48 protein-coding genes (1 of these 48 running past the window's edge) are annotated in these 57,671 nt (G+C 72.9%); 23 read left to right on the forward strand and 25 right to left on the reverse strand.

Translation table 11 applies throughout. From position 1 onward, the window contains the following. Window positions 1-359: MarR family transcriptional regulator (locus PT931_RS31710; protein ID WP_456249394.1), on the reverse strand; the 359-nt coding region annotated here is incomplete at its 3' end. A gap of 89 nt (window positions 360-448) precedes the next feature. Between PT931_RS31710 and PT931_RS31715 the strand changes: the two genes are divergently transcribed. The 6 genes from PT931_RS31715 to PT931_RS31740 all read left to right on the forward strand — a co-directional run bounded on the left by PT931_RS31715 (window position 449) and on the right by PT931_RS31740 (window position 7,824). Beyond that, window positions 449-3,004 carry an alpha-N-acetylglucosaminidase gene (locus PT931_RS31715; RefSeq protein WP_456249395.1) on the forward strand — a complete coding sequence of 852 codons (2,556 nt, stop codon included), beginning with the start codon at window positions 449-451 and terminating at the stop codon, window positions 3,002-3,004. Between the two features lie 295 nt (window positions 3,005-3,299). After that, entirely contained in the window at window positions 3,300-4,463 is a 1,164-nt protein-coding gene (locus PT931_RS31720) for a branched-chain amino acid ABC transporter substrate-binding protein (protein WP_456249396.1), read from the forward strand. Then, window positions 4,460-5,353, forward strand: coding sequence for a branched-chain amino acid ABC transporter permease (locus PT931_RS31725; protein ID WP_456249397.1), 894 nt, complete (start codon window positions 4,460-4,462; stop codon window positions 5,351-5,353). The genes PT931_RS31720 and PT931_RS31725 overlap by 4 nt, the downstream gene beginning before the upstream one ends. Further along, window positions 5,350-6,345, forward strand: coding sequence for a branched-chain amino acid ABC transporter permease (locus PT931_RS31730; RefSeq protein WP_456249398.1), 996 nt, complete (start codon window positions 5,350-5,352; stop codon window positions 6,343-6,345). The genes PT931_RS31725 and PT931_RS31730 overlap by 4 nt, the downstream gene beginning before the upstream one ends. Beyond that, entirely contained in the window at window positions 6,309-7,127 is an 819-nt protein-coding gene (locus PT931_RS31735; RefSeq protein WP_456249399.1) for an ABC transporter ATP-binding protein, read from the forward strand. The genes PT931_RS31730 and PT931_RS31735 overlap by 37 nt, the downstream gene beginning before the upstream one ends. Continuing rightward, complete coding sequence (locus PT931_RS31740; RefSeq protein ID WP_456249464.1) at window positions 7,117-7,824, forward strand: ABC transporter ATP-binding protein; 708 nt, start codon at window positions 7,117-7,119, stop codon at window positions 7,822-7,824. Before PT931_RS31735 ends, PT931_RS31740 begins: the two co-directional genes overlap by 11 nt. Here the strand turns inward: PT931_RS31740 and PT931_RS31745 are convergent. Beyond that, window positions 7,809-8,756, reverse strand: coding sequence for a LysR family transcriptional regulator (locus tag PT931_RS31745; RefSeq protein WP_456249400.1), 948 nt, complete (start codon window positions 8,754-8,756; stop codon window positions 7,809-7,811). The genes PT931_RS31740 and PT931_RS31745 overlap by 16 nt on opposite strands. 142 nt (window positions 8,757-8,898) lie before the next feature. Here PT931_RS31745 and PT931_RS31750 point away from each other — a divergent pair, with 142 nt between their 5' ends. After that, window positions 8,899-10,053 (forward strand): PucR family transcriptional regulator, encoded by a 1,155-nt coding sequence (locus tag PT931_RS31750; protein WP_456249401.1) that lies wholly within the window; start codon window positions 8,899-8,901, stop codon window positions 10,051-10,053. 88 nt (window positions 10,054-10,141) lie between these two features. Here PT931_RS31750 and PT931_RS31755 read toward each other — a convergent pair whose 3' ends face one another. Together PT931_RS31755 and PT931_RS31760 are read right to left on the reverse strand one after the other, a co-directional pair. After that, complete coding sequence (locus tag PT931_RS31755) at window positions 10,142-11,869, reverse strand: hypothetical protein (RefSeq protein WP_456249402.1); 1,728 nt, start codon at window positions 11,867-11,869, stop codon at window positions 10,142-10,144. A 25-nt stretch (window positions 11,870-11,894) separates the two neighbouring features. Continuing rightward, window positions 11,895-12,866: a hypothetical protein gene (locus PT931_RS31760; protein ID WP_456249403.1), complete on the reverse strand. Its 972-nt coding sequence runs from the start codon at window positions 12,864-12,866 to the stop codon at window positions 11,895-11,897. Between the two features lie 442 nt (window positions 12,867-13,308). On the opposite strand from PT931_RS31760, the gene PT931_RS31765 reads away from it, so the two are divergent. Together PT931_RS31765 and PT931_RS31770 are read left to right on the forward strand one after the other, a co-directional pair. Continuing rightward, window positions 13,309-15,540, forward strand: a complete 2,232-nt coding sequence (locus PT931_RS31765; protein ID WP_456249404.1) for a M4 family metallopeptidase — start codon at window positions 13,309-13,311, stop codon at window positions 15,538-15,540. A 136-nt stretch (window positions 15,541-15,676) separates the two neighbouring features. Further along, window positions 15,677-16,483: a TrmB family transcriptional regulator gene (locus PT931_RS31770; RefSeq protein WP_456249405.1), complete on the forward strand. Its 807-nt coding sequence runs from the start codon at window positions 15,677-15,679 to the stop codon at window positions 16,481-16,483. 122 nt (window positions 16,484-16,605) lie between these two features. Here the strand turns inward: PT931_RS31770 and PT931_RS31775 are convergent, their stop codons facing one another. Both PT931_RS31775 and PT931_RS31780 read right to left on the reverse strand, forming a co-directional pair. After that, complete coding sequence (locus PT931_RS31775; RefSeq protein ID WP_456249406.1) at window positions 16,606-17,277, reverse strand: hypothetical protein; 672 nt, start codon at window positions 17,275-17,277, stop codon at window positions 16,606-16,608. Continuing rightward, window positions 17,277-18,044: a papain-like cysteine protease family protein gene (locus tag PT931_RS31780; RefSeq protein ID WP_456249407.1), complete on the reverse strand. Its 768-nt coding sequence runs from the start codon at window positions 18,042-18,044 to the stop codon at window positions 17,277-17,279. Before PT931_RS31780 ends, PT931_RS31775 begins: the two co-directional genes overlap by 1 nt. 360 nt (window positions 18,045-18,404) lie before the next feature. Between PT931_RS31780 and PT931_RS31785 the strand changes: the two genes are divergently transcribed. Next, the gene (locus tag PT931_RS31785) at window positions 18,405-19,631 is read left to right on the forward strand and encodes an MFS transporter (protein ID WP_456249408.1); all 1,227 of its coding nucleotides are present in this window, start codon (window positions 18,405-18,407) and stop codon (window positions 19,629-19,631) included. 94 nt (window positions 19,632-19,725) lie between these two features. Here PT931_RS31785 and PT931_RS31790 read toward each other — a convergent pair whose 3' ends face one another. Further along, window positions 19,726-21,621, reverse strand: a complete 1,896-nt coding sequence (locus PT931_RS31790; protein WP_456249409.1) for a M4 family metallopeptidase — start codon at window positions 21,619-21,621, stop codon at window positions 19,726-19,728. A 404-nt stretch (window positions 21,622-22,025) separates the two neighbouring features. On the opposite strand from PT931_RS31790, the gene PT931_RS31795 reads away from it, so the two are divergent. Next, entirely contained in the window at window positions 22,026-22,793 is a 768-nt protein-coding gene (locus tag PT931_RS31795; protein WP_456249410.1) for a globin domain-containing protein, read from the forward strand. Between the two features lie 142 nt (window positions 22,794-22,935). Here PT931_RS31795 and PT931_RS31800 read toward each other — a convergent pair whose 3' ends face one another. Next, window positions 22,936-23,535, reverse strand: coding sequence for a TetR/AcrR family transcriptional regulator (locus PT931_RS31800; RefSeq protein ID WP_456249411.1), 600 nt, complete (start codon window positions 23,533-23,535; stop codon window positions 22,936-22,938). A gap of 35 nt (window positions 23,536-23,570) precedes the next feature. Here PT931_RS31800 and PT931_RS31805 point away from each other — a divergent pair, with 35 nt between their 5' ends. Beyond that, the gene (locus PT931_RS31805) at window positions 23,571-24,440 is read left to right on the forward strand and encodes an alpha/beta fold hydrolase (protein ID WP_456249412.1); all 870 of its coding nucleotides are present in this window, start codon (window positions 23,571-23,573) and stop codon (window positions 24,438-24,440) included. 34 nt (window positions 24,441-24,474) lie between these two features. Here the strand turns inward: PT931_RS31805 and PT931_RS31810 are convergent, their stop codons facing one another. Next, window positions 24,475-24,909 (reverse strand): hypothetical protein, encoded by a 435-nt coding sequence (locus PT931_RS31810; protein ID WP_456249413.1) that lies wholly within the window; start codon window positions 24,907-24,909, stop codon window positions 24,475-24,477. 30 nt (window positions 24,910-24,939) lie between these two features. After that, window positions 24,940-25,233: a hypothetical protein gene (locus PT931_RS31815; protein WP_456249414.1), complete on the reverse strand. Its 294-nt coding sequence runs from the start codon at window positions 25,231-25,233 to the stop codon at window positions 24,940-24,942. Window positions 25,234-25,459: 226 nt separating this feature from the next. Here PT931_RS31815 and PT931_RS31820 point away from each other — a divergent pair, with 226 nt between their 5' ends. Further along, window positions 25,460-26,983, forward strand: coding sequence for an alkaline phosphatase D family protein (locus tag PT931_RS31820; RefSeq protein WP_456249415.1), 1,524 nt, complete (start codon window positions 25,460-25,462; stop codon window positions 26,981-26,983). Then, a complete protein-coding gene (locus PT931_RS31825) occupies window positions 26,980-28,260 on the forward strand; it encodes a hypothetical protein (RefSeq protein ID WP_456249416.1) in 1,281 nt (426 codons plus the stop codon). Before PT931_RS31820 ends, PT931_RS31825 begins: the two co-directional genes overlap by 4 nt. Window positions 28,261-28,320: 60 nt before the next feature. Here the strand turns inward: PT931_RS31825 and PT931_RS31830 are convergent, their stop codons facing one another. After that, window positions 28,321-29,367 carry an Lrp/AsnC family transcriptional regulator gene (locus PT931_RS31830; RefSeq protein ID WP_456249417.1) on the reverse strand — a complete coding sequence of 349 codons (1,047 nt, stop codon included), beginning with the start codon at window positions 29,365-29,367 and terminating at the stop codon, window positions 28,321-28,323. A gap of 106 nt (window positions 29,368-29,473) precedes the next feature. Between PT931_RS31830 and PT931_RS31835 the strand changes: the two genes are divergently transcribed. Then, a complete protein-coding gene (locus PT931_RS31835) occupies window positions 29,474-30,310 on the forward strand; it encodes an inositol monophosphatase family protein (RefSeq protein ID WP_456249418.1) in 837 nt (278 codons plus the stop codon). Between the two features lie 97 nt (window positions 30,311-30,407). Next, window positions 30,408-31,052, forward strand: coding sequence for an NADPH-dependent F420 reductase (locus PT931_RS31840; RefSeq protein ID WP_456249419.1), 645 nt, complete (start codon window positions 30,408-30,410; stop codon window positions 31,050-31,052). 48 nt (window positions 31,053-31,100) lie between these two features. On the opposite strand, the gene PT931_RS31845 is transcribed toward PT931_RS31840, so the two are convergent. After that, complete coding sequence (locus tag PT931_RS31845) at window positions 31,101-33,113, reverse strand: M4 family metallopeptidase (RefSeq protein WP_456249420.1); 2,013 nt, start codon at window positions 33,111-33,113, stop codon at window positions 31,101-31,103. Window positions 33,114-33,254: 141 nt separating this feature from the next. Between PT931_RS31845 and PT931_RS31850 the strand changes: the two genes are divergently transcribed. Continuing rightward, window positions 33,255-34,217 carry a helix-turn-helix domain-containing protein gene (locus PT931_RS31850; protein WP_456249421.1) on the forward strand — a complete coding sequence of 321 codons (963 nt, stop codon included), beginning with the start codon at window positions 33,255-33,257 and terminating at the stop codon, window positions 34,215-34,217. Window positions 34,218-34,368: 151 nt separating this feature from the next. Next, the gene (locus tag PT931_RS31855; RefSeq protein ID WP_456249422.1) at window positions 34,369-36,657 is read left to right on the forward strand and encodes a S8 family serine peptidase; all 2,289 of its coding nucleotides are present in this window, start codon (window positions 34,369-34,371) and stop codon (window positions 36,655-36,657) included. Window positions 36,658-36,697: 40 nt separating this feature from the next. Here the strand turns inward: PT931_RS31855 and PT931_RS31860 are convergent, their stop codons facing one another. The 11 genes from PT931_RS31860 to PT931_RS31910 form a co-directional block, all read right to left on the reverse strand. Beyond that, a complete protein-coding gene (locus PT931_RS31860; protein ID WP_456249423.1) occupies window positions 36,698-37,639 on the reverse strand; it encodes a hypothetical protein in 942 nt (313 codons plus the stop codon). Window positions 37,640-37,785: 146 nt separating this feature from the next. After that, on the reverse strand, window positions 37,786-38,367 hold the full coding sequence (locus PT931_RS31865; RefSeq protein WP_456249424.1) for a TIGR03086 family metal-binding protein: 582 nt from the start codon (window positions 38,365-38,367) through the stop codon (window positions 37,786-37,788). A 361-nt stretch (window positions 38,368-38,728) separates the two neighbouring features. After that, window positions 38,729-39,562 carry a S1 family peptidase gene (locus PT931_RS31870; RefSeq protein WP_456249425.1) on the reverse strand — a complete coding sequence of 278 codons (834 nt, stop codon included), beginning with the start codon at window positions 39,560-39,562 and terminating at the stop codon, window positions 38,729-38,731. Between the two features lie 84 nt (window positions 39,563-39,646). Further along, the gene (locus PT931_RS31875) at window positions 39,647-40,264 is read right to left on the reverse strand and encodes a LysE family translocator (RefSeq protein WP_456249426.1); all 618 of its coding nucleotides are present in this window, start codon (window positions 40,262-40,264) and stop codon (window positions 39,647-39,649) included. Beyond that, on the reverse strand, window positions 40,265-41,014 hold the full coding sequence (locus PT931_RS31880) for a thioesterase II family protein (RefSeq protein WP_456249427.1): 750 nt from the start codon (window positions 41,012-41,014) through the stop codon (window positions 40,265-40,267). It abuts the gene before it with no gap. Between the two features lie 11 nt (window positions 41,015-41,025). Continuing rightward, a complete protein-coding gene (locus PT931_RS31885; protein ID WP_456249428.1) occupies window positions 41,026-41,271 on the reverse strand; it encodes an acyl carrier protein in 246 nt (81 codons plus the stop codon). Further along, window positions 41,268-45,611: an amino acid adenylation domain-containing protein gene (locus tag PT931_RS31890; RefSeq protein ID WP_456249429.1), complete on the reverse strand. Its 4,344-nt coding sequence runs from the start codon at window positions 45,609-45,611 to the stop codon at window positions 41,268-41,270. The genes PT931_RS31885 and PT931_RS31890 overlap by 4 nt, the downstream gene beginning before the upstream one ends. Before the next feature lie 247 nt (window positions 45,612-45,858). Further along, complete coding sequence (locus PT931_RS31895; RefSeq protein ID WP_456249430.1) at window positions 45,859-46,686, reverse strand: sugar phosphate isomerase/epimerase family protein; 828 nt, start codon at window positions 46,684-46,686, stop codon at window positions 45,859-45,861. Beyond that, complete coding sequence (locus PT931_RS31900) at window positions 46,674-47,831, reverse strand: dihydrodipicolinate synthase family protein (RefSeq protein ID WP_456249465.1); 1,158 nt, start codon at window positions 47,829-47,831, stop codon at window positions 46,674-46,676. The genes PT931_RS31895 and PT931_RS31900 overlap by 13 nt, the downstream gene beginning before the upstream one ends. A 113-nt stretch (window positions 47,832-47,944) precedes the next feature. Continuing rightward, a complete protein-coding gene (locus PT931_RS31905; protein ID WP_456249431.1) occupies window positions 47,945-49,084 on the reverse strand; it encodes a Gfo/Idh/MocA family protein in 1,140 nt (379 codons plus the stop codon). Window positions 49,085-49,152: 68 nt separating this feature from the next. Continuing rightward, window positions 49,153-49,896 carry a sugar phosphate isomerase/epimerase family protein gene (locus PT931_RS31910; protein WP_456249432.1) on the reverse strand — a complete coding sequence of 248 codons (744 nt, stop codon included), beginning with the start codon at window positions 49,894-49,896 and terminating at the stop codon, window positions 49,153-49,155. A gap of 23 nt (window positions 49,897-49,919) precedes the next feature. Between PT931_RS31910 and PT931_RS31915 the strand changes: the two genes are divergently transcribed. After that, the gene (locus PT931_RS31915; RefSeq protein ID WP_456249433.1) at window positions 49,920-50,906 is read left to right on the forward strand and encodes a LacI family DNA-binding transcriptional regulator; all 987 of its coding nucleotides are present in this window, start codon (window positions 49,920-49,922) and stop codon (window positions 50,904-50,906) included. Window positions 50,907-51,083: 177 nt separating this feature from the next. Here the strand turns inward: PT931_RS31915 and PT931_RS31920 are convergent, their stop codons facing one another. Beyond that, window positions 51,084-52,160: a hydroxyacid dehydrogenase gene (locus PT931_RS31920; protein WP_456249434.1), complete on the reverse strand. Its 1,077-nt coding sequence runs from the start codon at window positions 52,158-52,160 to the stop codon at window positions 51,084-51,086. Window positions 52,161-52,403: 243 nt separating this feature from the next. Between PT931_RS31920 and PT931_RS31925 the strand changes: the two genes are divergently transcribed. The 3 genes from PT931_RS31925 to PT931_RS31935 are packed head-to-tail and all read left to right on the forward strand — an operon-like array spanning window position 52,404 to window position 55,877. Next, window positions 52,404-53,345 carry an ABC transporter permease gene (locus tag PT931_RS31925; RefSeq protein WP_456249435.1) on the forward strand — a complete coding sequence of 314 codons (942 nt, stop codon included), beginning with the start codon at window positions 52,404-52,406 and terminating at the stop codon, window positions 53,343-53,345. Continuing rightward, window positions 53,342-54,223 carry a carbohydrate ABC transporter permease gene (locus PT931_RS31930; RefSeq protein ID WP_456249436.1) on the forward strand — a complete coding sequence of 294 codons (882 nt, stop codon included), beginning with the start codon at window positions 53,342-53,344 and terminating at the stop codon, window positions 54,221-54,223. Before PT931_RS31925 ends, PT931_RS31930 begins: the two co-directional genes overlap by 4 nt. Before the next feature lie 37 nt (window positions 54,224-54,260). After that, window positions 54,261-55,877 carry an extracellular solute-binding protein gene (locus PT931_RS31935; protein WP_456249437.1) on the forward strand — a complete coding sequence of 539 codons (1,617 nt, stop codon included), beginning with the start codon at window positions 54,261-54,263 and terminating at the stop codon, window positions 55,875-55,877. A gap of 190 nt (window positions 55,878-56,067) precedes the next feature. Here PT931_RS31935 and PT931_RS31940 read toward each other — a convergent pair whose 3' ends face one another. Next, the gene (locus PT931_RS31940) at window positions 56,068-57,120 is read right to left on the reverse strand and encodes a LacI family DNA-binding transcriptional regulator (RefSeq protein ID WP_456249438.1); all 1,053 of its coding nucleotides are present in this window, start codon (window positions 57,118-57,120) and stop codon (window positions 56,068-56,070) included. A gap of 106 nt (window positions 57,121-57,226) precedes the next feature. On the opposite strand from PT931_RS31940, the gene PT931_RS31945 reads away from it, so the two are divergent. Next, window positions 57,227-57,671, forward strand: the 5' end (the start) of a protein-coding gene (locus PT931_RS31945) for a DUF2264 domain-containing protein (protein ID WP_456249439.1). The gene runs 1,463 nt beyond the window's last position; the window shows 445 of its 1,908 coding nt (coding positions 1-445); it begins with the start codon at window positions 57,227-57,229; its stop codon lies off the right edge, out of view.

Raw genomic sequence — 57,671 nt, forward strand, 5'->3', positions numbered from 1 at the left:
GTGGGGGGGGGGGTGGGCGGGGGGGGGGTGMGGACCTCGCCGGCGAGGTCGGCGATCTTGATCAGGATCTTGTGCGGGCCGACGTCGACGCCGGCCACGTGGCCGAGTTCGGCCCGGAACCGGGCGCGTTGGGCGGGGCGGCCGATCCGGCTCGTCTCGTCGGCGACGAGTTCGACCAGGTCGGCGTCGCGCAGATCGGCCAGGGCCCGGGTCACGGCGGGCCGGGACAGGCCGGTGGTCGTCATCAGGTCGGCGACCCGCGCGGTGGCGCGTTCGGCCTGGCGGAGCGCGGTGAGCACGGCGGTGACGTTGATCTGCCGGAGCACGTGCGGCCCGGTGGCGGCGGTCGCGGATGGCACCCGTGTGCCCCTTTCCCGGTGGGGGATTGACAGTGCACTATCTCACGCGCATAGTAACGCACGTTGCGTTACAAAAACGAGGTGGTCACATGAAACCCCGCCGCACCTGGGCCGTCGGCATGGCCCTGGCAACGCTCGCAGCCGTCCTGACGGGCACCGTCGCCCCCGCTTCCGCTGCCCCCGCGTTCGATCCCGCCCCCGCCACGGCCAGCCTGGGCCGACTGCTCCCGGCGCACGCCGCCCAGATCGCGTTCGACCCGGTCGCGCGCCCCGCCAGCGGGGACTACTTCGCCATCTCCGGTTCGGCGGGGGCCGTCCGGGTGGAGGGCACCAGTCCGGCCGTACTGCTGACCGGCGTCAACTGGTACCTGAAGTATGTCGCCAAGGTCGACCTGGGCTGGCCGGGGGACAGCCTGTCCCGGCTGCCGGGAACTCTGCCCGCCCCCGCCGGCACGGTCCGGCAGGACGCCGTCGTGCCGCACCGCTTCGCCCTCAACGACACCGACGACGGGTACTCCGGCGCCTACCGCGACTGGGCGGCGTTCGAGCGCCAGATCGACCTGCTCGCGTTGCACGGCGCCAACGAGGTGTTCGTGCAGATGGGCGCCGACGCCGTCTACTACGCCACCCTCCAGGAGTTCGGCTACACCAGGGCCGAGCTGCTCAACTGGATCCCCGGCCCCGCCCACCAGCCCTGGTGGCTGATGCAGAACATGTCCGGCTTCGGCGGCCCGGTCACCGAGGCCCAGCTCACCGCCCGGGCCGCCCTCGGCAGGAAGATCGTCAACCGGCTGAAGGAACTGGGCATGACCCCGGTCCTGCCCGGCTACTTCGGCACCGTGCCCACCGACTTCTCCGCCCGCAACGGCGGCGTCAACGTCGTCGCGCAGGGTGGGTGGCAGGGCTTCACCCGGCCGTCGTGGCTCGACCCGCGCAGCACGAGGTACGCGCAGGTCGCGGCGAGCTTCTACGGCCACCAGCGCACCCTGCTGGGCGACTCCACGATGTACAAGATGGACCTGCTGCACGAGGGCGGCAACCCCGGCAACGTGCCCGTCGGCGACGCGGCGCGCGGCGTGTTCACCGCGCTGGACACCGCCCGGCCCGGCGCGACCTGGGTGCTGCTCGGCTGGCAGTCCAACCCGCCGGCCGCGATCATCGACAACGTGGCCCACGACCGGCTGTTCATCGTGGACGGACTGTCCGACCGGTACGACGGGCTCAACCGCGAGTCCACGTGGAAGGGCGTGCCGTACGCGTTCGGGACGATCCCCAACTTCGGCGGTCACACCACGATCGGCGCGAACACCGGCGTGTGGGCCACCCGGTTCGACCAGTGGCGCACGAAGTCCGGCAGCGCGGTGAAGGGCATCGCGTACCTGCCCGAGGGCACCGGCACCGACCCGGCCACCTTCGAACTGTTCATGGAGCTGGCCTGGCGCACCGGCCCCCTGGACCAGGCCGCCTGGTTCGCCGCGTACGCCGGCCGCCGCTACGGCAGCACCGACCCGCACGCGACGGCGGCGTGGGACCTGCTCCGCCGCGGCCCGTACAGCATGCCGTCGGGGTCGTCGAGCGAGCCGCAGGACGGCCTGTTCGCGGCCCGGCCGAGCCTGACCGCCTCCCACGCGGCGGAGTGGAGTCCGGGCTCGATGCGCTACGACGCGGCCACCGTCCAGCGGGCGCTCACCGAACTCCTCGCGGTGCCCGCGGCCCAGCGGAACTCCGACGCGTACCGCTACGACGTGGTCGACCTGGCCCGCCAGTCCCTCGCCAACCGCAGCCGCACCCTGCTCCCGCAGGTCAGGGCCGCCTACGACGCGAAGGACCTGGCCCGGTTCCGCCAGCTGCGCACCGAGTGGTCGGGCGACCTGACGCTCCTCGACCAGGTGCTCGGCTCCGACAAGCGGTTCCTGCTCGGCACCTGGCTGACCGGCTCGACGGGGTCGGCCGCGACCGAGTACGACGCCCGGTCGATCATCACCACCTGGGGCCCCCGCGAGGGCAGCGAGGGCGGCCAGCTGCACGACTACGCGAACCGGGAACTGTCCGGGCTGGTGCGCGACTTCTACGGCATGCGGTGGAACAGGTACCTCGACGGGCTCGACGCGGCCCTGGTCGCCAACACCTCGCCGGTCCCGATCGACTGGTTCGCTGTCGAGGACACCTGGAACAGGGAGCGCAAGACCTACACCACCACCCCGACCGGTGACCCCTACACCCTGGCGGCCCAGGTCCGCGACGCCCTGCCCGCCGTCGCCCCGGCCGGTCCGGTCACCGGCACGTCCGGGAAGTGCGTGGACGTCACCGGCGGCAGTTCCGCCAACGGCACGGCGCTCCAGCTCTACACGTGCAACGGCACCGCGGCCCAGACGTGGTCCGCCACGGGCGACGGGACGCTCCGGGCGCTGGGCAAGTGCATGGACGCCCGCAACGGCGCCACCGCCCCGGGCACGGTCGTGCAGCTGCACGACTGCAACGGGACACCCGCGCAGGGCTGGACCTGGCAGCCGGACCGGACGCTGAGGAACACCAAGTCGGGGCTGTGCCTCGACGCCGAGGGTGCCGGCACCGCCAACGGCACCCGCCTGCTCCTGTGGACCTGCCACGCGGGGCCGAACCAGCGCTGGACCCTTCCGGCGTGACCTACCGTGGGCCGGCCGACGGGCGGCCGGCCCACAGCTCCGGCCCCGACGGACCTCGTCGGGGCCGGTTCCGTGCGCGCCCGACGACCGACCGGTACCCGATGAATCTGCCCTGAAAGTCCTGATATTCCCCCCGAATACGCCGCGCACTCCGTCACCTGTCGCAGGGGATCGCGACCCGTTCCGACAAGTGTCGGAAGCTCCCACGCGGCCCTTCAAGAGTGGGGTGTGAGGTGTCACACTCCCGGAACGGGTCACGCCAGCGGCGCCGCCGGGGACAGGCGCACCAGCCGCCGTGGCCCTCCCCCTCATCGAAGGAAGCGAGGCGCAGCGGATGAAGCTGTGGAAGATCGCGGTGGTCCTGCTGGCGCTCGCGCCCACCACCGCCTGCTCGGGCGTGTTCGGCGGCGACGACGCGGCGGGTCCGATCGTGCTCGGGATGCCGGTGCCGTTGTCGGGGGACAGCGCGGCGATCGGGCCGTACATGCGCAACGCCGCGCAGATGGCCGTCGACGAGGTCAACGCCAAGGGCGGGGTGCTCAAGCGCACCCTCAAGCTCCAGGCCGAGGACGACGCGTGCGACCCGGGGACCGCCGCGGCCGCCGCGAGCAAACTGGTGTCCGCCAAGGTCGTCGCCTCCGTCGGCGGCTACTGCTCCGGGGCCACGCTGCCCACCCTGCCCATCTTCGACCGGGCCAAGGTGCCGGTCGTGATCCCGGCGGCGAACTCCGACCAGCTGTACGAGAAGAAGCTGCCCTTCGTCTTCCTGATCAACAGCACCGGCAGCCAGCAGTCCACCACCGCCGTCGACTGGGCCACGAAGGCCGGCGCCCAGCGGGTCGTCACCGTGCACGACAACACGAGCTACTCCAAGAACATCGCGGACCTGACCGGCCAGCTCCTGCGCGAACGGGCCGTCGGCAGCATCGCGATCACCAAGGGCGAGAGCGACTACGCCGCCGCGGTGACCGCCGTGCGGGCCAAGAACCCCGAGATCGTCTACTTCACCGGGTACTACGCGGAGGCCGGCCTCTTCGTCCGCCAGCTCCGCCAGGCCGGGTACACCGGGAGGATCCTCGTCGCGGACGGCTCGGTCGACAAGCAGCTGATCAGCATCGCCGGCCAGGACCGCGCCCAGGGCGTGTACGCCACCATGACCGGGCTGCCCGAGTTCACGCCCGGCGCGGAGGGCTGGATCGCGACGTACAAGAAGAAGTTCGGCTCCGATCCCGGCCCCTACTCGACCCAGTCCTACGACGCGGTGCGCCTGGTGGCCGACGCGATCACCCGGGCCGGCAGCACCGACGGGGACAGGATCCGCCAGGCCCTGGAGGGCACCCACGGGTTCGCGCTGTTCTCCGGCCCGCTGACCTTCACCCCGCAGCACACCCTGTCCACCTCGGGCTTCGTGATCCTGGTCGTCAAGGGCGACAAGTTCGAACTGGTGCCGCCGCGGTGACCCAGCTGATCTGGAACGGCGTGTTCGTCGGCGCCTTCTACGCGCTCGTCGCCCTCGGCTACAGCATGGTGTACGGCATCATCCGGCTGCTGAACTTCGCGCACGGCGACGTGTACATGCTCGGCGCGTTCCTCGGCTACGCCGGCCTCGGCCTGCTCGGCGGCTTCGCGGTCGGCAACCCGGTCGTGGGCCTGCTCCTGGTCCTCGCCGTGGTGATGGCGGCCACCGGCATGGTCGGGGTCGGCATCGAGCGCCTCGCCTACCGTCCACTCCGGAGGGCGCCCCGGCTGGCCGCGCTGATCACGGCCGTCGGGGTGTCCTTCAGCCTGGAGTACGGGGTCCGGCTCGTCGTCGGCGCGGACCCGAGGGTGTACCCGGTCCGGCTCGACGGCGAACCGGTCACCCTGCTCGGGATCCGGCTCACCGTCGCCCAGCTCGTCCTCGTGGCGGTGGCCGTCGCGCTGATGGCCGGGCTGAACGCGTTCGTGATGCGCAGCCGGTCCGGCCGGGCCATGCGGGCCATCGCGCTGGACCCCACGGCCGCGCACCTCGTCGGCATCGACGTCAACCGGGTCATCTCGCAGACGTTCTTCGTCGGCTCCGCGCTGGCCGGGGCGGCGGGCGTGATGGCCGGCGCGTACTACGGCCGGATCGACTTCCTGATGGGCTTCACCATCGGGCTCAAGGCCTTCGCGGCGGCCGTGATCGGCGGGATCGGCAACCTGCGGGGCGCGATGCTCGGCGGGCTCGCCCTGGGCCTGCTGGAGTCGTTCGGTACCCAACTGACGGGTGGCCAGTGGCGGGACGTGTTCGCGTTCGCCTTCCTGATCCTGCTGCTCACCGTGCGGCCCACCGGGATCCTCGGCGAGAAGCTCGGGGAGCGGATGTGACGCCCCCGGCCTGGTACACCCGGCTGCCGGTGCGGAGCCGGATCGCCCTCGGCGCGGGGCTGGCCGCCGCCCTGCTCCCGGTGCTGGTGGCGACCCCGTACGCGATGAACGTCGCCGCCACCGTCGGCGTGTTCGTCGTCCTCGCCGCCGGCCTGCACATCGTCGTCGGCTACTGCGGACTGCTCGACCTCGGGTTCGCCGCGTTCTTCGCGATCGGCGCGTACACCAGCGGGATCCTGGCCACCGGCCTCGACATCCCGCTGCTGGCGACCCTCCCGGCGGTACTCGTCGTGACGGTCGTCGCCGGGGTGCTGATCGGCGCGCCCACCCTGCGGCTGCGCAGCGACTACCTGGCGATCGTCACCCTCGGGTTCGGCGAGATCGTCCGGCTGACCGCCACGAACCTGAAGATCACGGGCGGACCCTCCGGCGTGTACGGCATCCCGCCCGTCGTCACCGACCCCGTGGCCCTCTACTACCTGGTCCTCGCCGTCGTGGCGCTCGCCCTGGTCGGGGTGGGCCGGCTGGGGCGCTCGAAGCTGGGCCGGGCGTGGCAGTACATCCGGGAGGACGAGGAGGCCGCCGAGGCCACCGGCATCCGCACCTACCGCACGAAGCTCGCCGCCTACGTGCTGGGCTCGGTGTGGGGCGGCGTGGCCGGGGTGCTGTTCGCCGCGCAGCTGTCCGCGATCTCCCCGGCCAGCTTCACCTTTCTCCAGTCGGCGCTGATCCTGGTCGCGGTGGTGCTCGGCGGCATGCACCGGGTGTCGGGGGTCGTGCTGGCCGCCGCGTTCGTCGCCGCCGCCCCGGAACTGCTCCGGTCCTTCGCCGACGCCCGCTACCTGGTCTTCGGGGTGCTGCTGGTCGTGGTGATGCTCGCCCGGCAGGGCGGCTGGTGGCGCTCGCTGGCCGGGCCGGGCGGCGGTTGGCGGGGGCTCGCGGCCCCGGACGCCCGGTGGCGCGCGCTGGTCGCGGGGCGGCGGTCGCGGTGACCAACCGGATGCTGCTCGTGGAGAACCTGACCCTGTCCTTCGGCGCGATGCGGGTCGTCGACCGGTTGTCCTTCGGGGTGACCGAGGGCGAGATCGTGTCCCTGATCGGCCCGAACGGCGCCGGCAAGACGTCCGCCTTCAACTGCCTGTCGGGCGTGTACCGGCCGCAACAGGGCCTCGTCGCCCTCGACGGCCGCACCATCTCCGGCCTGCCGCCGTCGGGCGTCGCCGCCCGGGGGATCGCCCGCACGTTCCAGAACCTGCGCCTGTTCCCCCGGCTGTCCGTGCTCGACAACGTCCGGGCCGGCCTGCACCGGGTCACCGGCCAGAACCTGCTGGACGTGCTGCTGCACACCGCGCGCTATCACCGCTCCGAGGCGGAGTCGACGGCCGTGGCGGCCGACTGGCTGCGCTACGTCGGGTACTCCGGCGCGACCGACCGCCCCGTGGGCGACCTGTCCTACGGCGACCAGCGCCGGGTCGAACTGGCCCGCGCCCTGGCCGCCCGGCCGCGCCTGCTGCTGCTCGACGAACCCGCCGCCGGCCTCAACCACGGCGAGAAGGCCGTGCTCGCCGACCTGATCACCGACATCCGCCGGTCCGGGGTCACCGTGCTGCTGATCGAACACGACATGGGCCTGGTCATGCGGATCTCGGACCGGATCGTGGTCCTCGACCGGGGCGCGCGGATCGCCGAGGGGCCGCCGGCCCGGATCCGGGAGGACCCGAGGGTCATCGAGGCGTACCTGGGCACGGAGGAGGACGACGATGTTGACGCTTGACCTGGAGGCGGTGGACATCGGCTACGGCGGCATCCGGGCCGTGCGGGGCCTGTCCCTGACCGTGTGGCCGGGGGAGGTCGTCGCGCTGCTCGGGGCCAACGGGGCCGGGAAGTCCACGACCCTGGGCGCGGTGTCCGGCCTGGTCCGCCCGACCGCCGGCCACATCCGGTACGGGGGCCACGACCTCGCGCGCCGCACCCCCGCCGAGATCGTGGCCCTGGGCGTCGTGCACGTACCCGAGGGCCGGCGGATCTTCGGCTCGCTCACGGTGCACGAGAACCTCCAGCTCGGCGGGTACACGGTCCGCGACCGGCGCGAGCTCGACCGCCGCCTCGGCCGGGTCTACGACCTGCTGCCGATCCTCGCGGAGCGCCGCGGCCAGGCCGGCGGCACCCTGTCCGGCGGCGAACGCCAGCTCCTCGCGATCGGCCGGGCCCTGGTCGCCGGCCCGAAGCTCCTGATGCTCGACGAGCCGTCGATGGGGCTGGCCCCGAAGATGGTCCGGGTGGTCCTCGACGTCGTCGCGGAGATCAACCGGCAGGGCACGTCCGTGCTGATCGTGGAACAGAACGCCCAGGCGGCGCTGCGGCTGGCGCACCGGGGGTACGTGCTGGAGGTCGGGGTGCTCGGTCCGCACGGCCCGGCGGAGGAGCTGCGCGCGGATCCGCGGGTGATCGCCGCCTACCTGGGCGGCTGACGGCCCGCCCGCCACGCCGTGTACGTCGCGCTCCGGTCCGCCGAGTCCTCGTACGCCGCGCGCGCCAGCTCGGTCAGCCGGTCGGTGTGCGCGGCGAGCGGTCCGAGCGGGTTCAGGGCGAGCAGGTGCCGGTACCACAGCGGGTCGCCGGCGAGGGGCCGCGAGACCACCCCCTCCGGCGGCACGCACGTCGCCTGGCACAGCGACACGATGCCGAGGGCGCGGATCAGGTCGAACACCAGGTTGCCCTCGACCTGGTGGGCGACCCGGGGTTCCACGCCGGCCCGGTCGAGGACCTCCGAGAAGTACTCGCGGATCCGGTCGTCGTCGTGCTCCGGCAGGGTCCACTCGCAGGCGGCGAGGTCCGCGAGGTCCACCACCGGCCGGGCCGCCAGCGGGTGCCGCCCGGGCAGCAGGGCGAACAGGGGTTCGGTGTGCACGGCCAGCAGGGTCACGCCGGGCCGGGCCCCGATCCCGTACCCGGGGGAGTCGCCGACCACGGCGAGTTCCAACCGGCCGGCGGCGACCAGGTCCAACAGCGGCGTGGAGGAGGACTCGGTCCGGGTCGTGCAGGCCGCGTCGGGGAACTCGTCGCGCAGCCGGGCCACCAGGCCGGCCGTGAACCGGGCGTTCACGGAGCCCAACCGGAGGGTGGTGAGGGAGTCGGCGGGGCTGAGCGCGGAGACGATCCGCAGGTCGTCGAGTGCCGGCAGCACCGCGCGGGCCCGCGACAGCACCAGCTCGCCGAGGGCCGTGGGCACGGCCCCGTGGGTGTCCCGGGTGAACAGCGGCCCGCCCAACGACCGCTCGATCCGTTGCAGCTGCGCGGTCAGCCCGGGCTGTGCCATGCTCAGCGCCGCCGCGGCCCGGGTCAGGCTGCCGGTCTCCGCGATCGCGCAGATCAGCCGCAGGTGACGGACCTCAAGCTCCATGACAGGAAACGGTAGGGGTTGATGGGTCCGTTGGCGAGGGTGGGCCCCATAACGGCGCGTTAGTACTTTTCGCTAGTACCCGGAAGGGGCCCGGAGCGTGCAGGCTCTCCGCACTCCACCAGTGGGGAAGGGAGGAAACTCGATGACTTTGCAGGAGGAAGTGGACGGGCTGGCGGCCAGGGTCGGCAGGCCGGCGGTGATCGAGGACTGCGACCACCGGGTGGTGGTCTACAGCGAGCACGACGAGCCGGTCGACGAGGTCCGGCGGCTGTCGATCCTGCGCCGGCACACCACCCCCGAGGTGGTCGCCTGGCTGCGCGGACAGGGCATCACCAGGGCCACCAGCCCGGTACGGGTGCCGGGCTGCCCGGAACTGCGGATGCAGCCCCGGGTGTGCGTACCGGTGCGCCACCAGGGCACCCTGCTGGGCTACGTCTGGTTCGTCGACGCCGACCGGCCGCTGTCCCCGGCCCAGGTGACCGCCGCCGCCGACGGGGCCGGTGAGCTGGCCGCGCCCATGTTCCGCGAGGTGCACGCCACCGACGAGGCGTACCGGCGGCGGTCCGACGCGGTCCGCGCGCTGCTCCGCGACGACGGGCCGGCCCGGGCCGGGGCGCTGCGGGAACTGGCCGAGGACGGGTACGCCCTCGACCCCGTGGTCGCCCTCGTCGTCCAGCCGGCCCGCACCCCGCCGCGCGGCGCCCTGGAGACGGTTCTGGCGGCGGCGGCCGGCGCGCGCGGCTACCGCAACGGCCTGCACCTCGCGCACCCCGACCACGGCGTCCTGCTCACCGCCGAGCGCCCGGGCCACCCGTCGGTCGCGGACTGCGCGGCCCGGCTGCACGCGGCGACGGCGAAGGCCACGGACGGGGCGGTCCTGGTCGGGGTGGGCTCGCCGCAGGCGCACGCGGCCGACTCGTACCGGCAGGCCCTGCTCGGGGTCCGGGTGGGCGGCGTGCAGCCCGATCTGGGGCCGGTGGTCACCTGGGACCGGCTCGGCGTGTACCGGCTCCTCGCGGCCGTCCAGGGCGCCGGGCACGTCATCCACCCCGGGCTGGACACCCTGCTCGCCGACCCGGCCGGCCGGGCGTTCCTGGGCACCCTGGAGACGTACCTGGACCTGGCCGGCAACGCCGACGCCACCGCCCGCCGCCTGCACCTGCACCGCACCTCCCTCTACTACCGGCTCCAGCGCCTCGAACAGCTGCTGGACACGAACCTCAAGGACGGCGGGGAGCGGCTGTGCCTGCACCTCGCCCTGAAACTGGCCCGCCTGGAGGGCCGCTTCGGCCAGTGACCCCGGCCGGGCACCGGGGCAACCCGGACCCTGGGCCGGTGGCGTGGCCCCGGGCCGCCCCCACCCGGGAAGCGGCCCGGAGCACCGGTCAGGACCGGGTCACCGCCACATCGTCCACAGCGGCCTCGACCATGCTCCCCCCGTCCCCGTCGACGGCCTCCACGACGATCCGCACCGTCTGCCCGGCGTACGGGGCCAGGTTGACCGTCGACTGCTGCCAGGCCGCGGCCAGGACCGAGGCGGAGCCGGCCCGCTCGTACACGACGGCTCCGTTGATCCTGATCCGGAGCCGGTCGGCGGCGGTCGCGTTGTCCAGGTGCGCCAGGTAGCCCCGGAACGTGAGCACGCACGCCACGCCCGCCGGCAGCGCGATCGGCGGCGACGTGACCGTGGTGGCCCCGCCGTCGACGTCGGCGACCCCGCAGTCCACCCCGCCGGCCGGGTCGGTGACCAGGGCGTTGCTCCCCGACGGGGTGTCGTCGCGCTGGCAGACCGTGCCGTTGTACGAGGTCCCGCCCGGGTTGCCCCGCGCCCACCGGCCCGACGTGGCGGTGTCCGTGCCGGCGGCGTCGACCGTCCAGCCCTTGTTCGTCTCGAAGTCGTCGGCGAACACGGCCGGCTGCGGGTTCGCGGTGCCGTAGGTGCCCCGCACGACGTAGTTGTCCCCGGACTGGGACACGACCGTGAACCTCACCCCGGTCGCGCTGTCCGTCCAGGTCTGGCCCGCCTGGTACGTGCCGTCGTTGAGCTCGTGCCGGATGCCGCCGCAGCCGCCCGAGTTGGGCCTGGAGTCGAACACCCGCACCGGCCCGTTCGAGCTCTCCACGGCCGAGTCGACCCGGTAGACCAGCACGCCCGGCGCGCACGTGTTGGGATCCGCGCCGGCCCGGGCCCGGACCTCGGCGACGTACGCCCGGGTGTTGGAGTACCGGATGGTGATCGCCTTCGTGCCCCCGGCCGTCTCCACCGGCGACAGCGTCTTCTCGATGCCGCTGTTGAACTGGGACACGCACGCCAGCTGCGCGTCGTCGAGCCAGCCGACCTTGCGCTTCTCCCAGGCGAACAGGTCGGGGGAGGGGCCGCCCAGGTTGCCCATCACGCCCCAGCCCCCGGTGTACTCGAAGCCGCCCGCGCCGCCGTACTCGTCGGGCAGGCTCAGGGTGTGCCCGTGCTCGTGGGCGAGCAGCATCGCCCGGTAGCCGGCCCAGTCGGAGCCCGCGGCCACGCCCCAGTGCAGCCGGTGCCCGTCGAGGGTCACCTCCTCGCCCTCGGCGAAGGACCGGCCCTGCCGGGCGTCCACCACGAAGACGAAGTCGATGTTCGAGAAGTCCACGACCGGGTCGACGAACCGGGCGGCGGTCCCCCAGACGGAGGCCGCCCGCTGGCCCGGCCGGGCCACGTCGCCGAGCAGGTCGGGCGGCGCGATGCCCTCCGGCGCGGCCCCGGCGTTGCCGTAGTAGGGCACGAGGGTGAGCTGGTACCGGCCGAAGGAGGCCTTCGCGTAGAAGTCCTCGATGGACCTCATCTGGTTGTACTGGTCCTGCGCCGCGGCCTGGCTGTAGCCCCGGAACAGCATCAGCGCCCGGTGCGCGCCGACCGGTTTCGTGAAGGTGTTCCAGTTGGTCGGGCCCTCGTGCAGGAAGCGCCCGACGTCGGGGAGCTGGCAGTTGGCGGCGGGCTCATCCGCCAGCGGGGCCGTCGAAGGGGTGACGACGGGAACGGGAGCCGCGGAGGCGGGGACGGGGGCGGCCAGAGCCAGCCCGGCGGCCAGGAGGAGGGGCAGCCACCGTCGGCGGCCTGCGGGGGGTGTGCGCATGGTGAACTCCGTGAAATGAGGGGGTTTAGGTGCGGACGATCCGCACGTCGTCGATCCCGGCCTCGACCATCGAGCCGGTGTCGTTGTCGGCGGCCTCGACGGTCACCCGGACGGTCTGCCCGGCGAAACCGCTGAGGTCCACGGTGGAGGGCTGCCACACGGCGGACACGTTGGCCGGGCCGAAGTCGTCGGCGAACACCGTCGTCCCCGGCACCCCGGTCCCGGAGGTGACCCGGACCGTGTAGTCGCCGCCCGACGTGCCCAACAGCTCGATCCGGGTACCGGAGGCGGCGTCGTGGAACGTGGACACCTCCCCGGGGCCGAGGTCGTACGGCGCGTCGTTCAGCGCCTCGCCGCACACGCCGGTGGCCGGGTGCGCGTCCTGGACCCGGAGCGTGCCGGCCCCGTTGGGTCGGGTGGCGTCGACCCGGTAGACGAGGACGCCCCGGTCGCAGGCCGCCGCGTCCAGCCCGGCGCGCTGCCGCACCTCGGCGACCCACGCCGTGTACGTGCCCGTGCGCACCACCACGGCCTTCGTCCCGCCGGGCGTGCCGATCGGACTCAGCGTCCGGGTGACCGTGTCGTCGCCCCGCACGCACGCGACCTGCCCGTCGTCGAGCCAGCCGAGTTTCCACTTCTCCCAGGCGAGCAGGTCCGGGGCCTCGCCGGCGATGTTGCCCATCACCCCCCAGTCGCCGGTGAACGCGAACTGGCCGCCCTGCCCGGTGGCGTTGTAGCCCTCCGGGAGGCCCATGTCGTGCCCGGTCTCGTGGTTGAGCACGTGCCAGCCCCAGTGCCAGGCGTCCTGCCCGAACGTGACCCCGTTCTCGAAGTACCTCCCGTCGGCGTTGACCACGCCCCGGTAGTCGTTCCACTCGGGGGAGAAGGCCATCGCGGCGGCGTTGCGGACCGGGACGACGTACACCGCCTGGTAGCGGCTGAAGTCCACGTCGCGGTCGGCGAGCCGGATCGCCTCCTGGATGTAGACGGCCTGCACCTCGGGCGGGGTGAAGTAGGCGAACCCGTCCGGGCAGCCCGCCGCCCGGCCAGGTCGACGGATGCCCGACGGCGCACTCGGACGCCGGGGCGGAGAGGGCGGGAGCTGACGGGTACGGGAGGAGCAGCCCGGCCGCCGCGGCGACGAGGAGGGCGAGGAGTCTTCGCATGGCGATCTCCCGGAGGGGCGACAGATTGACATCCGTCATTGCATCGCGCCGCCCGGGGTGCGCGCATCCGGCGTGGACAGGGGAAACGCCGGCCCGGTTCCGACAGCCGTAGCAGGCCCGGGGAACCGTGTGAACGCCGTAAATACCTTAAGTCACTCTTGGTGTGGTGTTCAGGTCCCGTTAGGCCGGATTACGTGACGCTACGTGCAGTCAGCCCCGGCGACACCCCTCCGTTCCACCGTCGCCGGGGCACACCCCTCCGGAAGGACCTCCATGAGACAACCAGGCACCTGGTCGCGCCGGGCCGGCATCGTCGGCGCGGTCGCCCTCGCCGGCGGCCTGCTCGCCACCGCGGGCTTCGCCGAGGCCACCGACACCCCGGCGGGCTCCACCCGGGACGCCGCCGTCCGGGACGCGCTCGCGGCGTTCGGCGGAGCCCCCGGGCTGGCGGCTTCCAGCGGTGACGGTCCCGCCGACGCCTACACGGCCCGGGACGTCACCCTCGACCCGAACGGCACCCGGCACGTCCGGTTCGACCGCACCTACCGGGGCCTGCCGGTCCTCGGCGGCGACCTCGTCGTGCACAGCGCGCGCGGCGGCCAGTTCGCCCGCACCCAGGCGCCGTCCGTCGCCGTGGACACCACCCCGCGCCTCGACGCCGCCCGGGCCGCCGCCATCGCGGGGGACAGCCTCGCCGGCTACTCCCTGCGCGCCACGCCCGCCCTCGCCGTCGACGCGCTCGACGGGGCCCCCGCGCTGGTCTGGCAGGTCGCTGTCAACGGCCAGACCGCCGACGGTGGCCCCAGCCAGGTGAACGTCCGGGTCGACGCGACCTCCGGCGCGATCCTGGGCAGCACCGAGGGCTTCCAGACGTTCGCCCGCCCCGGCGCCGGCCGGGCCGGAACGCCGAACACCGCCGTCGCCGCCGGGCCCGCCACGGGCAACGGCAAGGGTTTCCTGGTCGGCAACGTGTCGATCGGCGTGAACCAGAAGTCCGACGGCACGTACGAGCTCAAGGACCCCGACCGGGGCAACGGCGAGACCCGCGACGCCAACAACAAGGGCACCAGCACCTCCCCACCGCCCACCACCTCGAACTCGACGGCGTTCTCCAGCACCACGACCACGTTCGGTGACAACACGCTCGCCAACCGGGCGTCCGTGGGCGTGGACGCGCACTACGGCGTCCAGACGACCTGGGACTACTACAAAAACACGCACGCGCGCAACGGCATCAACAACGACGGCAAGGGCGCGACGTCCTACGTGCACTTCGGCACCAAGTACGTCAACGCCGGCTGGTACGACTCCTGCTTCTGCATGGTCTACGGCGACGGCGCGGGCGGCGTCAAGCCCCTCACCCAGCTCGACGTGGCCGGCCACGAGATGAGCCACGGCGTGACGGCCGCGACGGCCAAGCTCGACTACGGCAACCCGAACGCCGGGATCTACAAGGAGTCCGGCGGGCTCAACGAGTCCACCAGCGACATCTTCGGCACCCTGGTCGAGTTCTACGCGAACGCCCCCGGGGACACCCCCGACTACCTGCTCGGCGAGCAGATCGACCTCAACGGCGACGGCACCCCGCTGCGCTACATGGACGACCCGACCAAGGACGGCTCGTCGAAGGGCTGCTGGACCTCCTCGATGGGTACGTCCTACGACCCGCACCTGACCTCCGGGGTCGGCAACCACTTCTTCTTCCTCGCGGCCGTCGGCTCCGGCGCCCGCACCGTCAACGGCGTCGACTACAACGGCGTGGTGTGCAACAACGCCCCGGCGGTGAACGGGATCGGCAACGACAAGTTCGGCAAGATCTGGTACCGGGCGCTGACCACCTACATGGTGTCCACCGAGACGTACCCGAAGGCGCGGATCTCGACCCTGAAGGCCACCAACGACCTGTACGGCGGCGCCGAGTGCACCGCGATCAAGGCCGCGTGGACCGCCGTGGGCGTCGTCGCCCAGACCGGTGAGCCGGCGTGCGGCACGGCCAGCCCGTCGCCGACCGCCACCGCCTCACCGACCGCGTCCCCGACCCCGGGCGGCACCTGCGTCGCGAAGCAGCTCGTCGCCAACGGCGGCTTCGAGTCCGGGGCCACCTCGTGGACCGCCAGCACCGGCGTCGTCGTCTCCGCGACCACGGCCCAGCCGGCGCACGGCGGCACGAAGATCGCGTGGCTGGGCAACGACGGCAGGGCGGGCACCGAGGCCGTGTCCCAGCAGGTCGCGATCCCGGCCGGCTGCAAGGCGAGCCTCACGTTCTACCTGCACATCGACACCCAGGAGTCCGGCAGCACGGTGTACGACAAGCTCACCGTCAAGGCCGGCACCACCACCCTGGGCAGCTACTCCAACGTCAACAAGGCCGCCGGGTACGCCCTGCGCACCTTCGACCTGTCGGCGTACGCCGGCCAGACCGTGACCCTCACCTTCACCGAGACCGAGGACAGCTCGCTCAGGACGAGCTTCGTGGTCGACGACGTGAGCGTCACGACCTCCTAGAGCCCCCTCCGGGGAAACCGGGCCGGCCACCTCACAAGGTGGCCGGCCCGTTCCGTGCGCACGCCGGATCCGCCGGCCCCGGGCTGCCCGCCGGATGGCCGCACGCGGCACCGCCCCCGCTCGGTAGGCTGCCACCATGGGGGACGAGGTGGGGCTGAACGAGCTCCTCACGCTGGGCCTGACCCGGTACGAGGCGCGGGTCTACCTGGCGCTGATCCGCCGGGACCGCTTCACCCCGACGGAGGCCGCCCGCGAGGCCGGCATCCCCCGGCAGCGGATCTACGACGTGCTGGAGAGCCTCGCCGACCGGGGCCTGGTCCGGCTGCGCCCGGGGCAGACCGTGCACTACTCGGCGGTCGACCCGGTGGTGGCCCTGGAGCACCTGGTGTCCGCGCACCGCGCCTCCCTGTCCCGGCTCGAACACGAGGCGCACCAGCTGGGCCAGGTGCTCGGCAGGGTGTGGTCCACCGGCGCGGACCAGACCGACCCGCTCGACTACGTGGAGGTCGTCCGCGACCCGACGGCCGTGGTGGAGCGGTTCGCCGGGTTGCAGGCGGGCGCGCGCCGCCAGATCCTCACCCTGGCCAAGCTCCCGTACGTGACGGGGACGAACCCGCCCGGGGTCGGCGACATCCGCCGGCTCGTCGGGGGCGGCGGCGAGGCCCGGTGCGTGTACGAGCGCGCCTCCCTCGCGGACCCGGCGAACGTGGCCAACGCGCGCCGGTTCATCGCGGCCGGCGAGCGGGCCCGGGTGCTCGACGACGTACCCATGAAGCTGTGTGTCGTGGACGGTTCCCAGGTGCTGATGTCCCTGCTCGACCCCGTCGCGGGGTACGCGTCGAGCACCTCCATCATGATCGAGCACCCGGCCCTCGGGTACTGCCTGGTGGAGGCGTTCGAGGCGCTGTGGTCCCGCGCGGAGGACTACGAGTCCTGCCTCTGACGGGCCGTCGGACCCGAGCGCGACCCGCTCGGCGGCACCCGGGCCACCCGGCGCCACGGTGCCGGGCGCACGGAAGCGGCGCCGCAGCCCCTCCCCGGGCCGCGACGCCGTGACCGTCCGTGCTATCCGAGCCGTTTGTCGTCGATCCGGCTCGCGTAGCGGTCGTTCACCATCTTCTGGTACTCGGCCAGGGACAGCCCCTCACCCACCGCCTCGCGGGCGCTGTCGTTGAGGGGCAGCACCCGCCCGTCGGTGACCTTGTAGTACGCGTGCCGCTGCGGTTCGAGGAACACCGGGGAGCCCTCGCCCGCCCGGATGTAGGTCAGCTCCTCGATGCCGTCGCCGACCCCGCGCACGTCGTAGGTGTCGCCGTTCTTCACCAGCTGCAGGGTCGCCTGCTGCCCGGTCGCGGAACGCGTCTCCACGGCCAGGTACACCAGCTTGCCGACCGGGGCGCTGACGCCCTGGGTGACGAAGTCGGGGTTCAGCGAGTACACCGGCACGGGCTGGCCCACGACCTTCGGGGCCTTGGCCGCCGCCTCCGCCGTGATGTCGTCCTGCGCGGCGGTGACCGGCTTGCCCTCGGCGCGCTGGTCGACGTGCACGAAGAACCGCGACGCCACCTCGGCGGCCTTGTCGCTGGCCGCCGCCTGTTCGGCCGCCGCGAGCTCCACGGAGGCGGACCTCGGGGCGGGCGCCGGGGACTCGTGCCCCCCGCCGACGACCATGAACACCCCCGCGGCGGTACCGGCCGCGAGCAGTCCGGCTCCGATCAGGAGCTTGCGGGTACCCATCACGCGCCGATCTGGTAGACGGAGCCGCCCCACTTGAACTGCGAGTTGGAGACGTAGGAGTTGTAGGTCATCTCCTGGTAGCGCTGGCTGGAGCCCCACGGGTCGCTGAAGAAGATCGAGCTGTTCGCGGTGTCGTAGCCGTAGATGACGCGGGCGTGGCCGCCGCCGGAGGTCCAGTACACCCCGGTCTCGATCGGGCGGTTGCCGTTGATCTCGGTCTTGACCTGCGCGAAGCTGATCGCCCCGTCGACCTCGCGGCCGGGGGAGACGCCGACCCGGCTCAGGCCCTGCTGCACGACCGACAGCTCGGCCGGCTGGTTGGGGCAGGTGCCGCCGGACAGGCCGCGCCCGTACAGGCAGAACTGGTTCTGGCTGACGTTCGCGCCCTTGCCCAGGTACTGCGCGATCGACAGACCGGTGGCCGCCCAGCACCACTGGTCCTTCTCCTGCACCAGTTCCTTGAGGTTCAACTTCGTGTTGCCGCCAGGGGCCGTGGTCGGCGACGTGGTCGGCCTCGGCGAGGACGTCTGGCTCGGCCGGGGGGTGGCCGACGGGCTGGGGGCCGCGGTGGTGGGGTTCGCGGTGGGCCAGGGCCAGTTCGGCCAGGGCCACGGGTCGGCGCCGGTGGGCTCGGAGCCCACGGTGGAGCCGGGGGCCGGGGTGGGCTCGGCCGACGCGCAGGTCGGGAACGAGGCGACCATGGCCATGGCCACGAGGCCACTCGCCAGCAGGCCCGCCGCACGTCGTCGGGCGGAGGAGTCTCGCATGGAGATGTCCTTTCGGAATGCGCCCACGGCACAGCGAGGCCAGGGGGCGCGGAGGGGTGATTGCCATGGGACGGGGCCTTGGAACTGTGACACCCCGTCCAGTGGTGGCGTGTGTCGAACAGTAGGCAGCACTCCACGAACTGGTCAATACGTGTTAATCAATAAAGAAGCTTGTCATTCCATACGTAGGGTGACCATTACCCTGGGTGAGGGAAAAGCGCGCTCCGTTAGGGAAAACCCTTTGACTACCCTTGCGGCCGTGTGCAGAATCGGCAGGCCAACGCCGGGACGAGCGCTGCCGGCACCGGTCCGTCGTCGGCCACGGGCGACCCCGCCCAGTAACGAAGACGGAGAAGAGTAGTGGCCACCCCCCTGCGGTACCCGAAGTTCCGACTGCTCCTCGCCGGCCGGTTCACCAGCACCCTCGGCGGCGCCGTCGCGCCCGTCGCGCTCGCCTTCGCGGTCCTCGACCTCACCGGCTCCGTCACCGACCTGGGCCTCGTCGTCGGCGCCCGGTCCGTGGCCAATGTCGTGTTCCTACTGTTCGGCGGGGTGCTCGCCGACCGGCTGCCCCGCTCGCTGATCCTGATCGGCTCCAGCACCCTGAGCGCGGTCAGTCAGGGCGCCATCGCCGCGCTGTTCCTCACCGGACACGCCACGATCCCGATCCTGGTGGTGCTCGCCGCGGTCAACGGCACGGTCAGCGCGTTCACGTACCCGGCGTCGGCGGCGATCCTGCCCCAGACCGTGCCGACGGGGGAGCGCCAGGCCGCCAACGCGTTCAGCCGGCTCGTCACCAACGGGGCGATGATCGTCGGCGCGCCGGTCGGCGGCCTGCTGATCGCGGCCACCAGCCCGGGGTGGGGCCTTGCCGTCGACGCGGCGTCGTTCCTGCTGTCCGGCGTGCTGTTCGCGCTGCTCCGGGTGCCGTCGGTGGCCCGGTCCGGGATGGGGGACAGCGTGCTGCGCGAGCTGCGGGCCGGCTGGCGGGAGTTCTCGTCCCGGACCTGGCTGTGGGCCGTGGTGCTCGGCTTCATGTTCCTCAACGGCGCCGAGGTCGCCGCCCAGAGCGTCCTCGGGCCCGGGATCGCCAAGGCGACCATCGGGGCCGGGGGCTGGGGCACCGTGCTCGGGATCCAGACGGCCGGCATGGTGCTCGGCGCGCTCGTCTCGATGCGGCTGCGGGTCCGCCGGCTGCTGCGGCTCGGGGTGGTCGCGGTCGGCGCGCTGTGCCTGCTGCCGCTGGCCCTGGCCTTCGCGCCGACCCTGCCCGCGCTGGCGGTCTCCGGCTTCGTCGCCGGGGTGTGCGTCGAACAGTTCTCGGTGGCGTGGGAGACCTCGATGCAGCAGGAGGTGCCGCCGGAGATGCTCGCCCGGGTCTACTCCTACGACATGCTCGGTTCCTTCGTCGCCATCCCGATCGGCCAGATGGCGGCCGGTCCGATCAGCCAGGCGATCGGCGTCAGGCCGACCCTGGTCGGGTGCGCGGCGGTCATCCTGCTCGCGACCGGGGGCATGCTCGCGGTCCGGAGGGTGCGGACCCTGGAGGTGGCCCCGGCGAAGGCGGCCGAGCCGGTGGCCGTCTGACGTCCGTCCGACGTGGAGAGGCCCCCCGGCCGCTGGTCGCCGGGGGGCCTCCGCACTGTGGGGCCACGGGCCGGGTGCGTCCGGCCCGGTCGGACTAGAAGGTCAGGTTCCAGGCGTCGATGTACCCCGTGTCGGCGGCGTACACGTCCTGCACCTTGAGCTTCCAGGTCCCGTTCGCGACCTCGGAGGACGCGTTGACCGTGTAGGTGGCCACCACGTTGTCCGCCGAGTCGCTCCCGGAGGAGTCCTTCAGCCGGTACGTCGAGCCGTCCGGCGCGACCAGGTCGATCACCAGGTCACCCCGGTACGTGTGCTTGATGTCCACGCCCACCTTGAGCGCGGACGGCGCGTTGCCGGCGACCCCGGTCACCGCGAGGTTCGAGAACACCGCCGCGCCCTTGTCGGGGACGTTCACGTTGGTCAGGTTCTCGAAGTACTTGCCGGGCGGGGTCGCGCCCTGCACGTTCACGGCCGTCCAGGCCCGGGCCACCGCGGCGTACTCGGGGCTGGTCGCGCCGTACAGGGTCGACGTCGCGGCCAGGGTGCCCACCCGGGCGGCGGCGTAGTCGGTCGTGGAGGTGAACTTGGTGGTCAGCGCGGCGAACCAGATCTTCTCGGCCTTGGCGCGGCCGATCCCGGTGACCGGCTGGTTGTCGAACGTGGGGCTGTCGTAGGACACCCCGTTGATGACCTTCGGGCCGGAGCCCTCGGCCAGCAGGTAGAAGAAGTGGTTGGCCACGCCCGAGGAGTAGTGCACGTCGAGGTTCTTCAGGTTGGCGTCCCAGTAGTCGGGGGACTGGCCGTCCTTGGAGGGCTTGTCCTGGTAGCGCAGCGGCTTGCCGTTGCCGAAGATGTCGATCTTCTCGCCGATCAGGTAGTCGCCGACGTCGCTGGCGTTGGCCGAGTTGAACTCCACCGCCGTGCCGAAGATGTCGCTGGTGGCCTCGTTGAGCCCGCCGGACTCCTGCGCGTAGTTCAGGTTGGCCGTCGCGCTGGTCACGCCGTGCGAGAACTCGTGTCCGGCCACGTCCAGGGAGGTCAGCGGGTGGGTGTTGCCCGACCCGTCGCCGTAGGTGATCTGGAACGCCGCGTTGTCCCAGAAGGCGTTGACGTAGTTGTTGCCGTAGTGCACCCGCGACAGCGCGCCCACCCCGTTGTTCTTGATGCCGTTGCGGCCGTGCACGTTCTTGTAGTAGTCCCAGGTCTGCGCCGCGCCGTACGCCGCGTCCACGCCGGCGGTCCCCGGGTCGGCGTTGGTGCCGTCGCCCCACGCGTTGTCCGCGTCGGTGAGCAGGGTGCCCGCGCCGGAGGTGGCCCGGTTGAGGTTGTTGACCTGCTGGTTGCCCCGGGTCGGGTCCTTCAGCTGGTACGTGGCCCCCGACTGGGTCGTCTCCAGCGCCACGGTGCCGCTGTAGAAGCTCTTCCCGGTACCGGCGACCGCGGCCCCGGACCTCCCGCCGGCCTGGCCGCGCGCCGGCACGACGCCGTCGGCGGTCAGCGTGCGGATGTCGTCCCAGCTGGTCAGGGCCGCGCCGGTGGTGGCGTCGGTGACCCGGTGCACCCGGCTGGGCGTACCGTCGGCGCGTACGCCGGTGGTCACAGCCTCCCAGGCCAGCACGGGTGCACCGGTACCGGCCCACACGACCTGGCGCGCGCCGGCGGGGGCGGCGACGGCCGAACGGGTGCCCGACAGCCGGACCCGTGCGGTGTTGCCGTCCACGCCCCGGAGCGCGCCGTCGGCGCCCCGGTGGACGACGAGGTCGCCGCCGAGGACCGGCAGGCCGGCCCAGGTGCGGTCGTACCGGTCGTACCGGCTGCCGTCGGCGGCCGTGAACGCGTCCCGGACGACCAGCTTCTCCTGGGCGTCCAGGCCGAGCGCGGCGGCCAGGGCGGCCTCCGGCCCGGAGGGGGCGGCGGCGGCCGGGTGGGCCCCGCCGAACGCGAGGGCGAACGCGGCGACCGCGACTCCCACGGTGAGGGTGCGTTTCATCGTGCTCCTTCGAGAGGGGTGCTGTCCCAGGACAGCGGGGGATGGCCGGGCGTCAGGGGGACGCACGGCTACACCGGCCGGGAACGGCCGGAACTCAGGGGTGTGTTGCGGAGGGCCGCCCTAACAGGAGGGGCTACCGGCGCACAGCAGCTCGGCGTGACAACAGGTCACCGGCGCGAACTTCACGTGTGCGGACATGTCTCCTACCTTCTAGGTAGGGAATTCGAAAGTCAATACTTCTGCGGAATTCTTCAGATAATCCCTTGTGGATGGTGTGGATCCATCGCGCCCGGGCGATCGGTGGGCCGGATGTGCCAAGATCATGATCTGGCTGGCCGGGGTCGGCTCCGTGTGTTACATAGTTACAGGGTTACTTGAATGCCGCTGTGTACAGACGGAGCGCCATGATCATCGAATATATCCGGTACCGGATCGCCGAGCCCGACCGCGAGTCCTTCGAGGCCGCCTACTCCCGCGCCGCCGTCCCGCTCGCCGCCGCCCCCGAGTGCCTCGACTTCGAACTCGCCGAATGCGCGGAGGACCCGGGCGCCTACCTCCTGCGGATCACCTGGACCTCGGAGAAGGCCCACCTGGAGGGCTTCCGGGGCGGCCCGCACTTCCCGCCGTTCCTCGCCGAGATCCGCCCCTACGTCGCCTCCATCGAGGAGATGCGGCACTACCGGCGGACCCCGGTCGCCGGCGCGGGCGCGGCCGTCCCCAGCCTCTACGACTGGGCCGGCGGCGCCGAGGCCTTCGACAGACTCACCTCCGTGTTCTACGCGAAGGTGCTCGCCGACGACGTGGTCGGACCGCTGTTCGCCGGGATGGACCCGGGACACCCCGCGCACGTCGCGCTGTGGCTCGCGGAGGTGTTCGGCGGCCCGAAGCGGTACTCGACCGAGCGCGGCGGCTACCACCACATGGTCAGCCAGCACCTCGGCAAGGGCATCGCCGAGCCGCAGCGCCGCCGGTGGGTCAACCTGCTCCTCGACGCCGCCGACGAGGTCGGGCTGCCGGCCGACCCGGAGTTCCGCGCGGCGTTCGTCAGCTACCTCGAGTGGGGCACCCGGCTGGCGCTCGCCAACTCCCAGCCGGGCGCGCGCCCACCGCTGCACGCGCCGATGCCGCACTGGGGCTGGGGAGTGGCCCCGCCCTACCGCCCCAACCTCTAGATCAAGCCCTCCCAGACGGGTACGGGGTCCGCCGCCCGGGGCCCGTGCGCCGCGTCCCCGGGCGGCGACTCCGTCCGGGGACGCCGCCAGGCGACGCGCGCCGGGCTCCGGGGCCGCGGGCCCCCGTACCCGTCGAAGGGTTCTAGGGGGTGAACAGCTCCGTCAGGTGGTGGTGCAGGATCGCCAGGGCCGCGTCGCCCGTGCGCTGCCCGCCGAGCACGCTCGACCCGAGCCCGTTGGTCATCGCCAGCAGCCCCGCGGCCGTCACCGCCGGATCCCGCCCGGCGGCCACGTCCCCCGCCTCCCGCGCGGTCGCGATCTGCTTCGCCAGGAACGACTCCAGCAGGTCCGCGTGCGCCGTGCCGTGCCGCTCCGCGAGGGCCGGCTCGCTGAGCACCAGCGTGTAGTACGCCGACCAGGTGCGGGTGATCCGCCGGCTCTCCGGGTCGGTCGGCAGGATGCTGCCCAGGACCGCCGTGACCGTGGCGCGCGGGGTCGGCGGGGAGCCGGCCGCCGCGATCCATGCCAGCATCCGGGCCTGCAACTGGGCTCCGAGCCGGGCCAGGCCGTCCATGAGCAGCTCTTCCTTGGTGTGGAAGTAGTACTGCACCAGGCGCAGGGAGACCCCCGCCTCGGCCGCGACGACCCGCATGCTCGCCGCCTGCAGACCCTGGCTGTCGGCGATCCTCAGCAGCGCGTCGGCGATCTGGGTCCGCCGTTCCTCGTGGTCCACCCGGGGCATCGCGCCCACCTTCCCATTCGTGGTACAACTGTATCATGAGAATCGGACAGTTCAGGAACGACGCCGCCCGAACCAGGTTCCTCACCGCCTACGACCGGGTCTTCGGGACCCTGTGGCCGCTGCCGAGGCACGCGGTCGACGTGCCCACCGCGTTCGGCACCACCCGGGTCTACCGGGGCGGCCCGGCCGAGGGCACCCCGATCGTGCTGCTCCCCGGCGCGGCCGGCAACGCCCTGTCCTGGTACGGCTACGTGGCCGCCCTCGCCGCCCACCACCCCGTGCTCGCCGTCGACCCGGTCGGCGAACCCGGCGCGAGCGTCCAGACCGCCCCGTTCGCTGACGGCCGCGACCTCGCCCGGTGGCTCGACGAGACCCTCGCCGGCCTGGACGTCCCCGCCGCGCACCTCGTCGGCTGCTCCTACGGCGGCTGGACGGCGGCCCAGCTCGCCCTGCACGCCCCGGCCCGGGTCGCCGGCCTGACCCTCGTCGAACCGGGCGGCCTCGGCCCGATCGGCCCGCGCTTCTACGGCTGGATCATCGCGGGCGGCCTCGCCGGGCTCGCCCCCCGCCCGCTGCGGCCGGCCCTCGCCCGGCTGGTGAACAACAGCACCGTCCTGGAGTCGGGGCTGATGAGCCTGGCCCTGCCGTCCGCCGGGTTCCGCCGCGCCATGCCGCTGCCGCCGGTGTTCACCGACGAGGAACTGCGCGGGCTGCGGGCCCCGACGACGGTGCTGCTGGGGGAGCGCAGCGCCCTGCACCGGTCCGCCGCGGTCGCCGCCCGGCTGGCCGAGGTCGCGCCCGGGGTACGGGTCGAGGTGGTCGCCGGGGCGGGACACGCGTTGCAGCTGGACCGGAAGGAACTGGTCATCGACCGGATCCTGGAGCATGTGGCGGCGGGGCGCTGAATCCCGGCAGCGCGCCGGGCACGGTGGTGGGTCGTCAGTTCGCGTGCCGGGCGCCCTGCTCGAGCCCGATCAGCTCGTCACGGATCTCGTCGCCCAGCTCGCGCGCCGCGCCGGTCGCCGTCTCGCGCACCCGCACCACGCAGGTCGCGTTCAGCGGCGTCTCCACGTCCCCGCCCCACGGCCGGAGCCGCACGGACAACGTGAACGAGCTCGGCCGGAACTCCTTGACGCTCGCCGACACGGCCACGCCCTCCGGCCGGCCGAGCATCGCGCCGGGCGGCACCGGCCCGGGCCGGAACTCCCACTCCAGGCCGGGCCCGGCGGCCAACCGGCCGAGGACCGCGCACTGGGCCAGGTAGGCGTCGCGGACCTCGGCGATCCACCGCTCCACCGTCGCGTCGTCGATCCCCGTGCCGGCCGCGTCCCCGTCGGTGAAGGTGTGCTCGTGGAGCACCACCCACCGCGTCATGATCCCGCTCATAGCCGACCACACTAACCGTCAGGGCTTGTACGTGTCGCCGACATTCAGCCGGTCGTACTCCTCCTTGGTGACGCACGCCTCGCCCTCGGAGCCGTCCTTGCGCTGGAAGTCGATCTCGTAGCACGCGGACTTGCGCTTCGTGGTGGACGTGCACTTCTTCTTGCCGTTGACCCGGGAGCACTTGGTGCCGTGCGAGACGCCCGCCGCCTCGTACTCCTTCTCCACGATCGTGCCGCCCGACTCCGAGGAGCAGGCCGACAGGACGCCGCCACCGGCGAGCAGCAGGGTCAACAGGGCGAGACGAGCCTTCACGGGTACTCCTCGGACAGTCGGTCCGCTGATTGTCCACCCTGCCGTCAAGCGGCCACATCTCGGAGCCACACCATCCGGCCCGGCCCGGCACCCCGCCCGGCGCGGTCCGCCCGGCCCCGGCTTCCGGCGGCCCGGCGCGGTCCGTGGTCGACCGGCGCACCAAGCGTAGGGGAACATTGGGCGTCAACCCTGGCAATGGCCCCACCGCGGCCGGTAGAACACTCCCATGCCCCCACTGCATAGACGAACGTTCATCCTCGGTGGACTCGCCGGTGCCGGCGCCACCCTCCTGACCTCGACCGCCGCCGGCGCGGCCCTCGGCTACCCGTTCACGCTCGGCGTCGCGTCGGGCGACCCGCTCCCCGACGGCGTGGTGCTGTGGACCCGGCTCGCCCCGTCGCCCCTGAACGCCGACGGCCAGGGCGGCATGTCCACCGCCGCCGTGTCCGTCGAGTGGCAGGTGGCCACCGACCAGTACTTCACCCAGCTCGTCCGGACCGGCACCGCCACCGCCGCGTACGCGTCCGCGCACACCGTGCACGTGGAGGTGTCCGGTCTGCAGCCCGGCGCGGAGTACTACTACCGGTTCCGCGCCGCCGGCTACCTGTCCCCGGTCGGCCGGACCCGCACCGCCCCGGCCCCGGGCGCGCTCACCCCGTTCACGATGCTGTTCGCGTCCTGCTCGCACTACGAGTCGGGCTACTTCACCGCGTACCGGCGGATGGCCGAGGAGCGCCCGGACGTCGTCCTGCACCTGGGCGACTACCTGTACGAGGGCACCGCCTCCACCACGGCCGTCCGCAGGCACGCCCCGACGAGTGAGATCACGTCGCTGGCGCACTACCGGGTGCGGCACGCGCAGTACAAGACGGACCCGGACCTGCAGGCCGCGCACGCCGCCGCGCCGTGGCTGGTGATCTGGGACGACCACGAGGTGGAGAACAACTACGCCAACCTGGTGCGGGCCGACAACTCCCCGGCCGGGGACGTCGCGTGGTTCCGGGCGCGCCGCGCGGCGGCCTACAAGGCGTACTACGAGCACATGCCGCTGCGCGCCTCCTCGGTACCCGTGAACGAGAACATGCAGCTCTACCGGCGGCTGCGCTGGGGGAGCCTGGCGACGTTCCACCTGCTGGACACCCGGCAGTACCGCGACGACCAGGCCTGCGGCGACGGCACGAAGGTGTGCGCGGACGCGAAGCTGCCCAACCGGAGCCTGACCGGGAACGCGCAGGAGAGCTGGCTGCTCGACGGCCTCGGCCAGCGGCTCGGCACCTGGGACATCCTCGGCCAGCAGGTGTTCTTCGCCCAGAAGCTCGCCGACGCCGCCGGGGCGACCTCGATGGACGCCTGGGACGGCTACGTGGCCAACCGCGACCGGATCCAGCAGGGCTGGGACGCGCGCGGCGTGCGGAGCGCGGTGGTGCTGACCGGCGACGTGCACCGCTCCTGGGCCAGCAACCTGATGGCCGACTACGCCTCGCAGAACCGGATCGTCGGCACCGAACTCGTCACCACCTCGGTCACCTCCTCCGGCGACGGCAACGCCGCCGACACCGGCCTGTCGAGCCTCAACCCGCACGTCAAGTTCTTCAAGAACCTCCGGGGGTACTGCCGCGTGCACGTCGACTCCACCCGGATGCTCGCCGACTTCCGGGTCGTGGACAAGGTGACCGTCCGCGACTACCCGGTGCGCACCATCCAGAGCTACGCCATCGAGGCCGGCAACCCGGGACTGGTGAACCCGTGACCGCCCTTCCGCCGGCCCGTGCGCGCCGCCGGGCCCTGCGCGCCGTCGTCGTCCCGCTGGCGGTGACGGCCGCCCTGCTCCTGGTCGGCGCCCCGGCCTCCGCCACGGGCACCACGCCCGCCGACATCACCTGGTCCACGGCCAACAGCGTGGCGACGGGTGACCAGGACAACGCGGCGGTGTCGGCGACCCGCAACGGGTACACGGCCGTCGTCTGGGAGGACGACCGCGACACGGCGAACCCGACCGACCCGGTGCACTCGGACGTCTTCCTCCGGCTGTACAAGGACGAGGTCTCCCTGTACGAGAAGAAGATCTCCACCGGCGGCACCGGGAACTGGCGGCACTGGCAGCCCGACGTCGCCCTGCACGAGGACGGCACCGCGGTCGTCGTGTGGTCGGAGGACCCGGACGGCAACGGCTTCTACAACATCGCGGTCCGCTCCGTGTCCACCGCCGGCACGGTCAGCGGCACCGGCAGGGCCAACGCCAGCTCGGCCGGCCAGCAGTTCGAACCGGCCGTGGCCGCCGACCCCGACGGCACCGGCTTCGCCGTGGTCTGGGAGGACGTGCAGACCGGGGCGCAGGCCACGGTCCGCGCGGCGGGCTTCTCCGCCCTCGCCGCCAAGACCTACGAGGCGCAGGTCAACACGACCGGCGGCCAGCACCACAGGCCCGACGTGGCCCTCGGCGCGGCCGGCAACGCGATCGTGGTCTGGGACGAGGACACCGACGGCAACGGCTTCTACCAGGTCGGCCTGAAGATCCTGACCCCGGCGGGCGGCGTCAAACTCGCCCAGACGGCGGCCAACGCGAACGGCGGCGGCCAGCAACGCGCCGCCACCGTGGCCGCGAACTTCAACGGCGACTTCGCGGTCGCCTGGGAGACCGACCACACGGGTACGGCCCGCGCCGCCACCCGCTCCTTCACCGCCGCCGGCGCGGCCCGCACCACCACCGACCGCACGGTCACCGACGACGGCACAGTGGTCGGCCCGCAGTCCACGCCCCGGGTCGGGATCGACGACCAGCTCGCCCTCGTGGTGTCCTGGGTGGACGGCTCGGACGTGTGGGCGCGCGGCTTCAACCCCGACGGCACGGTCACCGGCCGGCTCCCGACCCTGCGGGTCAACGCGGTGACCACGGGCCGCCAGGACGAACCGGCGCTCGGCGTGTCCCCGTGGGGCGAGGTCACGGTGGCGTTCACCGACGACCAGGACGGCAACGCCTTCGACCAGGTCTACCTGGGCACCGGCCTGGTCAACAGCACCTGGTGACGGGTCGGCGCGGGCCCACCTCCGGGGCCCGCGCCGACCACCGGGTCGGCCCGGGTCGGCTCAGCCGGGGGCGGACTGGCGGACGCCCGCGCGCTTCACCGCCCGGCCCACCACCGTGGTCTCCGCGGCCGGCACCCCGAGCGGCCCGAGCACCCGGGTCACGAACGCGTACAGCGCCGGCAGGTCCGGGGTGAACACCGTCGCGAGCAGGTTCGTCACCCCGGTCGTCGCCAGCACCCCGTGCACGTGCGGATGCCCCGCCAGCGCCGTACCGACCTCGTCCAACCGGTCCGGCGGCACGGTCATCCACAGCGTCGCGTCCACGGTCATCCCCAGCAGCCGGGCGTCGATCGTCGCGTGCGTCCGGATCCGGCCGGCCGCCCCCAACCGGTGCAGGTGCCGCCGGACCGTCGACTCGGGCGCGCCGACCGCCGCCGCCAACTCGGCCGCCCCGACCCGGGCGTTCACCGAGAGCCGCTCCAGCAGTGCCCGGTCGAGCGCGCCGGGTGGCCCGGGCGGCTCCGCCTCGAAAGCCCCGCCCTGACCGGATCCGACGGCTCCGGGCGGCGGCGGTGGGGCTGAGCCCGCCGGTGGCCCGCTCGACGGCCGGGGTTCCAACGCGCGGATCTCGGCGGCCGTCAGCCAGCCGGCCCGCCAGTGCGACGCGTCGGCGAACACGTGCAGTACGGCCTGGGCGGTGGTGGCCGTGACGGCGGAGGTGGCGGGGAGCTGCTCGTACAGCAGGCGGTCGCGGGCGTCCGGGCCGGTCACCGCGAGCGCGACGATCTCCTCCCCGCCCAGGGCGACGTCCACGAACGGCACGTCGTCGCGCCGGGCCAGCGCGTCGGCGAGCACGTCGGTCCGCCCCCGCAGCACCCGGACCCGCAGCACGAGCGCCCCGTCCGGATAGGCGCTGACCTCCGGCACCCGGACCACCCGCAGCACGCCGGCCCCCTCCAGCCGGGCCAGCCGGCGCACGACGGTCCGCGCGGACACCCCCAGCACCTCGCCGATCAGGGCGGTCGACGCCCGCCCGTCGACCTGCAACGCGCACACGATCCGCCGGTCCAGCTCGTCCAACTCCATGTCGCCATCCAGCCAATCCATCGCGATTCTTGGCCGACTCCGCTCAATTCGACCCTCACCAGGACTCTAGCCGCGCACCTGGCTGCTACACCTGTCCCAGCATCACCGCCGACAGGGGAGACACCGAATGCACACGAGAACAAACGCCGACCTGGTGGCACTGCTGCCGCACGTCGCCGACGCCGTCACCACCGCCGCCGCCCACCTGACCGGCAACTTCAGCCCCGACCTGCGCTCCCCGGCCACCCGCGACGGGATCATCGCCGGATTCGCCGCCCTCGACGCCCCGGTCGAGGAGCACCTGCGCCGCGTACTGACCCGGCTGCGCCCGGAGGCCGGGTGGGCGGAGGACGAGTTCGGCACCGCCCCGCTGCCGGCGGGGGAGTTCTGGGTGGTCGACCCGGTCGACGGCGTGGTGCACTACACCCACGGCCTGCCGTACTGGAGCATCAGCGTCGCCCTGGTCCGCGACGGCGTCCCGGTACTCGCCGTGGTGCACGCGCCCCCACTCGGCCGGACCTACACCGCCGTGGCAGGTCACGGCGCGACCGTCGACGGCGCCCCCTCGGCCAAGACGGACCCCGGCGCGGCACTGTCGGCCACCTCCCTGGGCAACGACCTGGCCGGGGACCCGGAGTCCACCCGGCGCGCGGGGCTGTCCTTGGCCGCCGTCGCCCCGCACGTGCTCGTGGTCCGCAACCTCGGCCCCACGTCCGTGCAGGTCGCCGATGTCGCGGCCGGCCGCATCGACGCCTTCTGGCTCTACGGCCGGACCCGCGACCTGCTCACCGGCGCCCTGTTGGTCCGCGAGGCCGGCGGCACCGTCACCGACACCGTGGGCCGCCCCTGGACCGACCGCTCGGACAGCTTCCTGGCCACCGCCCCCGGCCTGCACGAGAGCTTCATCTCGCTCCTGTCGACCGTGCCCACCGCCGCGGACCGGTCGCTGTCCATGTCGGCCTAGCGAGCCTCCTCCGACCCGCTACGGCCGCAACCACCTCGCGAACCGCCACGGGCCGCTCCTCACCCCGCACGACCAGACACCCACCAAGGAGTACTCCATGACCAGCATCGCCATCCTCGGTTCCGGCCGGGTCGGCCGCGTCCTCGCCACCGGACTCGCCGCCGCCGGCCACACCGTCACGATCGGCACCCTCGACCCGACCCGCGAGGCGGCCGTCTGGGCGGACACGGCCGTCGCGGCGACCACCCACGCCGGGGCCACCGAAGCCGCCGAGGTCATCGTGAACGCCCTACCCGGACAGGTATCGGTGGACGTGCTGCGCGGCCTCACCCAGTACCTGGATGGAAAGGTCTTGATCGATGTCGCCAACGCCACCGAACGCGGCCCCGACGGCATGCCCGCGACCCTGTGCTACCCCGACGGCAGCCTCGCCGAGGAACTCCAGCACGCCCTCCCCACGACACACGTCGTGAAGACCCTCAACACGATGGTGTACTCCGTCATGGCGGCCCCCGACACCCTCGCCACCCCCGGCACGGTGTTCCTATCCGGCGACGACCCGACCGCCAAGTCCACCACCACCACCCTGCTCGCCGACCTGGGCTGGCACCCCGACCGCATCATCGACCTCGGCGACATCACCACGGCCCGCGCCCCCGAGGCCTTCGCCCTCCTGATCGGCCCACTCTTCCGAGCCCTGGACGCCCGAGGCTTCGCACTGGGCGTAGACCACATCGCGTGACCCGAGAAGCCGTGGTGGGCGGGCCCGACCCACCCACCACGGATTCCGTCAGACGGTCAACGTCCAGGTGTCGATGTACCCGGTGTCGTAGCCGAACGCGTCCTGCGCCCGGAGCTTCCACCCCCCACCGGCCGCCTCCGCCGAAGCGTCCACGGTGTACGTGGTGTCCACATTCGCCGCCGAGTCGGTGAGCTCGGCCTTCTTCAGCGAGTAGACGGTGCCGTCCGGGGCGACCAGATCGATGTTCAGATCCCCCCGCCAGGTGTGCTTCACGTGCACCTCCACCTTCGTGCTGGCGGAGGCGTTGCGCACACAGCCCGTGACGGTCACGGTGCTGTCGACGGCCGCCCCCGCGTCGGGGATCTGCACATCGGTCGCGTTGGTCACCGGCAGGCACGACGGCGTGCTGGTCGGCGTCGCGGTCGGGCTGCTCGTCGGCCCCACGGTGGGGCTGCTCGTCGGGCCCGGCGTGTTGGTGCACGTCGTGTCCTCGCCGGCCACGTTCACCGCCTTCCACGCCTTCTGCACGGCCTGGTACTCCGCCGAGCAGTTCCCGTACAGGTCCTTCGCCGCGGTCAGGGTGTAGTTGCGCGCGTCGTTGGTCCCGGAGGCGACGTACTTGGTGGTGGACGTGAAGTACACGTCGAGCGCCCGGAACCAGATCTTCTCCGCCTTCGCGTTGCCGATCCCCGTCAGCGTCGAACTGTCGCACGTCGGGCTGTTGCCCCACTGCGAGGAGCCCGAACCGACCGCGAGCAGGTAGAAGAAGTGGTTCGCGACGCCGGACGAGTAGTGCACGTCCTTGCCGCCCGTACCCGTCGACCAGCACTTGTCGGAGTTGCCGTCCTTCGACGGGTCGTCCATGTACCGCAGCGGCCGCCCGTTGCCGAAGTAGTCGATCTTCTCCCCGATCAGGTAGTCCGGGGTGTCGGAGGAGTTGGCGGCGTAGAACTCGACCATGGTGCCGAAGATGTCGGAGGTGGCCTCGTTCAGGCCGCCGGACTCCCCGGAGTAGGTCAGGCCGCCGGACACCACGTTCTCGGTGACGCCGTGCGCCATCTCGTGCCCGGAGATGTCCAGCTCGGTGAAGGGGTGGGTGTTGCCGGCCCCGTCGCCGTACGTCATCTGCGAGCCGTCCCAGAACGCGTTCTTGTACGCGTTGCCGTAGTGCACCCGGCTCGGCACGCCCCGCCCGTCGCCGAAGATCCCGTTGCGGCCGTGCACGCTCTTGAAGTAGTCGTAGGTGACCGCCGCGCCGTAGTGCGCGTCCACGGCCGCGGACTGGCTGGTGGCCGGGTTGCCGTCGCCCCACGCGTTGTCCGCGTCGGTGTACGTCGAACAGCTGCCCGTGCCCCGCGCCATGTCGCACGTGTACCCGTTGCCCCGCACCGGATCCTTCAACTGGTACGAGCTGCCGGACCCGGTGGTGTCCACGCTGACCGTGCCCACGTAGACGCCCTTGCCGGTGCCCGCGGCGTGCTCGATCTCGTCGAACGCCCCGATCCGCGCGCCGGTCGCGGCGTCGGTGAGCACGTGCGACACGCTCGGGGTCTGGCCGTCGGGCGCCCAGCCCCGGACCACGGTCTCCCAGGCCAACCGGGCCCGTTCCCCGCTGGCGTCCACGATCAGTTCCGACGCCCCGACCGTGGTGACCCGGCCCCGGAAGCCGGCCGCCGCCGCCCGCTCGGCGCTCGCCGCCGGCACCGCCGGGGTGGTGGACAGGGTCAGGGGCGCGGCGAGGGCGTTGGACACCCCGGCGAAGCCGCCGCCGGGGCCGTTGTGCACGACGAGGTCGCCGCCGTACACCCGCAGGCCCTGGTGGGTGCGGGTGTAGCGGACGTGCGACGCGCCGGTGGGGTCCACGATGGTGCGGTACACGCTGAACGCGTCCGCCGTCGACGCCAGCGCCGCCGACCGGTGTCCGGCGAGCGCCGAGTCGGCCCGGGCGACGGCGTCGGCGCGGCTGGGGATGTCGGGCGCGGCCTGCGCCATCGCGGCCGTGCCGACGGCCAGACCGGCCAGCAGGAGGGCCGCTCCGCCAGCGGCCAGGGATCTGTTCACCAGGTGCCTCCAAGGGGTGGTGAGGGGAGCCGCGTACCGGACGCGGTGATTCGCACCGTAGGCCCGGTCCGCCGTCCCCGCGTCTTCCGATCCCGGACAACGTCGGAAACCGGCCGCTCGATGGAGTAGCGTCGATGGGTCATGGAGCCCCTACTCGGACCGGTCGGCCTCGGCGAGGTCGACAGCGCCGTCTACCTGCGACTTCTCTCCGCCCCGCGCGGCAGCGTGCCCGAACTCGCGGCCGCGCTGGACCTCTCCGAGTCCCGGGTCGCCCGCACCCTGGAGACCCTCACCGAGCACGGCCTCGTCACCCGGCTGGCCGGCGACCTCGCCCGGTACGTGCCCGCGCCGCCCGACCTGGCCATCGACGCCCTCGCGTTCCGCCGCCAGGAGGGCCTCGAACGGCTCCGGGCCGCCGCCCGCGACCTCACCCGGCAGATGGCGCTGGCCCCCGCCGGCGACCCGGGCGGGCTCGTCGAGGTGATCGAGGGCGACCAGGCGGTGCTGCACCAGATCGCCCGGCTCCAGCTCGGCGCCGAACGGGAGGTGGCGATCGTGGACTGCCCGCCGTACCTGCTCGGCCAGCCCCAGGACAACGAGGAGCAGCGCCAGGTGATGCGCCGCGGGGTGTCCTACCGCGCGATCTACCACGCGCCGGTCCTGCACGAGCCCGAGAAGATGCGCGACGTCCTCGACTGCATCGCGGCGGGGGAGGACGCCCGCGCCCTGCCCGACGTCGAGCTGAAGATGACCATCGTGGACCGCCGGGTCGCCCTGATCCCGCTCACCCTGGGCGCGACCGACACCCACACCCGGATCCTGGTGCACCCGTCCCCGCTGCTCAGTACCCTGATCATGTGTTTTGACCTGCTCTGGGAACGGGCCACCCCGCTCGCCGGCCGGGAGCGCGACGAGGGCCCCGGGCCCCGCGACCGGGCGATGCTCGCCATGCTCGCCGCCGGCATGAAGGACCGGGCGGTGGCCCGCGCGCTCGGGGTCACCGAACGCACCGTGACCCGCCGGATCACCCTCCTGATGGCGCACCTGGGCGTGGAGACCCGGTTCCAGGCCGCGCTCCAGGCGTCCCGGCGCGGCTGGTTGTAGGTTTCGACGGTTTCACAGCGGGTTTCGACCCCCCGCCCCGTGGTGCTTGTAACCGTCTTCCGCACGACTCGCGGCCGGTGGTGTGATTCGGACACTTCACCCCTCAGTCGGCCGCTTCGCGCTGCCGGCGCGCACTCCGCCGGAGGGCACCTTGACACCACGACAGACCACCCGCCGGGCGCTGTTCGCAGCGCTCGGCCTGACCGTCGCCACCCTCGCGGTCGGCGCACAGGCGTCCTCGGCCGCCCCCGCCGAGGGCGTGGTCCGGCACGGCGCGTCCCAACCGATCCCGGGCAGTTACGTCATCGTCCTCAAGGAGAGCGCCCTGCGGTCGGCCGCGCCGAGGGCCATCGAGGCCACGGCCGGGGCGCTCGCCACCAAGTACCAGGGCACGCTCGGGTTCACCTACACCGCCGCGCTGCACGGGTTCTCCGTGAAGAACATGACCGAGCGGCAGGCGCGCCGGCTCGCCGCGGACCCGCAGGTCGCCCAGGTCGCCCAGGACGGCACCGCCCGGCTGCTCGACACCCAGACCAACCCGCCCAGCTACGGCCTGGACCGGATCGACCAGAAGGACCTGCCGCTCGACAAGAGCTTCACCTACGCGGGTACCGGCGAGGGCGTCACCGCCTACGTCATCGACTCCGGGATCAGGATCGGTCACCAGGAGTTCGAGGGCCGGGCCAGCGTCGGGGCCGACTTCATCGAGGACGGCCAGAACGGCAACGACTGTTTCGGGCACGGTACGCACGTCTCCGGCACCATCGGCGGCAAGACCGTCGGCGTGGCCAAGAAGGTCAAGCTGGTCGCGGTCCGCGCGCTCGGCACCAACTGCGGCAACACCGGACCGGACTCCGCCGCGATCAAGGGCTTCGACTGGATCACCCAGAACGGGGTCAAGCCCGCCGTCGTCAACATGAGCTTCGGCTTCGACGACGCGCACATCGGCGACCAGGCGTTGCAGAACTCCATCGCGGCCGGCTTCACGTACGTCGCGGCGGCCGGCAACAACGGCTCCGACGGCTGCTCGTTCGGCCCTGGCGGCACGGTCAAGGAGACCCTGGACGTCGGCAACAGCAACGCCACCGACAACCGCAGCGGCACCTCGAACTACGGGAAGTGCCTGGACCTGTTCGCGCCCGGGGAGAACATCTACTCGGCCGGGATCAGCTCCAACACCGCCTACGCGAACATGACGGGTACGTCGATGGCGTCCCCGCACGTGGCCGGCGGCGCGGCGCTGTACCTGCAGAACCACAAGACGGCGGCCCCGGCCGAGGTGCACGCGGCCGTCGTGAACGCGGCCACCCCCGGCAAGATCAAGAACCCGGGCACCGGCTCGCCGAACCTGCTGCTGTACACGAAGGACTTCGGCGGCGGGAACCCGCAGCCCACCAACGACTTCTCGATCGCGGTGAACCCGACCTCGGGCTCCGTCGACGCGGGGTCGGCCCTGACCACCACGGTGTCCACGGCCGTCGTGACCGGCTCCGCCGAGACGGTCGCGCTGACCGCCTCGGGCCTGCCGACCGGCGCCACCGGCGCGTTCGACCCGGCGTCGGTGACGGCGGGCGGCACGTCCAAGCTCACGCTGTCCACCACGGCCGACACGAAGTCGGGCACCTACACCGTGACCGTGCAGGGGAAGTCGGCGTCGGCGACGCACACCGCGGCCTACACCCTGACGGTGCGCGGCACCGGTGGCGGCAACGACTTCTCGATCTCCCTGTCGCCGGCCACGGCCACGGTCCGCAACGGCGAGTCCGCGACCAGCACGGTCTCCACGGCCGTCACCGGGGGCTCGGCGGAGACCGTCGCCCTGTCCGCGGCCGGACTGCCCTCGGGCGTGACCGCGACGTTCGCGCCGGACTCCGTCACCGCCGGCAACACCGCCAAGCTGACGCTGGCCACCACGACGGCGACGGCGACCGGTTCCTACTCGATCACCGTCACCGGGCGGGCCGCCTCCGCGACCCACGACACCACGTTCGTGCTCAACGTCAAGGCCACGGTCCCGGGCGGTGAGGGCGTCACCAACGGCGGCTTCGAGACCGGCACGCTGAGCGGCTGGACCGGGACCGGCACCACCTCGGCGGTCGGCGGCGGGCGCACCGGCGCCTACGCGGCCTCCGTCGGCGGCGGCACCGGGGCCTCCTCGATCAGCCAGACGTTCACGGTGCCCGCCGGCAAGAGCCAGCTCAACGTGTACGTGCTGACGTCCAACTGCGACCCGTTCGCCTTCGAGATGGCCACCGCCACCCTCGTCGACACCGCCACCGGTTCCAGCCGGAGCCTCATCCAGCTGGCCTGCATGAACGGGGGCTTCTGGTTCCCCGGTAACGCCGGGGTCACCGCCGGGAAGAGCTACACCCTGACGCTGACCATGACCAACACCAGCGCGCACGGGGTCGCCAAGTTCGACGACGCGACCCTGTCCTGAACGGGCGGGGGCCCGGCCACCTCCACGGGCCGGGCCCCCGTCACTCCCACTCCCAGCGCATCCCGACCTGACCCGGAGGGGCGTCGATGACCACCAGCTGCGCGGTACCGGAGGCGCCCAGCCACAGCTCCTCCCCGTCCGAGGTGGGCCCGTCGGCCGTCCGCCGCTCCAGCCGCACGCACCGGGCGGGCAGCGCCGCCGGGTCGAACCACACCGACAGCGCGTACTCCCGGATCGGCACCGCGCTGCGCCGGGTGAACTCGTCGATGATCTCGGCGGTCGGCCCGGGCAGCACCTCGTACTCCAGGGCCGCGTACTCGCCGCGCTGCAACATCCGGTCCAGTACCAGCTCGGTGACGCTGAACCCGCTGTCCAGGTCGGTGCGGATCCGGCCCGGCCGGCAGAACCGGGTCGCGCCGATCGAGGGCGGCTCGGTGCCGGGGACCTCCGCCCAGTACACGACGCGGCAGTGCGAGAGCCGGTCGGCGAGCGCCAGCAGCACCAGTCGGGTCCGCATCACCCGCAGGTGCCGGTCCGGGCCGACCTCCAGCTCCTCGTGCACGCTGACCCGGAGCAGGTGGTCCTGCGGCGGCGCCGTGAGCTGCCCGAACGTCCGGGCCAGGCCGGCCGGCGCGGACCACAGCCGCTCCGGGTCCAGGCTCGGCTGTGGCGACCGGCCCGGCCGCAGGGGGCGGGACCGCCCGTCCAGCAGGCCCGTCAGGGAGCCCTCGGGCAGGTCCAGCAGGCGTTCGATCAGGTGCACGGCGCGCAGCGACTCGGGACGTTCGGGCCGGCTGCGGCCGCGCCGCCAGTAGCTCAGGGTGCTCAGGCTCAGGCCGACGCCGTGGCCGAGCAGGCCGCGTTGGACGCGTTCGAGGGTCCAGCCGCGCGACTCGATGGCCAGGTGCAGGGCCACCGAGAACGGGCCGGTGCGCATGACCTGCGCCAGTTCCCGGTCGAGGGTGCGGTTCGGTGGGGTCACGGTGGGGCCTCCCGTCGGGTACCCCTCGGAGTATCGACCTTGATCTAAGGGTGCGATCCTTCTGGAACCGGACAACGTCCCCGACCGGACACCGCCGCCGCCCGTCGGCTCCGGGCCCGGGGACGCCCGGGCCCGGAGCGGTCCGGTCAGGCCTTCCAGTGCGGGTCGCGGCCCAGGTAGCGCAGCAGGGTGGCGGCCCCGTCGTCCCCGGGCTCGTCGGCGACGACCGGCCCGAACGCGCCCCACTGCCGCAGCGGCTCGCACAGCGCCCGCGCGACCGGCAGCAGCCCCTCGGCCAGCTCGGCGGTGAGCGGCGACGGCTGGCCGGTGGCGACCGCGATGTCCCACGCGTGCACGGCCGCGTCGAGGGCGCACGCCCCGGACGCGAGCACGGCCGACATCGGGCCCTGCGGCAGGGGGTTCGGCACGTCCTGCGCGTCGACGGGCACCGTGGCCCAGGCGCCGGCCGTGGCGTCCAGGGCCAGGTCCAGCACGATCAGCGGCGCGTCCCGGAGTCGGCCCGACGGCGCGAACGGGTCCTCGGTCGGGCCGGGCCCGCCGGTGATCGCCGCCGCGTAGGCCCACTGGTCCCCGGCCGCGTGCTGGAGCACCTGGGTGACGTTCCACTCGGAGCACGGGGTGCGCAGGGCCCAGTCGGCGGGGTCCACGGCGGAGATGGTCGTGCGCAGGGCCTGGTGCGCGTCGACGATCAGGGCGTGCTGGGTCATGCGGGCTCCTCCGTGAGTTTCAAGATCAACGAAGTTGAGCCTCGCTGGCGCGCGCACCCCTGTCAATGGGCTGTCCGGGCGCGGATGGGGTGGTTTGGCGTCCACAGTGGGCGGTGGGGGGAGTTCTTCGCCGGACGGTCGCCGGTCCGTGACGGGCGGTGTCGGAGAGGCCTCCGTTCCAGCCCGCGGCGGCCCGGGAACCGCCACGCGGGCAGTGCCCGTGACCCGCCACGTGGGCAGTGCCCGTGACCCGCCACGCGGGCATCGCCCGCGACCCGTCCCGGCCCGGCCGGGTGATCCGCGTCGGCCCGGACCGGTGACGCCGGTGGGGCGGACCACCGCCCGCCCCACCGGCTCCCGACTACGGCTTCGGCAGCGTGCAGCCCGCCCGGTTCAGGTCGATCTGGTTACCGGCCCCGAGACACGCCACGATGGTGTACGTCTCCTGGCCGTACCCGATCCCGCGGCGCACCGTCACGTTGCCGGCCTGGTCCACCTCGCACGGGTTGTTCAGCGTGCACCGGCCGCCGCTCTCGTTGATGGTGTTGTTGACCCCGACGACCCTGCCGGTGGCCACGTCCACGATCGGCGAACCGGAGGTGCCGCCGATGACGTTGCACGGCGACGTGTACCGGATCGAGTCCTTGAACGTCCAGCTGCCCTCCTTCAGCCGGTACGCGAAGCCGTCGATGTTGCAGTTGTACTTCTTCTTCCAGTACCCGGAGACGACGGAGATCGCCGTGCCCTGCACCGGGTGGGTGGCCACCAGGTCGAGCGCCCGGATCCCGTACGTGCTCTGGATCTGCGCGTAGGTCTGGCTGACCTGGTAGAGGGAGATGTCGGTGTCCGTCATCGTGCCGTACGCGATCTTCGTCGCCCGGATCGTGCCCACCGTGCCGGTACCGGCGGCGTTGAGCAGCTGGAACGTGCGGGTGGAGGACCGGTTCAGCACGACCTGGCCGGGCCCGGGCATGCCGGTCTCCAGGCAGTGCCCGTTGGACAGCACCAGGGCCGGGTCGGTCGACAACGCGTTCGGCGGGCGCACGACGGAGCCCGAGCAGTTGCTCAGCGCGACCGTGCCGGCGAAGGTGACCGCCTGGACCCGGGGTGTGGCGGCGGCGGGCGTGGCCATGGTGGCGACCATCGCGGCACCGGTGACAGTGGACAGCAGGGCGCCGATCAGACGTCTGTTCACAGTGGTTCCTAACATCGAGGGGTACGACGATAACGCACCATACTCGGGTAGAAACCCCAATGGTAGAAAGTGTCCTGTGTGTCCTCAGTTCCGGCTCTGCAGCGCCAACCGGATCGCGAACCCGACCAGGAGCACCCCGGTGACCCGCTCGATCTGGGCCCGCACCCGCGGCCGGCGCAGCAGGGCGCCGGCCCGGTCGACGAGCAGCACGTACATGCTGAACCACAGCAGGTAGATGCACGCGAAGACCAGGGACAGCAGCAGCGCGTACCCGAGGCCGCCGCCGTCGGTGGGGAAGAACTGCGGCAGCAGCGTGATGAAGAACAGCGCGACCTTCGGGTTCAGCGAGTTCGACAGGAAACCGTGCCGCAGGTACCGCCACGGGGACCCGGCCGGCTGGGTGGCCTCCTCGGCCGCCGCCGCGACCCGTTTGCGGGCCGACAGCAGGGTCTGGATGCCCATCCACAGCAGGTACACCGTGCCGATCAGCTTCAGCACGGTGAACGCCTCGGCGGAGGCCATCAGCAGCCCGGAGACGCCGAAGGCCGCCGCCGTGGCGTGCACGGAGATGCCGGTGACCCCGCCGACCATGGTCAACAGGCCCGCGGCCCGGCCGCCGGTGAGGGCGTTGCGGGTGATCAGGGCCTGGTCCGGACCGGGGATGGCGATCAGGACCAGGGCGGCGAACGCGAAGACGAGCACTCAGACCCCCTGCTGTCGGAACGTGGCGTTGATGGTGCGCAGCAGCGGCCGGCGGTGCTCGCGGTGGTAGAAGTGCCCGCCCGCGAACCGCCGGGACGCCAGCGGCCGGGTGCTGTGCTCCGCCCAGGCGGTCAGCTCCTCCTCGGTCACGTGGTCCTCGCGGCCGCCGAGCACGGTCAACGGGACCGGCAGGGCCGGGGCGGGGCGGTGCTCGTAGGAGTCGATCAGCTCGTAGTCGGCCCGCAGGCAGCCGGCGATCATCGCCTTCAGGGCCGGGTCGGCCAGGGCCTCGGCCGGCACCCCGCCGTGCCGGCGTTCGACCTCGGCGAGGAGCTCGTCGTCGGCCAGGTGGTGCACCGCCGGCTCGCGACGGGGCAGGTGCGGGGCCGGGTACGCCGAGACGAACAGCCGCTCGGGCAGTGGCCGGCCCACGTCCCGCAGCGCCCGGGTCACCTCGTACGCGACCAGGCTGCCCATGCTGTGCCCGAAGAAGGCGAACGGCGCCGCGAACGTGTTCTCCGCCAGCAGTGCTCGCACGAGGGGCTCCATCCGGGTGAACGGCCGTTCCCGCAGCCTACTGCCGCGACCGGGCAGCTGTACGCCCCACAGCTCCACGCCGGGCAGGTCCGCGGCCCACCGGACGTACTCGGCGATCGAGCCGCCGCCGTGCGGGAAGCAGTACAACCGGACGGCCGGGGTCGGCCGGGCGATCGCGCGGACCAGCCAGCGCGGAGTGTGGAGCGTTTCCACCCGCCGGCCCCCTACACCGTGCTCGGCTGGCGGGCCAGGTGCCCGGCCAGCGCCGCGAGGGTCGGGTGGTCGAGCAGCTCCGTGGGCGGGATCGTCCGCCCGAGCAGCTCGCCCAGGTCGCTGGCGAGGACCAGGGTGGTCGCCGAGTCCACCCCCAGCGCCTCCATGGTCGCGGCCGGGTCCACCTCGGCCGGGTCGATGGCCAGCAGTTCGGCGACGAAGCCGACCAGCCAGTCCCGGATCGCCTGCTCGGTCATGACGTCTCCCCGGTCTCGGACGGGCCGATCAGGTCGGTGAGGTAGCCGTCGAGGGCCTCGACGGTCGGGTACTCCAGGATCACCGCGACGGGCACGGCCACCCCGAACCGGGTCTGGATCGCCGCCACCAGCCGGGCCGCCTGCAACGAGTCGCCGCCGGCCTCCAGGAAGTCGTCCGCCAGGTCCAGGTCCGCCAGGCCCAGGGTCTCCCGCCAGATGTCGACCAGCGCGTGCTGGCGTTCCGTCTGCGGCGGCTTCGCGGGCCGGCCCCGGGCCGCCGTGCGGGCCCCCGCCTGGGCGAGTGCCTTGCGGTCGACCTTGCCGGTGTCGCTGAGCGGCACCGCGTCGAGTGTGTGGATCCGCGCGGGCACCATGTGCTTCGGGAGCCGCTCGCCGACGAACGCCCGCAACGCCTCCGGCTCGAACCGGCGCCGTTCGGCCGGCCCCCGGGCCACGATCACGTCGAAGCCCACGGCCGCCGGGCCACCGGTGGACAGCACCGTGGGGGCCGTGTATCCGGCCGTGGTCAGGGCGGTGCCCCACTGCCGGCGGTCCAGGAGCGGGTGCGCGCCGCGCAGCGCGGTGTCCTCGTACCCGTCGAAGCCCTGTTGCAGGCCCATGGTCAGGTCGAACCAGGGGTGGAACGTGGTCTGCTCGACCAGGAGCAGCACCGCGTCGGGGGCGAGCACGCCCGACAGCTTCCGCAGGGTGCGGTCGATGTCCTTCGCGTCGTGCAGCACGCTCGCGGCGACGACCAGGTCGAACTCCCGGCCGTCGAAGCCCTGCGCGCCCGGGGTGCGGTCCAGGTCGTACAGCTCGTAGCGGACGAACGGGTGCGCCGCGAACGCCGTGCGGGCCGCGCCGAGGAAGTACGTCGAGATGTCGGTGAAGACGTACTCGGTGTTCTCCGGGGGCAGCAGCGGCAGCAGGTGGCCGGTCAGCGAGCCGTAGCCCGCGCCGACCTCCAGGATCCGCAGCGGCCGGTCGGCGGGCCAGTGCGCGACCAGCTCGGCGACCGCCGCCGCCGCGATCCGGTACGTCGGGTCGAACAGCCGGGCGTACACCTCGGTGGTGCGGTCGTTGGTGTACAGCTGCGCGGAGTGCAGGTCCTCGGTGAGCACCCCGGCCACGTTCCCGGCGAGGGACAGCAGCCAGTCGGTCAGGTCGTCGGGCACGCCCAGCGTCCCGCCCAGGCCGGCCCGCACGGCGCGCGCGACGGAATCGGGGATGGCCTCCGGCAGCTCGCGGGCCACCACCACCCCGTCCGGGGCGGGCTCCAGGAAGCCCCGGGCCGTGAGGACGGACGTGGCCCGGCCCAGCCAGCGGTCGTACCGGCCCGCGACGCCCGCGCCCCGCGCGATGTGCCGGGGGTCGAACACCCTGCCGGGCAGGTGCGGCATGCCCAGGGCGCGGAACGCCGTGCCGACGGCCGCCGCGTGCACGTCGTCGAGCCGGCGCCACGCGTCGAGCAGCACGGACGTGTCCTCCTCCGGGGCGCTGGCCGCGACCCCGGTGAGCCGCCGCCACAGCGCGTCGTTGTGCGCCCGGTCGGCGGTCTCGGTGCCGAACAGGGTCGGGTCCGGCGGGTCGGCCGGCACGACGTAGCCGACGAGGCGGGCCGGGCCGTCGCCGGTGACGGCCACCGCCACGGACTGTTCGACGCCGGGGTGCTGGCGGAGCACCGCCTCGACCTCGCCGAGCTCCACCCGGTACCCGTTGATCTTGATCTGGCCGTCGCGGCGGCCGAGGAACTGGAGCGTGCCGTCGGGCAGGTACCGGCCGTAGTCGCCCGTCCGGTACAGCCGCGCGCCGGTCACCGGATGGGTCGGGAAGCTCGCCGCCGTCTTGTCCGGGTCGGCCCAGTAGCCCCGGGCCAGCCCGTCGCCCTCGATGTACAGCTCGCCGGTCACCCACACCGGGCTCGGCCGCAGCCGCGCGTCGAGGACGTGGAACCGCTGGTTGCGCAGCGGCGTGCCGTACGGGACGCTCGGCGCGTCCGGGTCCACCTCGGCGGCCGGGTGCGCGATCGACCAGATCGACGCCTCCGTCGCCCCGCCCAGGCTGTACACCGTCGCGTCCGGCCACAGGTCGGCGATCCGGTCGGGCAGGTCGACCGGGATCCAGTCGCCGCTGAGCATGACCACCCGCAGGGCCGGCGGCACCTCCGCGCCGGCCTCCAGGTGCTCGACGAGCATCAGCATCTGGGCCGGTACCGAGTTCCACACGCTGACCCGGTGCTCCGTCATCAGCTTCGCCCAGTGCGCCGGGTCGTTGGTCTTGTCCCCGTCGGGCAGCACCAGGGTCGCGCCGGCCGCCAGGGTGCCGAACAGGTCGTACACGGACAGGTCGAAGCCCAGCTCGGCCAGCCCGAAGACCCGGTCGTCGGGGGTGACCCGGTAGCGGTCGTTGATGTCCACGATGGTGTTCAACGCCGAGCGGTGCTCGATCATCACACCTTTGGGGGTACCGGTGGAGCCGGACGTGTAGATCACGTAGGCCAGGTCCCCGGGGTGCGCGGGTCCGGCGTCCGAGACCGGCGCGGTGGCCGGCAGGTCGGCCAGGTCGAGCCGGCGCAACCCTTCGGGCCAGTGCTGCGGCCGGGTGGTCGCCCCCGACACGATCGCCGCGGCCCGCCCGTCGGTGAGGATCTGCCCCTGGCGCAGGGTCGGCAGGCTCGCGGCCACCGGCAGGTACGCGCCGCCGGCCCGCAGGATGCCGTACGCGGCCACCACCTGGTCCGCGCCCTTGTCCGCGACCACGCCCACGAGCGCGTCGGCCCCCGTGGCCCCCAGTGCGCCGGCGAGGGCGCCGGAGCGCTCGGCCAGCTCGGCGTACGTCACCGTGCCCGCCGAACTGATCACGGCCGGCTGGTCGGGCCGCTCGGGCACCCGGGCCAGGAACGGCTCGTGCAGCAGGCCGGCCGGCAGCGGGCCCGCCGTGTCGTTGGCGCGCCGGCGCGCGGTCTCCTGCTCCGCCGGCAGCGGCAGCACGACGTCGGTGTCCCAGGCGTCGGCGTCGGTGGCCAGCCGCTCGACCAGCGCCGTGTACGCGCCGAACATGTCGTCGAGCATCCCGGCCGGGAACAGCTCCTCGATCGCGTCCCAGGACAGCTCCAGGGTGCCGGTCACGTCCACGACCTGGTGGTCGAGCCACACCTGGGGGGTCTGGCTGACCCGGTACCCGATGTCGCCGAAGTACTCCCGGGGCCCGCTCAGGTCCGCGACCGTGCCCAGCCCGCTGGTGAACACGACGGGGATGGTCTCGAAGCCGGTCTGCAACCCGCGGCGGCGGCGCTCGCGCAGCGTGTGCAGCGCGCTGGCGTACCGGTGCCGCAGGTCCTGCTGCAACTGCCGCTGGGTCCGGCCGACCTTGTCCGCGAACCCGACCCCGCCGCCGGTGTCGAGCTCCAGCAGACAGATGGAGGTGAAGTCGCCGACGACGCTCCGCAGGTGCGGGTGCGCCATCCGGTGTCCGTTCCCGTCGTCGGTGAGCACCAGCGGCAGCCGGTTGAACAGGGTCAGGTTCAGGGTGAAGCGCTCCGTGCCGCTCCACGTCGACAGCACCTCGCCGAACGCGGTGGCCAGCACGGCCGTCGGGGTCAGCCCCCGGTCCCGGGCCCGGTCACCGAACCGCTGCCACAGGTCGGGCCGCAGCCGGTACTCCCGGTGGGTGAACACGGGTTTGCGCACGCTCGCGGGGGAGCGGGCCAGCGGCAGGTCGGGCGGCGGGGCCAGGGTGTCGGCGCGGCTCTGCCAGTACTCCAGGGCCTTCAGGTAGCGCGGGCCGGTGTGCGCCTCCTCGAGCGCCTCCACGTACTCCCGGAACGACGTGTCGATCGGGGGCAGCACGGTCTCCGGGTGCTGGCAGAGCAGCGCCCACTCGTGGAACAGCACCGCGACGCTCGCCAGGTCCACCATCAGCAGGTCGAGGCTGATGTGCAGCCGGTCGTGGTCGGGCAGCCGGGTCAGCCGGAGCCCGAACAGCGGCCAGGTCGTCGCCGGGTACACGTGGTGCGACATCTCCGCGCGGATCCCGGCCAACGCGTCGTCCACATCGGACGGCTCGGCGTCGCGCAGGTCCACGCACGCGATCTCGTACGGCGCCACGTCGGTGAGCACCCGCTGCCGGCCGTCGTCGCCGACCACCGCGCGGAGCATGTCGTGCCGCTGGACGAGCCGCCGCCACGCGTCGGTCAGCAGGTCGGGGTCGAGGCGTTTGCCGTCGAGTTCGAAGTAGGCGTGCGGGGCGACGTTGCCGAGGACGAAGTTCGGGCCCCGGCCGACCCAGTAGGCGTACTGGATCTCTGTCAGCGGAAAGGAGTCGTCAGCCGTGTTCGCCACGTGCGCACCCCCCGGTCGTGCCACTGCCACCGTCGGTGTACATATATGTGATTACCAGCCTTATCCAGTCAAGCCACCTCAATGGGCGGAGAGGTGGCAGAGCTAAGGAATATCAGCGGCAACCCCGGGAGGCTTCTCCCAACGTGCTCAAACGCCCGGACGGTCCGCGATGGACCGCCCGGGCGCCTGTGACCTCGTCCGTTGTGTGGTGAATGTCGATGGATCGCGCAATCTCGAGGAAGGCCGGTCAGCGCACCGGGGTGCCCAGCGCGGCCCGGTACCCGCGGACCGCGTCCGCCAGCACCTCCCGGCCCGGTCGGTCCCAGACGGCCTCGTGGAAGACCTCCACCTCCACGGGCCCGGTGTAGCCGGCCGCGTCGACGGCCGCCGCGAACCGGCCCAGCTCGACGCAGCCCTCGCCGGGCAGTCCCCGGCCCAGCAGGACGCCCGCCGGCAGCGGGGTGATCCAGTCCGCGAGCTGGAAGCAGGCGATCCGTTCCCCGGCCCGCGCGATCTGCCGCCACACGTCCGGATCCCACCACACGTGGTACGTGTCCACGACCACCCCGACCGCCGCCACCGGGTACCGCTCGGCGAGGTCCAGGGCCTGGCCCAGGGTGGACACGGCACACCGGTCGGACGCGAACATGGGGTGCAGCGGCTCGACCGCGAGCCGGACCCCGGCCGCGAGCGCGTGCGGGACCAGTTCGCCGATCGCGTCGGCGATCTGCTCCCGGGCCCCGTCGAGGTCCCGGGAACCCGGCGGCAGACCGCCGCTGACCAGGACGAGTTCGGGCGCGCCCAGGGTGGCGGCCTCGTCGATCGCGCGCCGGTTGTCGTCGAACCAGTCCGGGGACGTGAAGAAGCCGCCCCGGCACAGGCTCGTCACCCGCAGGCTGGCGTCGCGGACCAGCGCGGCGGACCGGGCCGGGCCCAGGGCGTCGAGGTTCTCGCGCCACAGCCCGACCAGGCCCACGCCGGCCTCGACGCAGCCGGCGACCAGCTCCGGCAGGGGCCAGTGCCTGGTGGTGGCGGAGTTGAGCGAGAACCGTTCGAGGCCGGTCACGGGGTCCACCCGTGCACCTCGAAGAACGCCCGGGCCCGCCGTTCGGCCAGCTCCGGGTCCGGCAGCAGCCCCGCCGCGTCGGCCAGCCCGACCAGCGCCGCCAGGTGCGCCGCCGACCGGCCCGACTGCAGGCCGCCGACCATCGTGAAGTGCGACTGGTGCCCGGCGAGCCAGGCGAGGAACACGATGCCGGTCTTGTAGAAGTACGTGGGCGGGCCGAACAGGTGCCGGGCCAGGGGCACGGTCGGCGCGAGGATCCGGTGGTACTCCGCCGTGTCCCCGCCGTCGAGCGCCGCGAGGGCCGACGCCGCCGCCGGGGCGATCGTCGCGAACACGCCGAGCAGAGCGTCGGAGTGGCCGTGCCCGTCGCCCTCGATCAGCTCCGGGTAGTGGAAGTCGTCGCCGGTGTACAGCCGGACGCCGGCGGGGAGCGCCCGGCGCAGGGCGACCTCCCGGTCCGCGTCGAGCAGGGACACCTTGATGCCGTCGACCTTGTCCGGGTACCCGCGGATCAGGGCGAGCACCGTCTCCGTGGCCGCGTCGAGGTCGGCGGAGCCCCAGTACCCGGCGAGGGCGGGGTCGAACATGTCGCCGAGCCAGTGCAGCACCACCGGGCCCGAGGCCTGGCGGAGCAGGTCGGAGTAGACGGCCAGGTAGTCCTCCGGGCCGCGCGCGACGGCCGCCAGGTGCCGGCTGCACATCAGGACCGGCGTGGCCCCGGCGTCCTGCACGTCCGCGAGCTGCTCGGCGTAGGCCCGGCCGATCAGGTCGAGGTGCGCGACCCCGAGGACCCGGGCGTCCGGGCCGGTCCGGCGGTCGGCCCCCACCCGGCGGCCGGGGCCCGTCCCGCCGAGCCGGTCGTTGGCCTCCCGCAGCGCCTCCGGGGACACCTCCAGCTGGTCGGTCGCCACTCCGGCGACGATCCGGCCGCCGGCCGCGCGGGCCTCGGCGGCGCTGCGCCGGACGAGTTCCCTGGTCGCGGGGTAGTCCAGGCCCATGCCGCGCTGGGCGGTGTCCATGGCTTCCGCGACCCCGAATCCGTAGGACCACAGGTGGTGGCGGAACGCCAGGGTCGCGTCCCAGTCGAGGACGGCGGGCGTGCCGGGGACGTTCTCGGCGGCGGGGTCGGCGACGACGTGCGCGGCGGCGTACACCTCACGTGTCGTGGAGGGTTTGTGGTGTGGCCACTCGACGGAACCGGTGAGCGGGAAGAGACCGCCCGTCGACGGGGCCCGCAGGCCGGTGCCCCCGGCGGTGGTGCGGGGCGTCACGACAGCTCCGGGATCTCGACCCGGCGGCCCTCGCGCGCCGAGAGCAGCCCCAGCTCGGCGAGCTGCACCCCGCGCACCCCGGCCATGAAGTCCCACGGGAACGGGCTGTCGTCGACGACGTGCCGGAGGAAGTGCTCCCACTGCACCTTGAACCCGTTGTCGAACTCCTCGTTGTCGGGCACGGTCTGCCACTGGTCCCGGAAGCTCTCCGTGACGGGCAGGTCCGGGTTCCACACCGGCTTCGGCGTGCCCGCGCGGGACTGGATCCGGCAGGTGCGCAGGCCGGCGACGGCGCTGCCGTGCGTGCCGTCCACCTGGAACTCCACCAGTTCGTCGCGGAACACCCGGGTCGTCCAGGAGGAGTTGATCTGGGCGACGATGCCGCCGTCGAGCTCGAAGATGCCGTAGGCCGCGTCGTCGGCGGTGGCCTCGTACGGGCCGTTCTCGTCGACCCGCGCCGGGATGTGCGTGCTGATGTGGGCGGTGACGGCGCGGACCGGGGCGAACAGCTGCTCCAGCACGTAGTGCCAGTGCGGGAACATGTCCACGACGATCCCGCCGCCGTCCTCGGCCCGGTAGTTCCAGCTGGGCCGCTGGGCGGGCTGCCAGTCGCCCTCGAACACCCAGTAGCCGAACTCGCCGCGCACGCTGAGGATCCGGCCGAAGAAGTCCCCGTCGATCAGCCGCTGGAGCTTGCGCAGTCCCGGCAGGAACAGCTTGTCCTGCACGACCCCCGTCTTGACGTGCGCGGCGGCCCGGGCCAGGTCGAGGCTCGCGGCCACGGTCTCGGCGAGCGGCTTCTCGGTGTACACGTGCCTGCCGGCGGCGAGGGCGCGCCGGATGGCGTCCTCGCGCAGCGGGGTGACCTGGGCGTCGAAGTAGATCTCCACGTCGTCGCGGGCGAGCGCCGCGTCGAGGTCGGTGGTGTACTCCGTCAGCCCGTGCCGCGCGGCCAGCTCCGCGAGTTTGGCCCCGTTGCGGCCGACGAGGATCGGCTCGGGCCAGATCCGGCTGCCGTCGGCGGCGGGGAGTCCGCCCTGCTCCCGGATGGCGAGGATCGACCGGACGAGGTGCTGGCGGTACCCCATCCGGCCGGTCACGCCGTTCATCACGATGCCGATCGACCTGCGTTCCATGTCCATCCCTTCGGTAAGCGCTTTCCACAGCGACGGTAAACGCTTTCCGAAAGAACGGCAAGAGGGGGTCAGCCGGCCGCGCGGACCAGCTCCGCGAACCCCGCCACGGCCGCCTCGAACGGCTCCGCGTCCGGGTACCACGGCGTCTCGTGCTCCAGGACGACCACGCCCGAGTACCCGACCGCCCGCGCCGCCGCGAGGGTCTCCACCAGCGGCACCGCCCCGGTCCCGGGCACCAACGGCCGCCGCTCGGTCGGCGACGCCGCGTCCTTGAGCTGCACCTCCGCCAGCCACGGCGCCAGCGCGGCGGCGGCCTCGGCGGGGGACTCCCCGGCCCGCCACGTGTGCAGCGCGTCCCAGATCGCACCCACCCCGGGCACGGCCGCGAGCACCGGCGCGAGCGACGCCCCGGTCAGGAACTCGTCGTGCGTCTCCACCAGCAGCCGCACCCCGGACCCGGCGGCCCGCTCGACGGCGGCCCCGAGCCGCTCCACGATCGGCCCGGCCGGCCCCGTCCCCGGGAACAGCCGCAACGTGGGCGCACCGAGGTCCCGGGCCAGCTGCACATGCTCTTCCAGCCCGTCGATGCCGTCGGACAACCGGATGTACGTCGCCAGCCCCGTCACCGCCAGCCCGTCGAGGTCGGCGACGACGGCCGCGCGGTCCGCCGCCGAGATCCCGGTGTGCACGGGCTCCGACGGCGCGCACCGCAGCTCGACGGCCCCGATCCCGTACCGGCGGGCCAGCGCCGCGACGTCGGCCAGCGGGAGCCCCGGACAACCGAGAGTGGACAAGCCCAGAAGGTTGATCATCGGCACAGGCTAACGTAGCCCCCGTGACCCGCCAGCCCACTCTGCACGACGTCGCGAGCGCCGCGGGCGTCTCGTTGGCCACGGCGTCCCGGGTGCTCAACGGCTCCGACCGCAAGGTCTCGCCCGCGCTGCACGCCCGGGTGCTCAGCGCCGCCCGCTCGCTGCACTACTCGGCGAACGCGCAGGCCCAGGCGCTGGCCCGGCGCAGTACCGCGCTGGTGGGGTTGCTCCTGCACGACATCGCCGACCCGTACTTCTCGGGCATCGCCTCCGGGGTGCTGTCCGCCGCCGGTCCGCACAACCTGCGGGTCGTGATCGGCAGCACCGGGGCGGACCCGGACGCGGCCGTCACCCACCTGGCGGCACTGCGCGGCGAGCGGGCCCGCGCCGCGATCCTGGTCGGCAGCCGCACCACCGACCGGGCCGCCGAGAAGCGGCTCGCCGACGCGATCGGCCAGTTCGTCGCGGCCGGTGGCCGGATGGTGTGCGTCGGCCAGCCGGGCCTGCCCGGCGACACCGTGGTGCCCGACAATCGGGGCGGCGCGCACGCCCTCGGCGCCTACCTGCGCGGCCACCACCGGGTGGCGATCGTCGCCGGCCCGGACCGGCTGCGCACCGTCCGGGACCGGATCGACGGCTTCCGCGACGGGCTCGGGCACCCGGAGAGCACCCTGGTGCGGGCCGAGTTCAGCCGCGACGGCGGGTACCGCGCCGCGTTGGAGATCCCGGCCGGCACCACGGCCGTGTTCGTCACCTCCGACGTGATGGCGACCGGGTTCTGCGCCGGACTGCGCGAGCGCGGGCTGCGGATCCCCGAGGACGTGGCGGTCGCGGGCTTCGACGACGTGCCCGTGGTGCGGGACCTGTTCCCGGCGCTCACCACGGTCCGGCTGCCCCTGGCGGAGATGGGCGCCCGGGCGCTGGAACTGGCGCTCGCGGAGGACGGCCCGGCCAGCACGGTGACCGTCCCGACGGAGCTGATCGTCCGCGCCAGCACCCACCAACCCTGAACCCCAGATCAACCCCGTCATCTGATTACGCCGGGCGCCCGCCCCGGCATCTGGAGGCACTGCGACCCCGGCGCACCTCCGGCCCGGTACCGACGGCCCGGCACCCGGTCGCCTCGCGGATCCCGGGCGTTCCCGAACCCCGGGCTGGGCCCGAGGGCTGGCGCCGCGTCCCGCCCCTCAGGCGATCCGCGCCAGATCCCCGAGCCGCACCGCCCCCCGCAACGGCACTCCCGCCGCGAACCGCTCGATCTCCGCCACCGCGTACCCGCCGAGCAGCCGCAACTCCCGCCCGCGTACCCCCGCGATGTGGGGGGTGACCAGCACGTTCGGCAACCTCAGCAGCGGATGGTCCACCGGCAGCGGCTCCGGGTCGGTCACGTCGAGGACCGCGTCCAACCGCCCGGCCACGCACTCCCGGGTCAGCGCGGCGGTATCGACGAGCGCCCCGCGCGCGGTGTTGATCACGACGGCCCCGTCCCGGAGCAGGCCGAGCCGGCGCGCGTCGAGCAGGTGCCGGGTCTCGGGCAGGTCGGGCGCGTGCACGGTGACGATGTCGGCCCGCCGGCACAGCGTGTCCAGGTCGACGAGCGTCGCCCGCCGCCGCCCGGCGGCCCGGGTCCCGCCCGGTCCGCCGCAGTCGCACCCTGAGGTGTCCCGGGACGCCCCGATGCCGGCCACGCTCCCGAACTCCGCCGGATCCGCGTAGGGATCAGCGACCAGCACCTCCACGTCGTAGTCGGCGAGCATGTCGATCACCAGCCGCCCGATCCGGGACGCCCCCACCACGCCCACGACCCCGCCGGTCAGCCCGCTGGCCTCGCCGGGCGCGTGCCGGTGCCCGTCGTGGCTGGTCCGCAGGGCGTGCGACGCCCCGAAGGCCCGCTTCGCGGACAGGACCAGGGCGGCGAGGGTGTACTCGGCGACCGGGCGCGCGTTCGCGTCGGCGGCGGAGGAGACGGCGATCCCGGCGGCGTACACGGAGGGGGTGACGTGCGCCTTCACCGAGCCGGCGGCGTGCACCACGGCGCGCAGGGCCGGCGCGCGGGCCAGGAACTCGGTGTCGAGCACCGGGCTGCCCCAGCCGGTGAGCAGCACCTCGGCCCGGGCGAGCGCGGCGGGGGCGGGGTGCGTCTGGAGGTTGACGGCGGGGTCGCAGTCGGCCACCGCGTGCAGTCGGGCCCAGAGGTCGGCCGGCAGCAGGTCGTCGGTGAGCCCCGGCGGTAGGGCGAGGACGACGGTGGGTCGGTCGGACATGGTGCCCCCGGGTTCGGCAGTAGAAAACGATTACTGAATCAGCACCGTAAGCCGCCCGAAGGCGCGGGCGCAAGTGGTCCACATCACGAGCAGGAAAGCGCATTCCAATGGCTAATCGACCTACAAATCCGGCAAAAGTAGCGCCAGGTCATCCGCTGGACACCCTCTTGACCTGAGGTAGTAACCGTTTTAGTGTCACGCCACACACACCGGATCGAGAACCCGCGACCGAGAGGACAGAGCGTGACCGTGACCAGCCCGCCACCGACGCACCGCCCGCCGAACAGGCGCCGTCGGTTGCGGCGGGACGCGCTGCTCCTGGCCCTGATGGTGCCGGGCGTGGCGTACTTCCTCGTGTTCCACTACGGCGCGCTGTTCGGCAACGTGATCGCCTTCCAGGACTACGTGCCCTACCTGGGGATCGGGGACAGCGCCTGGGTGGGCGCCGCGAACTTCGCGGCGATGTTCGGCGACCCGGCCTTCTGGAACGCCACCCTGAACACCGTGCTGATCGCGGGGCTCCAGCTGCTCTTCTACTTCCCGGTACCCCTCGCACTGGCTCTGCTCCTGCACAGCCTGACGGGTGCGTTCCTGCGGAAGTTCGTGCAGAGCGTGGTCTACCTGCCGCACTTCATCTCGTGGGTGATCGTGATCGCGCTGTTCCAGCAGATCCTGGGCGGCACGGGGGTGCTCAACGGTTTCCTGGGTGACCACGGCCTGACCACGGTGGACGTCATCGGCAACCCGGACATGTACAAGCCGCTGGTCGTGGCGCAGGTGATCTGGAAGGAGTCGGGCTTCGGCACGATCATCTTCCTGGCCGCGTTGTCGCAGGTCGACGAGCAGCAGTACGAGGCCGCCGCGCTCGACGGGGCCGGCTACGGCCGCCGCCTCTGGCACGTCACGCTGCCCGCGATCCGTCCGGTGATCGTGCTGCTGCTGATCCTGCGCCTGGGGGAGTTCCTCTCGATCGGGTTCGAGCAGTTCTTCCTGCAGCGCGACGCCGTGGGCCCCGAGGTCGGCGAGGTGCTCGACACCTTCGTCTACTACTCGGGCTTCGCCAACGGCAACTGGGGCCTGGCCGCCGCGGCCGGGCTGTTCAAGGGCGTGGTCGGACTCGCGTTGATCTTCACCGCGAACCGGATCGCGCACCGACTCGGAGAGCAGGGGGTGTACGCCCGATGAGACCCGCCTGGCAGGGACAACCCACGATCGCGGTCCGGGTGGCCAAGGGCGTCGCCCTGACCGTCGTCACACTGCTCGTCGTCTTTCCCCTGTGGACGGTCGTCGCGACCAGTATCAGCTCCCCGGAACTGGTCACGGCCAACGGCGGCTACGTGATCTGGCCGTCGGACCTGTCCCTGGACGCCTACACCGAGATCCTCGGCGGCGGCATCGTCACCAAGGCCCTTCTGGTCAGCGCCGGGGTCACGGTCCTCGGTACCGCCCTGAGCCTGGTCGCCACGATCGGCCTCGCGTACGGGCTGGCCCGCCCGCAGCTGTTCGGCGGCAAGCCGATCCTGCTGCTCGTCATGTTCACGTTCCTGTTCCCGCCGAGCATGATCCCGCTGTTCCTGATCGTGCGCGGCACGGGCCTGTTCGACACGTACGCGGCGCTCGTGCTGCCTTTCCTCGTCAACGTGTTCAACCTGGTCGTGATGCGCGGCTTCTTCCAGTCGGTGCCCACCGAACTCCTGGAGGCGGCCCGGATCGACGGCGCGGGGGAGTTCCGGATCCTGGTCCGGGTCGTCCTGCCGCTGTCCAAGGCGGTGGTGGCCGTGATCGGCCTGTTCTACGCCGTCGCGTACTGGAACCGGTTCTTCGAGGCGATCATCTACTTCAACGACCAGTCGAAGTGGCCGATCGGCACCGTCCTGCGCCAGTACGTCACCCAGGGCGCGCAGCTCGCCGACTCCAGTGTCAGCGAGTCCGCCAGCGCCAACGCCCCGCAGTCGATCCAGATGGCCGTCGTCGTCCTGGCCACGCTGCCGATCGTGTGCCTCTACCCGTTCGTCCAGCGCTACTTCGTCAAGGGCGTCCTGACCGGCGCCGTCAAGGCGTGACGCAGTACCCCCCTCACAGGCTTGGAAAGGAACTTCCATGGACCGCAGGTCCCTCCTCAAGATGATCGGCGCCGGGGCGCTGGCGGTGACCGCGGGCCCGGCGCTGGCCGGCTGCGGCGGCGGCTCCGCCAAGGGCGAGGTCGGCAACTCGGGCAAGAACCTCACCCCGTGGCCGACGTACGTGCCGTTCGCCGGGCCGAAGCCCGACCTGGCCGGCGACGCGAAGACCGGCGTGCAGCCCGGCTACCTGAACTACCCGGCCAACCTCGCCCAGGCCGTCAAGGACAAGCCGGGCGACGGCTCCGACGTGACCGCCATGGTGATCACGTACGGCACGCCGCCGAAGCCCGTCGAGCAGAACCAGCTCTGGGCCGCGCTGAACAAGGCGCTCGGGGTGAACCTGAAGCTCGTCATGGTGCCCGACGCGGAGTTCCAGAAGAAGATGGCCACCGTGATGGCGTCCGGGGACCTGCCCGACATCATCATGTTCGGCGCGGGCTACTACCTGTCCCGCGAGCAGGACTTCATCCTCAGCCAGTGCGCGGACCTGTCCGACCTGATCGGCGGGGACAACGTGAAGGCGTACCCGAACCTGGCCAACATCCCCGGGTACTCGTGGAAGGGCATGGGCCGGATCGGCGGCAAGCTGTACGGCGTCCCGACGGAGCGCCCGATGCCCGGCAACAGCCTGATCCTGAACCGGTCCGCGCTGGAGAAGGCCGGCGTGCCCCGCGACTGGGACGCCGACGGCTTCCTCGCCGCCATGAAGGGCTACACCGGCAACAAGAAGTGGGGGATCGGGGCGTCGGCCAGCAACTTCACCGGCCCGAACACGGCCGCCTACCACGCCGGTTCGTTCGGCGCGCCCAACCTGTGGAAGGTGGAGAACGGCCAGTTCGTCTCCACGTACGAGACCGAGCAGTTCCGCAAGGCGCTCGAGTTCATGACCAGGCTGCCGTACTACCCGGACTCGCTCACCACCAGCGCCGTGGACATGAAGTCGCTGTTCTACAACCAGACGGTCGCCTCGATGACCGACGGGTTCGGCGCGTACCAGGCGACCACCACCAAGGTGAAGGACTTCACCTTCGACTTCGCGCTGCCGTACGCGAAGAACGCCACCCCGTGGCAGGGCAACGGCCGGTTCGGGTACACCGTGTTCAAGAAGGCGTCCGCCGACCGGCTGAAGCTGCTGCTGCGGGTGTGCGACTACCTGGCCTCGCCGTTCGGCTCGAAGGAGTACGAGCTGGCGAACTTCGGCGTCGAGGGCGCGCACTTCACCCGGGCCGCCGACGGCGGGATCACGCTCACGGACCTGGCGAAGGTGGAGAACAACACGACGCTGCCGTTCAAGTACATCGCCGCCGCCCCGCAGGTCATCTACTTCCCCGGCATGCCCGACGCGACCCGCCGGCTGCACCAGTGGGAGAGCGACACCCTGCCGCGCAGCGTCTCGGACCCGTCCAACGGTCTGCGGTCCGGGACGTGGTCGGCCAGCGGCGCGCAGCTCGACAAGGTGATCGGCGACGGACTCGCGGCGGTGCTGTTCGGCCGCAAGTCCCTGTCGGAGTGGGACACGATCCTGAAGGACTGGAAGAGCAAGGGCGGAGCGAAGGCCGCCGAGGAGTACTCGAAGGAGCACGCCGCCGGCTGACCGGCCCCCGACGGCCGGTACCCGGGATCCCGGGGCCGGTCGCGGGCCGGTCCCGCCCGGCCGCGGTGGTCGTCGTCGGTCGCCGCGGCCGGTTCCGCCGTCCGGGTGGCCGCCCGGTCGCCGCGGCCGGTCCGGTCCCGTCGCCGCGTGGCGCGCACCGGCCCGTGTCCCCGGGCCGGCCCGTCGTCGGTCAGGCGCGGCGGCGGGACCGGACCGACTCGCGGATCACCACGTGCGTCCCGAGCATCACGTTCGGGGCGAGTTCCTTGGAGTGCAGCGCGAGCCGGACGGCGGTGCGGCCCAGCTCCTCGCTGGGGATGTGCACCGTGGTCAGCTGGAGGTCCAGTGCCGGGGAGACGTCGTTGTAGCCGACCACCGACATGTCCCGGGGCACCGACAGCCCCGCCTCGCGCAGGGCCTGCATCGCGCCGGCCGCCACCAGGTCGTCGGAGCCGAAGATGGCGGTGAAGTCGGGCGGGCCGGCGGCGAGGCGGCGGCGGGTCGCGTCGTACCCGAACGGCCGGCCGAACCTGCCGTGTACCTGCAACGCCGGGTCGGCGGGGATCCCGTGCTCGGCGAGGGCGCGGCGGTGGCCGGCGATCCGTTCCTCGGCGGTGCTGTGGCCGGGCGCGCCGCCCAGGTAGAGGATCCGTTCGTGGCCCTGGGACAGGAGGTGGCTGGTCAGCGCGTACGCCCCGGCCGTGTTGTCGTACTCCACGGTCACGGCCGGCACGTCGGGGCCCAGGGACGGCCGGCCGACGAGGACCAGGCGGGAGCCGGACGTGTGCAGGGACTGCGCGATCTGCGCCATCCGCTGCCGGTACTCCTCGTTCTCGACGACCGCGCCGACCAGGATCACCGCGTCGGCGTGCTGTTCGCGGAGCAGCGCCAGGACGGCCATCTCCCGGTCCGGGTCGGCGCCCGTCGAGCACACCAGGCACAGCCGGCCCTCGGCGGCGGCCTGGTCCTCCACGCCCTGGGCGATCTTCGCGTAGAAGGCCGCGTCCACGGTGCTGATCAGGATCGCGACGGTCTTGGCGCTCTGGCCGGACAGGGCGCGGGCGTGCGCGTTGACCACGTAGTCCAGCGCGGCGACGGCCCTGGTGACCTTGGCCCGGGTGGCGGGCGCGACCGGGTAGGTGCCGGCGAGGACCCGGGAGACGGTGGCGACGGAGACCCCGGCCCGCTCGGCGACGTCGCGGATCGTGGCCCGGCCGCCCGGGGCGTTGCGCTTGCGGGTCATCGGCCCTCTGTTTCTGTAAACGTTTTCCTTGCAGAGTAGTACATCCCCGGTCACGGTCGAGAACACCCTCTTGACAGGTACCCGTCGATTGGTAAACGCTTTCCGCATGTACTCGCCACTGTCGCCGGGGCGCCAGTCCCCAGCCCCCGGTCCGGCCGCCCCCGGGCTCCGGTTGCCCGCCCGGGACCTCCGGCTGTCCCCGCACACCGGGTGGGGGCGCGGGCACTGGGAGGCGGTCGCCGACCACTGGCTGCTGCACCTGCGCCGGTACGCGAGCCCCGACCGGGCCTTCTTCGACATCCCCGGCCGGACCAGCGGCTCCGGGGCGCGCAGCGACGGCCTGGAGGGGTTCGCCCGCAGCATGCTGCTCGCCGCGCACCGGACCGCCCACGGCGACGACCCGCACGACCTCGCCGGGTGGTACGCCGCAGGCATCACCGCCGGGGTCGCCGGCGCCTGGCCGCTCGCGGACCCGTGCCGGACCCCGATGGTCGGCTCCGGCCAGCCCACCGTGGAGGCCGCGAACCTGGCGCTGGCGCTCCGGGCCGGCC

The sequence above is a fragment of the Longispora urticae genome, from assembly GCF_053902585.1.

Bases quoted from the DNA above. Each gene is read 5' to 3' on its own strand.
- PT931_RS31770 (WP_456249405.1), top strand. From the start codon at position 15,677: ATGGGGGACGAGGTGGGGCTGAACGAGCTCCTCACGCTGGGCCTGACC.
- PT931_RS31755 (WP_456249402.1), bottom strand. From the start codon at position 11,869: ATGCGCACACCCCCCGCAGGCCGCCGACGGTGGCTGCCCCTCCTCCTG.
- PT931_RS31850 (WP_456249421.1), top strand. From the start codon at position 33,255: ATGGAGCCCCTACTCGGACCGGTCGGCCTCGGCGAGGTCGACAGCGCC.
- PT931_RS31835 (WP_456249418.1), top strand. From the start codon at position 29,474: ATGCACACGAGAACAAACGCCGACCTGGTGGCACTGCTGCCGCACGTC.
- PT931_RS31790 (WP_456249409.1), bottom strand. From the start codon at position 21,621: ATGAAACGCACCCTCACCGTGGGAGTCGCGGTCGCCGCGTTCGCCCTC.
- PT931_RS31940 (WP_456249438.1), bottom strand. From the start codon at position 57,120: ATGACCCGCAAGCGCAACGCCCCGGGCGGCCGGGCCACGATCCGCGAC.
- PT931_RS31745 (WP_456249400.1), bottom strand. From the start codon at position 8,756: ATGGAGCTTGAGGTCCGTCACCTGCGGCTGATCTGCGCGATCGCGGAG.
- PT931_RS31840 (WP_456249419.1), top strand. From the start codon at position 30,408: ATGACCAGCATCGCCATCCTCGGTTCCGGCCGGGTCGGCCGCGTCCTC.
- PT931_RS31820 (WP_456249415.1), top strand. From the start codon at position 25,460: ATGCCCCCACTGCATAGACGAACGTTCATCCTCGGTGGACTCGCCGGT.
- PT931_RS31910 (WP_456249432.1), bottom strand. From the start codon at position 49,896: ATGATCAACCTTCTGGGCTTGTCCACTCTCGGTTGTCCGGGGCTCCCG.
- PT931_RS31830 (WP_456249417.1), bottom strand. From the start codon at position 29,367: ATGGATTGGCTGGATGGCGACATGGAGTTGGACGAGCTGGACCGGCGG.
- PT931_RS31780 (WP_456249407.1), bottom strand. From the start codon at position 18,044: ATGCGAGACTCCTCCGCCCGACGACGTGCGGCGGGCCTGCTGGCGAGT.
- PT931_RS31775 (WP_456249406.1), bottom strand. From the start codon at position 17,277: ATGGGTACCCGCAAGCTCCTGATCGGAGCCGGACTGCTCGCGGCCGGT.
- PT931_RS31800 (WP_456249411.1), bottom strand. From the start codon at position 23,535: ATGCCCCGGGTGGACCACGAGGAACGGCGGACCCAGATCGCCGACGCG.
- PT931_RS31810 (WP_456249413.1), bottom strand. From the start codon at position 24,909: ATGACGCGGTGGGTGGTGCTCCACGAGCACACCTTCACCGACGGGGAC.
- PT931_RS31885 (WP_456249428.1), bottom strand. From the start codon at position 41,271: ATGACCGAGCAGGCGATCCGGGACTGGCTGGTCGGCTTCGTCGCCGAA.
- PT931_RS31935 (WP_456249437.1), top strand. From the start codon at position 54,261: ATGGACCGCAGGTCCCTCCTCAAGATGATCGGCGCCGGGGCGCTGGCG.
- PT931_RS31765 (WP_456249404.1), top strand. From the start codon at position 13,309: ATGAGACAACCAGGCACCTGGTCGCGCCGGGCCGGCATCGTCGGCGCG.
- PT931_RS31795 (WP_456249410.1), top strand. From the start codon at position 22,026: ATGATCATCGAATATATCCGGTACCGGATCGCCGAGCCCGACCGCGAG.
- PT931_RS31905 (WP_456249431.1), bottom strand. From the start codon at position 49,084: ATGGAACGCAGGTCGATCGGCATCGTGATGAACGGCGTGACCGGCCGG.
- PT931_RS31750 (WP_456249401.1), top strand. From the start codon at position 8,899: ATGACTTTGCAGGAGGAAGTGGACGGGCTGGCGGCCAGGGTCGGCAGG.
- PT931_RS31865 (WP_456249424.1), bottom strand. From the start codon at position 38,367: ATGACCCAGCACGCCCTGATCGTCGACGCGCACCAGGCCCTGCGCACG.
- PT931_RS31930 (WP_456249436.1), top strand. From the start codon at position 53,342: ATGAGACCCGCCTGGCAGGGACAACCCACGATCGCGGTCCGGGTGGCC.
- PT931_RS31715 (WP_456249395.1), top strand. From the start codon at position 449: ATGAAACCCCGCCGCACCTGGGCCGTCGGCATGGCCCTGGCAACGCTC.
- PT931_RS31805 (WP_456249412.1), top strand. From the start codon at position 23,571: ATGAGAATCGGACAGTTCAGGAACGACGCCGCCCGAACCAGGTTCCTC.
- PT931_RS31920 (WP_456249434.1), bottom strand. From the start codon at position 52,160: ATGTCCGACCGACCCACCGTCGTCCTCGCCCTACCGCCGGGGCTCACC.